This window comes from Comamonas sp., assembly GCF_036643215.1.
Lineage (GTDB): Bacteria > Pseudomonadota > Gammaproteobacteria > Burkholderiales > Burkholderiaceae_C > Comamonas.
On record NZ_JAVXSJ010000026.1, the window covers coordinates 1 to 55,987 of the forward strand.

Consider the following 55,987-nt stretch of genomic DNA (forward strand, 5'->3'; position numbering starts at 1 on the left):
AGAGCGCCTTTGTGGGCCGCGAAGTGACCAAGAGCGAGCGCCCTGAACTGACCGCTGCCAAGATCATCGTCTCCGGCGGTCGTGCTCTGGGCTCGGCCGAGAAGTTCACCGAAGTCATGTCGCCCCTGGCCGACAAGCTGGGTGCTGCCATTGGCGCCTCGCGCGCAGCCGTCGATGCGGGCTACGCCCCTAACGACCTGCAAGTGGGCCAGACCGGCAAAATCGTGGCGCCTCAGCTGTACATTGCCTGCGGTATCTCGGGTGCCATTCAGCATCTGGCTGGCATGAAGGACTCCAAGGTGATCGTGGCGATCAACAAGGACCCTGAGGCACCGATCTTCTCGGTGGCTGATTACGGTCTGGAAGCAGACCTGTTCACGGCAGTGCCGGAACTGGTCAAGGCGCTGTAATTTGGCGTACATCAAAAGAGGGGCTTGAGGCCCCTCTTTTTCCATGCGCGCTAGCTGCGCCGGACCGAGGTCATCAACAATAATTCCGCAGCAGCATGGGCCACTTCAGGCCCGTTGCCATGTTGGAGAGGGAGACGCTGGATGAATCGCAAGCATTGGGTTTGGGCTCGTGGGGGATTGGTTGCGCTGTGCGCAGGGGCGGCGCTGGTGGCGCAGGCCTGGACGGTGGGGCAGGTGGCGCCGATGTCAGGGTCCGAGGCCAGTCAGGGTCGCGCCTATGCACAGGGCATGCGTCTGTACTTTGATCAGGTCAACAAGGCCGGTGGTGTGCAGGGCCAGCCGGTAGAGCTGGCGGTGCAGGATGATCTGGGCCACCCCGACGAAACCGTGGCCAAGACCCGCAAGCTGCTCAGCGAGTCCAAGCCTGTGGTGCTGGCCGGCTACTTTGGCAACCGCAACTTGTCGGCGCTGCTGGAGAGCAAGGCGCTGGATGGCTCGCAGATTCCGATCGTCGGCTATCAAAGCACGGACACTCGCGTGCTGGCTTCTCCCCAGTTGTTTGCCACGCGCGCCGGTCTGTCTGAGCAGATTGCCAAGATTTCTACGCATCTGGCAACTGTCGGCATTACCCGTCTGGCACTGGTGTTTGAAGAGCGCCCCGATGCACAGGATTTGACCGCTTTGATTACCAAGGCTGTGACACCAAGTGGTGCCAAGCTGGTCGCTACGGCCATGGTCAAGAACAAGGGTAGCTCTGACAAGGCCGTGCAAGATTTGCAGGCTGCAAAGGCTTCGGCTCAGGCTATCTTGCTGGTGGCATCCAGCACGGCTACAGCGGCTTTTGTCGAGGCTTACCGCATGGATGGTGGCACGGCGCAGGTCTACGCCACGGCTGAGGCCGATATCGAGCAACTGGCCAAGCGCCTGCCGGTGGAATACATGAGCGGCCTGTCGATTGCGCAGGTCGTGCCCAGCCCCTACAAGGTCTCCGGCAAGCTCAACAAAGAATTCCGCGACGCCACCATTGCTGCAGGTAAGACGCTGCAGGTGCCGGTGAGCTTTGCCATGATGGAAGGCTATGTGAATGCCAAGGTCATCGTGGAAGCCATGCGCCGCAGCCAGCCCGTCACGCCTGAGAAAGTCAGCACGGCCCTGCGTGGGCTGGAGGCCTATGACCTGGGTGGCTACTGGGTGAGTTTCAAGCCCGGTCAGGTCGGGTCTAAGTATGTGGACTTGTCCATCGTCAACGCCGCAGGGCGGGTGACGCAATAAGAAAAAGGCCTGTAGCAACTCTGCTCACAGGCCTTTTTTGTAGCGGCACGACACACGCAATAAGCACTGTTGCCAACGGGACAGGAAGCAGCATTCAGGCGGGTGAAACTGGCCTCAGGCCAGTTCATTCATCTGTCAAAGAACTGCTTCTGAAATAAGAGCTGCTTGCGCACTCTGTATAAGCGTTACAGCTCTTTTTTTTGTATAAAACGGATAAGGAGACAAACACATGTCCAAACTGCCACCCGCCCTTAAAAAGCTGGCTTTGCCGGTCATTGGCTCGCCGCTTTTTATCATCAGCAATCCCAAGCTCGTGATTGAGCAGTGCAAGGCCGGCATCGTTGGCTCCATGCCTTCGCTCAACGCCCGCCCGGCAGATTTGCTGGAAGACTGGCTGGCCGAGATCACTGAAACGCTGGCCGCATGGGACAAGGCCCATCCGGAGCAGCCCTCGGCCCCGTTCGCCATCAACCAGATCGTGCACAAAAGCAATGACCGACTGGAGCACGACATGCAGGTCTGCGCCAAGTACAAGGTGCCCATCGTCATCACCAGTCTGGGCGCGCGCGAGGACGTGAATCAGGCCGTGCACAGCTGGGGCGGCGTGGTGCTGCACGACATCATCAACAACAAGTTTGCGCGCAAGGCGATTGAAAAAGGTGCTGATGGCCTGATCGCCGTGGCGGCTGGTGCAGGCGGCCACGCAGGCGAGAAAAGCCCGTTTGCGCTGGTGCAGGAAATTCGCCAGTGGTTTGACGGCCCTCTGGCTCTGTCTGGCGCCATCGCCACCGGCGGTGCTGTGCTGGCTGCTCAGGCCATGGGTGCAGACTTTGCTTATATCGGCTCGGCCTTTATCGCCACCGATGAAGCGCGTGCAACCGACGCCTACAAGCAGGCGATTGTCGAGGGCACATCCGACGATGTGGTCTACAGCAACCTGTTCACCGGCGTGCACGGCAACTACCTGGCACCGTCGATTCGTGCAGCAGGTCTGGACCCGGATAACCTGCCTGAATCCGACCCCAGCAAGATGAACTTTGGGGGCGGTGCGCAAAAGGCGTGGAAGGACATCTGGGGCTGCGGTCAGGGCATTGCCGCTGTGGATAAGGTGCAGCCCACTGCCGAGCTGGTGGCACGCCTCAAGCGCGAGTACGCGCAGGCCAAGGCCAGTTTGCTGGCTGCTTGAGGCAGCGCTTCAGTATCCAAAGCAATGGCACCCTCGGGTGCCTTTTTTATGAGCGAAAGCTGACTTTAGCTTGCTCAAAAGTGACGAAAGTGTGTAAAAAAGGGTTGACTCGTATCAAGTCACTCTGTGCTTGATGGATGTCAATGTCGCTCAAATCCTGCCATTGGCTTTTGAAACGAAAGCCATGATGATTGTCAAAAGAAAGTATTATTACGTTAATTTCAGTAATTACTGAAAATTAAAAATCTCAATCCATGCCCCCATTCACCTCTGATGCTGATGCCGCTGCGGGAAAAACTGCCATGACCGACGTCATCCGCAGACCCAGCGCAGGAGCGGTGTGGCAGGTTCTGGCGGGTTTGATCTGGCTGCCGCAGGCTGCCTTACTCGCCTGGGCCGTGCAAACCATGGCGAATGGGCTGGGTGTGAGCCGCGTCTGGCCCATGGCGCTGGGTGTGTTGCTGCTGGGCTTGGTGCGTGCCTGGGCAGAAGGCCACGGCGCATTGCAGGCCAATCGCGCTGCGCGTACACAGCTCAGTCGTTTGCGCGAACAGGTGGTGCAAGCCCTGGCACAGGCATCGCCACTGGATAAAGCGCGTGCCCCATCTGGCTTGGCCGCCAGTGCGGTGGCAGAGCAGGCCGAAGCCATCGTCCCCTGGCTGTCGCGTTATCAGAGCGCCATGCTGCGCGTGCGCCTGCTGCCATTGGTCATGGTGGCTGCAGTGGCCAGTCAGTCTTGGGTTGCAGCTTTGATTTTGATAGTAGCTGCGCCGCTGATTCCATTGTTCATGGCGATTGTGGGCTGGCGTGCCAAGGCCGCCAGCGAAGAGCAGATGCTGCAGCTCGGTCACATGAATGCTTTTTTGCTGGACCGCCTGCGCGGCCTGAGCACTTTGCGCGCTCTGCACGCTGTGGATTTGACGGCGCAGCGCCTGCGCAGCCACGCTGAAGACCTGCGTACCCGCACCATGCGCGTGCTGAGCATCGCCTTTTTGTCCTCTGCCGTGCTGGAGCTTTTTTCGGCGCTGGGCGTGGCCATGGTCGCCGTCTACATCGGCTTTCATCTGCTGGGTACGCTGAACTTTGGCGCTTGGGGCGATAAGCTCAGTCTGGGGCAGGCCCTGTTTGTGCTGCTGCTGGCCCCCGCGTTTTTTGAGCCACTGCGCGACCTGTCTGCTGTCTGGCATGACCGCGCTGCTGGCGAGGCCGCCCTCAAGACCTTGCAAGACTTGCAGCAGCAAACTGTGCGGGTGGTGGGTGATGTGCAGTCGCTGCAAGAAAGTGAGCGTCTTACGCAATACCAGGGCGCGTCAGTGAGCATTTCGGGTCTGAATGTTCAGGCCCCTGGTGCTCAGACCCAGCTGGCCCCTGTCTCTCTGCAAGTGCAGGCGGGTGAGCATGTGGCGCTGTGGAGCCCCAGCGGCAGTGGCAAATCGGTGCTGCTGGCCCAGCTGACGGGCTTGCTGCCCGTGCAAGAGGGCGAAATTCGCATAGACGGCCAGTTGCTCAATACTCAGACCGCCGCAGCGCTGCGCGCCCGCATGGCGTGGATGAGCCAGCAGCCCCATGTTTTTGCCGGTTCTGTGGCGCGCAATATAGGGCTGGGCCGCGCAGGGGTGGCGGGCGATCAAATCGCACAAGCGACCCGCCAAGCCGCGCTGGACCAGGTGCTGGCCGAAAGACCTGGAATGAGTCTGGGTGAGGGCGGCTCTGGCCTGTCTGGCGGCGAGGTGGTGCGACTGGCACTGGCACGGCTGGCGGCCAATCCGTCAGCAGGACTGCTGCTGGTTGATGAACCTACTGCCCACTTGGATACAGAGACCGCCCGCCAGATTGCACAGTCCCTCAAACAGATCGCAGCAGGGCGTACGCTGATTGTTGCCACCCATGATGCTGAGTTAGCATCGTCAACGGACCGTGTGATCGCGTTGTCTGCGGTGGGTGTGAGCACTCATCTGGACGCCGCATTCTGCAAGGAGGGTGTATGAGCCGTAATCTGCAGACACTGGGCCAGGTCCTGCGTGAACTGGCTCATATGGCACCCCGCAAACTCTGGCTGGGTGGCGCGGCGCTGGCTGCGCTCACGGTGGTCATGGGCATGGCCTTGCTGGGCTTGTCCGGCTGGTTCATTGCCGCCACCGCGCTGGCCGGGCTGCTGCCTGCTACGGCGCTGGTGTTTGATGTGTTCATGCCATCGGCTGGCATTCGCCTGTTGGCCGTGGGCCGCACCGGCGCACGTTATGCAGAGAGACTGGTCACCCACGATGCCACGCTGGCCGTTCTGGCTGCGCTGCGCGAAAAACTGTTTCGCAGCTGGGCTGCACCACAGGCCGCCCGCCTGCTGCTGCAACGCCCGGCTCGACTGCTGCAGCGCCTGACCGCAGACGTCGATGCGCTGGACAACCTTTATCTTCGACTGCTAGTGCCTGCCGTTGCCGCCTTCGGTGCAGCCTTGCTGCTGGCTCTGGCCTTTGGTTTGATGCACGGCTGGCTGGGGCTGCTGGCGTTGGTCTGGTTGCTGCTGGCGGGCTGGGGTATTGCCTTGTGGCATGGCCTGCGTAGTCGCAAGAGCGCCGTGCGCCGCGCCATGGCGCTTGAAATGCTGCGCGCCCAGACCGTCGATTTGGTCGCTGGTCAGACCGATTTACTGATGGCAGGCCAGTTGCCCGCACAGATGCAAAAAGTGCTGAGTGCCGATGCACGCGGTGCCCGTGCGGACGAGCAGCTTTACCAGTCTGAAGCGGCTGTAACGCAAGCCTATGGTGCGGTATCTGCTATTACTTTAAGTGCAGCCATGATCTTGATGGCCTGGCTGATGGAGCAGGGACGCATCAACGGGCCCGTAGCAGCGCTGGGCATTTTGCTGGCGTTGTCAGCGATGGAACCCTTTGCCGCCTTGCGCCGTGGTGCGACAGAAGCCGGGCGCACATGGCTGGCCGTGCGTCGCCTTGGCCCGGCGCTGGCCAAAAATGCTGATGCAGAGCCGATGGTGACGATTGGGCAACCAGAACATCACGCCATAGAGCTGCGTCAGGTTCAGCTGCGCCAGCTGGGCCCTGTTGATTTGACGATTCGCCAGGGCGAGCGCGTGGTGCTGATGGGCGCCAGCGGCGCAGGCAAGACCACGTTGCTCAATGCCATTGCCGGTGAACTGCCGGTGCAGTCTGGGCAGTTGCTGGCGCAGCGCTGCAGCTGGATGACGCAAAGAACCGAGTTGTTTCAAGACAGCCTGCGTGACAACCTGCGCCTGGCCAATCCGCAAGCCAGCGATGCGCAGCTGTGGAATGCGCTGCAAGCCGCAGGGCTTGAGCAGGATGTGAAGGCGCTGCCGCAGCAGCTGGATACCTTGCTGGGCGAGGGCGGTCTGGGCTTGTCTGGCGGCCAGTCGCGCCGCCTGGCGCTGGCGCGTTTGCTGCTCAGCGATGCGCCTTGCTGCCTGCTGGATGAAGCCACCGAAGGGCTGGATGCCGTGACTGCCGCCGATGTGCTGCATCGGCTAGAGCAGGCTGCGAAAGGTCGAACCCTTGTTTTTGCCACGCACTGGCAGCGCGAAGCCCTGATGGCCGACCGCATTGTGCGCATGCAAGCCGGGCGCGTGCTGATGGATGCCCAGCGTGGTACCCCCGAGTTTGAGCAGGCGATTGCGGGTCTGCGCGCTGATGCTGTGAAAGCGAAACCGGCAATGGCCACGGGCATGGCGACACCGAATGTGTGATTTGTTTTTTAGTTGACCGAGAGAAAGGACCTGACCATGGACCTCGATATCGTCGATCTATCGCGACTACAGTTCGCGGTAACGGCGCTCTACCACTTTTTATTTGTGCCGCTGACGCTGGGCCTGTCCATTCTCATCGCCATCATGGAGACGGTGTTTGTGATGACCGGGCGTACCATCTGGCGCGATATGACCAAGTTCTGGGGCGTGCTGTTTGGTATCAACTTCGCCATGGGCGTAGCGACCGGCGTGGTGATGGAGTTTCAGTTCGGCATGAACTGGAGCTACTACAGCCACTATGTGGGTGACATCTTCGGTGCGCCGCTGGCGATTGAAGGTCTGATGGCCTTCTTCCTGGAAGCCACCTTTGTGGGCCTGTTTTTCTTCGGGTGGGATCGCCTCTCCAAGGTCAAGCACCTGATGGTGACTTGCCTGATGGCGATTGGCACCAACTTCTCGGCGCTGTGGATTCTGGTGGCCAACGGCTGGATGCAGAACCCGGTGGGTGCCGCCTTCAATCCGCAGACCATGCGCATGGAAGTGACTGACTTTTTTGCCGTGCTGACCAACCCGGTAGCGCAGGCCAAGTTTGTACACACCGTGTCGGCTGGGTATGTGATGGCTTCGCTGTTTGTGCTGGGGGTCTCGGCCTGGTATCTGCTCAAGGGGCGGCACCTGCACCTGGCCAAGCGATCGATGACCGTGGCAGCATCCTTTGGCCTGGCGGCGTCGCTGTCCGTGGTGGTGCTGGGTGACGAGTCAGGCTATCTGTCCTCCGAGCATCAGAAGATGAAGCTGGCTTCCATCGAGGCCATGTGGGAGACAGAGCCTGCTCCGGCCGCGTTCACCGCCTTCGGTTTCCCCGACCGCGAAGCGCGTGAGACCCATTTTGCCGTGCACATCCCGTGGGTCATGGGTCTGATCGGAACACGCTCGCTGACCACCGAAATTCCCGGCATCAACGATTTGGTCAAGAGTGCCGAGGGCAATATCCGCAACGGTATCGACGCCTATGACGCGTTGCAGACCATTCGCGCCGCCAAAAGCGATGCGGAGATTCCTGCCGAAGCCCGTCTGCGCTTTGAGAACAACGGCACCAACATGGGTTACGCCCTGCTGTTGATGCGCTATGTGGATGACCCGCGCAAGGCGACTGAAGAGCAGATCAAGCAAGCAGCCATGGACACCGTTCCGCCAGTGGGGCCACTGTTCTGGACTTTCCGCATCATGGTGGCACTGGGCATGTTCTTCATCGTGCTGACCGGCACGTTCTTCTACCTGTCCATGCGTCACAAGCTGGATGCCTACCCTTGGCTTCTGAAGGTCGCCGTGCTGTCCATTCCTCTGCCCTGGATTGCTGCGGAATGCGGCTGGGTGGTGGCTGAGCTGGGTCGCCAGCCCTGGATCATCGAGGGCGTGCTGCCCACGGCCATGGCGGTGTCTAACCTGGGCGCTGGCACATTGCTGCTGACGATTGTGGGCTTTGTGTTGATCTACACCGTGATGCTGGTGATCGAACTCAAGCTTTTGGTGCGCGCTATCAAGAAGGGGCCGGAGCATGAGAGTGAGCCGCACCTGAGCTTTTACGAACCCATGATCAAGAAACTGGCCAGTGCCCGCTGAAGGCCCGCAAGGAGTATGAGCAAATGATCTTGCATGAACTAATTACATACGACGTGCTGCGCGTCATCTGGTGGCTGCTGATGGGGGTGCTGCTGGTAGGCTTTGCCGTGACCGATGGCTTTGACCTGGGAGCCATGGGTCTGCTGCGTGCCACTGCCAAGACTGATGTGGAGCGCCGCACGGCCATCAACTCGGTGGGCCCGGTGTGGGAAGGCAACCAGGTGTGGCTGATTCTGGGCGGCGGCGCCATCTTTGCCGCCTGGCCGCAGCTGTACGCGGTGTCCTTTTCGGGCTTTTATCTGGCCATGTTTGCCGTGCTAGTGCCGCTGATCCTACGCCCCGTGGCCTTCAAGTTCCGCAGCAAGCACGAAGATGCGGCATGGCGCAACCGCTGGGACTGGGTGCTGTGCATCACGGGTCTGGTGCCGTCACTGCTGTTTGGCGTAGCCGTGGGGAATGTGATTTTGGGCGTACCTTTCCGCCTGGCGGATGACATGCGCATTTACTACGACGGCACTTTCTTTGGGCTGCTGACGCCGTTTGCGCTGCTGTGTGGTCTGGTGTCGCTTTGCATGCTGCTGATGCACGGTGCGGCCTGGCTGGTCTTCAAGACCGACGGCGAAGTGTCGGCGCGCGCCGCGCGTTATGGCTCGGTGGCGGCTGTGCTGACAACGCTGCTGTTTGCTGCGGCAGGCATCTGGCTGGCAACAGGTATCAACGGCTATGTGATTACCAGCGACATCAATCCGCTGGGGGCTTCCAATCCATTGAACAAGACGGCTGAAATGGCTGCGGGTGCCTGGCTGGCCAACTTCAAGGCCTATCCGATGCTGTGGCTGCTTCCGGGCATAGGGCTGCTTATGCCGCTGGTCGTGGCCGTGGGTCTGCGCAGCCGCCGCGAATGGATCAGCCTGCTGGGCAGTGGTCTGGCCATCGCCTGCGTCATCTTGACTGTGGGCGCTGCCATGTTCCCCATGATCTTGCCTTCCACCATTGATCCGCGCTTTAGCCTGACGGTCTGGGATTCGTCTTCCAGCCACATGACGCTGTTCATCATGCTGGTCTGCGTGGGGATCTTTTTGCCACTAATCCTGATTTACACCAGCTGGGTGTACTCGGTGCTGCGAGGCAAGGTGGATATCAAGGCCATTGCGACTGGCCAAGGTCACTCTTACTAATCAACAAGAAGGAAGGGACTGAATATGTGGTATTTCTCCTGGTTGCTCGGCCTGCCGCTGGCAGCTGCTTTTGCGGTGCTCAACGCCATGTGGTTTGAGCTGACGGAAGATGAGGTGACTCGTCGTCGCCTGCTGGAAGAGACCAACTCGCTCCCAGAGGCCTGAGTGAGCTGAAACAAAAAAGCCCGACTGGTTTTTGCCAGCCGGGCTTTTTTTGTGCCCTGATGATTTTCAGCTTTGGCGCAGCGTCAGCGTGGCCAGTGCAAGGTCGGTGATCTGCGACCAGTTACCGCTGTCCAGCGCGCTGGCAGGAACCAGCCATGAGCCGCCCACACAGACCACATTGGACAGAGCGAGAAATTCGGCCGCGTTGGCAGGCGAGATGCCACCCGTGGGGCAAAAGCGCACATCGCTAAACGGGCCTTGCCAGGCCTTGAGCATGGGTGCACCGCCGGACTGCAGGGCTGGGAAGAACTTCAGCTCGTTAAAGCCATCGTCCTGCGCCATCATGATTTCGCCGCTGGTGGCTACGCCGGGCAGCAGTGGCAAGTCCAGATCGCGGCAGGCCTGCCCCAGCTTGCTGGTGTAGCCGGGGCTGACCGCAAAGCGCGCACCTGCGCGTGCGGCGGCGGCGGCGTCTGCTGCATTGCGAACGGTGCCTGCGCCGACGATGGCTTCGGGCACAGCCTTGGCAATGGCTTCGATACAGGCCAGACCCTGAGGGGTGCGCAGCGTGACTTCAAGCACGCGAACACCGCCGGCCAGCAATGCCTTGGCCATGGGGACAGCATGCTCGACCTTGTGCAGCACGATGACCGGGATGACCGGCGCATCTTGCATGATGGAAAGGGCTGTTAGTTGAGTAGCCATGTGCACGCTCCTTCTTCTGCGCTGAGCGCATTGCGCCGGAATCCGGCAAACAGTTCCCGGCCCAGCCCCCGGCCGTTGCTTCGCTTCAGGGTCTCAGGCATCTGAGCCAGTTCGCGCGATGCCCATTCGGCCTCGCTCACTTCAGCTTGTAACTCGCCGGTGCTGGCATTCAGGGTAATCAGGTCGCCGCTGCGCACCTTGGCCAGCGGGCCGCCTGCCAGAGCTTCGGGGCTGAGGTGAATGGCGGCGGGCACTTTGCCGGAAGCGCCGCTCATGCGGCCATCGGTCACCAGTGCCACTTTGTAGCCCTTGCCTTGCAGCACGGCCAGTGGCGGGGTCAGCTTGTGCAGCTCTGGCATGCCGTTGGCCTGCGGGCCTTGCCAGCGCACTACGCAGACCACGCCGTTGTAGCCATTGCTCTGGCAGGCTTGCTCCAGCGCGCCAGATTTGAAGGCGGCTTGCAGCTCGTCCTGCGAATCAAACACCCATGCGGGGGCTTGCAGGTGGTGGCGGTCTTCGGGCACGGCGCTGACCTTGATCACGCTGCGGCCCATATTGCCCTTGAGCAGTTTGAGTCCACCCGTGGGGCTAAACGGTGCACTAGCCGGGCGCAGCACGTCATCGTCGCCCGATGCGCCTGCATCTTTCCAGAGCAGGCTGTCGTTCTCGACATGGGGGATACGGCCAAAGGCGGCCATGCCGTCTTCGCGCACGGTGAGCACATCGTCATGCATCAGCCCGGCCTGCAGCAGCTGGGCGATGACATAGCCGGGGCCGCCTGCGCGCTGAAACTGGTTCACATCGGCACTGCCATTGGGGTAGATGCGCGCCAGCAGTGGTACCACGGAGGACAGCTGTTCAAAATCGTCCCAGTCAATGATGATGCCCGCCGCACGGGCCACGGCCACCCAGTGAATCAGGTGGTTGGTGGAGCCACCTGTGGCCAGCAGGGCCACCATGGCGTTGACGACGCAGCGCTCATCCACCAAGCGGCCAATGGGCGTAAAGCGCTTGTGGTGGGTGATGGACAGCACGGTGCGCATGGCTTCGCGTGTCAGCAGCTCGCGTTCGGCTTCGGCGGGGTTGATGAAGGAGGTGCCAGGCACATGCAGGCCCATGGCTTCAAGCAGCATCTGATTGCTGTTGGCCGTGCCGTAGAAGGTGCAAGTGCCCTGGTCGTGATAGGCCGCATTTTCAGCAGCCAGCAGCTCTTGCCGGCCCACCAGACCTTGCGCCGCCAGTTCGCGAACCTTGGCTTTTTCGTTGTTGGACAGGCCCGATGTCATGGGCCCTGCGGGCACAAACACCGTGGGCAGATGGCCGAAGTGCAGCGCGCCAATCAGCAGGCCGGGAACGATCTTGTCGCACACCCCCAGCATCAGCGCTGCGTCAAATGTGTCGTGGGTCAGCGCAATGGCGGTGGACATGGCAATCGCATCGCGGCTGAACAGGCTCAGCTCCATGCCGGGCATGCCCTGGGTCACACCGTCGCACATGGCGGGCACGCCGCCGGCAACCTGAGCGGTGGCGCCATTGCGGCGGGCTTCGTCTTTCAGGATGTCGGGGTAGCGTGCAAACGGCGCATGGGCAGACAGAACGTCGTTATAGGCGGTGACGATGCCGATGTTGGGGCCTTTTTCTTCAACGATGCGGATCTTGTCGGCACCGGGAAGCGCGGCAAAGGCGTGTGCCACGTTGGCGCAGCCCATGCTGCGAACCTGGGGCGGGCGGGCGGCCATGGCGTCAACCTGCTCCAGATAGTCGGTGCGGGTGGCGTGGCTGCGCTCCTGAATGCGCCGCGTGACTTGAGCGAGTACGGGATGGACTGCCATGATGAGAATTTTTGGTGATGCAGGAGCGTTTTGCGCTCATGCATCTGGAAGGAAAAAAGCCGCCACGGAGCGCCTCATGAGAGAAGCTGCTTGCGGCCGTGGCGACTGCGGGAGCAGGCTTACTTGGCCCGCGCTTGCTTGACGGCAGCTTGCACGGAATCCCAGGTGCCTTGACCCACGGTCTTGGCAATGCCTGCGTTCACCGTGTTCAGCTTTTCGCGCATGCGGCCAGCTTCTGCAGCGGGCAGCTCATTGACCTGCATGCCCTTGGCCTTGATTTCAGCCAGTGCCTTGGTAGCTTCTTCACGCGTGTCCTTACGCTCGAAGTCGCGGCTCTTGATGGCAGCGTCTTGCAGCACTTTCTTTTCAGCCGGGCTCAGCGTGTCCCACCACTTCTTGCTGACGGTGACGATCCAGGGGCTGTAGACGTGGTTGGAGACCGTCAGGTACTTCTGCACTTCATAGAACTTGCTGGAAAGCACGGTGTTGAACGGGTTTTCCTGTCCGTCCACTGCCTTGGTCTCCAGCGCGGTAAACAGCTCGGAGAAGGGCAGGGGCACAGCGTTGGCGCCCAGCGTCTTGAAGCTATCGAGGAAGACGTTGTTCTGCATCACACGCAGCTTCACGTCTTGCAGGTCTTCTAGCTTGGTGATGGGGCGCTTGTTATTGGTCAGGTTGCGGAAACCGTTTTCCCAGTAAGCCAGGCCGACCATGCCCTTGGGCTCCAGGCTGGCCTTGACTTTATCGCCCACGGGGCCGTCCAGCACGGCATCCGCTTCCTTGGTGTTGGCAAACAGGAAGGGGGTGTCCCAGATGGCCATTTCAGGCGTCAGGCCGACCAGCGTAGCGGTAGAGCCAACCATCATTTCCTGGGCGCCGCCAATCAAGGCTTGCTGCATCTGGGTGTCGGAGCCCAAGGCCGCGTTGCCGATGGCGCGCACCTTCATCTTGCCACCCGTGGCTTTTTCGACTTCCTTGGCAAACATGCGCACGGCGCGGCCCTGGTTGGAGTCTTCCACCAGACCGTAGCCAAAGCGCACAAGGCGGGGCTTGAAGTCCTGAGCCTGAACGGCACCCGTTGCCAGCAACATGGCTGTGAGGGCTGTGACTGCAAATTTGATACGCATGACCGTCTCCTTGCTTGAATGGGCCAGAGCCCTGTTGTTAAAGTGAAATGGGCTGGATACGCAGGCAGGTATTGCGCATCCAGCTATGAAAACAAGAGTGTTTGATGGACTTAGTGCAGCCACTTGAGTGGCGTTGTCACTAGTTGCGGGAACATCACAAACAACGCAGCCAGCACCACATAAACCATCAGGAAGGGGTTGGTGCCCTTGATGACGGTTTCCATGCGCAATTTGCCTACGCCAGCCACCACGTTCTGCACCGTGCCCACGGGCGGGGTAATCAGGCCAATACAGCCCACATAGATGAACATGAAGCCGAAGTAGACGGGGTCGATACCCGCCTTGACAGCCAGTGGTGCGCAGACGGGGCCGAAGATCAGGATGGTCGGTGTCAGGTCCATGGCGGTACCCACAACCAGCAGGAAGATCATCATCACGGCCATGAACAGCACGGGCTGGTCCAGCAGGCCGGCAAAGCTGTCGGCCAGCATATTGGGCAGGTCGGCCAGCGTGATCATGTAGGCCGTCACAGTCGCTGCACCGCACAGGAACATGACGACAGCGGTGGTCTTGGCGGCAGCCAGAAACACGGCGTAGAGCTTGTTCCAGTTCATCTCGCGGTAAACCACCATGGAGACAAACAGCGCATAGACAGCGGCAACCACGGCAGCTTCGGTGGGGGTGAAGACTCCGCCCTTCAGACCACCCAGAATGATGACCGGCATCATCATGGCCCAGAAGCTCTTGAAAATTGCCTTCATGCGCAGACCCCAGCCCACGCGCTCACCCGATGCCAGCTTGAACTTACGGGCAATAAACCACCATGCGGCGATGAGGAAGGCACCCATGAAGAGGCCGGGGAACACGCCTGCCAGAAACAGCTTGCTGATGGAGGTATTCGTCGTCACGCCATAAATCACAAAGGGCATGGACGGCGGAATGATGGGGGCGATGATGCCGCCCGAAGCCAGCAGACCTGCGCTGTAGCTGTCGGGGTACTTCTGGTCGCGCATCATGGGCAGCAAGATGGTGGCCAGAGCAGCAGTGTCGGCAATGGCCGAGCCACTCATGGACGCCAGCAGCACGGCAGCGCCAATAGCCACATAGCCGAGACCGCCGGGGATATGACCCACAAAGGCGCGGGCCAGATCGATGATGCGGCGCGACAGACCGCCCGCATTCATCAGCTCGCCGGCCAGAATGAAGAAGGGAACGGCCAGCAGCGGGAAGTTGTCAAAACCCGCTTGCAGGTTTTGCGCCAGCAACTGAGTGTCGAAGAAGTCCAGGTGCCACATCAGGGCCACGCCGGTGAGGATCAGCGAATGCGCAATCGGCATGCCAATGACCATGCCGCCAATCAGAACGGCCAGAAAAATCAGGGTTACAACCATGGCGCTCTCCTTACTCCACGCTGGTTTCAGAAGATTCGGTGGGGGTGCCGCGAATCATGTCGCGCACCACCACGACCAGCATGCCAATGGCCAGCACCAGCGTTGCCGCGGCGCCCAGCGCCAGTGGGTAGCCCAGCACCGTGCTGTAGCTGCTCCAGCCTGCCAGTACCTGTTCCCAAGAGCCCCACAGCAGCAGCACCATGCAGGCGGTAATCAGCAATTGTGAAACCCAGAACAGCACCTTGCGGGTGACAGGTCCTACTCGGGACGTGACCATGTCAAAGCCCAGGTGTGCGCCTTCAAACGCGGCCACGATGGAGCCAATAGCGACCAGCCAGACGAACAGCAGACGCGAGATTTCTTCGTATGACACGATGCTGGTGTGAAAGACGTAGCGCAGCACCACGTTGATGAAGACGGCAATCACCATGCCGGCCAAGGCCAGCACCATCAGCCCTTCGGCCAGCCGTTTGAGCAGTGGCTTGCGCTCTTGCTCTGTTGGGTTGTTTGTTGACATCGTTGGCTTCCGGTTATTTCTGTATTGGCGATGCAGGTGTTTGGTTGCTTAGCCACTGCTGCACCTGGCGGGCGATCTCGCCCAGCTCTGTGGTGGCGCTGATGGTCAGCACGTCGGGCTCAAGGCGCGGGTCTTCCAGCGTGGCGAACTGGTTGGCCACGAGTTCAGGAGAAAAGAAATGTCCGGGCCGGGTCTGCACGCGGGTCAGAGCAGTTTCGTAGTTCAGCTCCAGAAATACAAAGCCCAGATGCTGGGCGCTGCGCAATTGCTCGCGGTATTTGTGCTTGAGGGCAGAGCAGGTGAGCACCACGCTATGGCTGGCGCTGGCTTGACTGAGCCGCTGGGAAAGGCGCTCGAGCCAGCCTTGGCGGTCTTCATCATTCAGTGCAATGCCAGCCGCCATCTTGTCTACGCTCTGCTGCGAGTGGTAGCTGTCGCCTTCCACCAGTTCCCAGCCCAACTGCTGTGCAATAGCTTGCCCGGCACTGGACTTCCCGCAGCCGGAAACACCCATGATGACCAGTGCGACCATGGTTTGAGGGGTGTCTAGCTTGTTGTTATTCATTTTGGATAGCGCTATCCTTGCTGGTCAAAAAAATGCGCCGCGAGAAACTCCGAACTACGCAGAACTCGTAGACTTCAGAGCTGAACCGGCTGCAGATAGGTGATCAAAATTGTTTGGTTAGCGCTATCATATCATTGCTGAATCCACGTTTAATTAGGAGATTCCCTTGCCTCGCGCCTCAAATCCTCAAGCTGATCGCAGCTCTGAACCCGCGAACTCACGTCGCTCACGTGCCAGCGGAAGGGTCACGCTCAGCGATGTGGCAGAGGCAGCGGGTGTCAGCTCAATGACGGTCTCGCGCGCCTTGCGGGGGGAGCGCCGAGTCGCGCCAGCGCTGGTTGAGAAGGTGCGTGAGGTGGCGGCTTCTCTGGGTTATGTGCCTGACCTTGCTGCCCGCGCGCTGGCATCGCAAAAAAGCACACAGGTGCTGGTGCTGGTGCCCATGCTGTCAAACACGCTGTTTGTGGATGTGCTGGAGGCCGCGCACAAGGTGTTGTTTGCGCGTGGCTATCACATGCTGATTGGCGTAACGCACTACGACCCGCAAGAAGAGGAGCAACTGCTGCGAGCCTATTTGCCCATGCGCCCGGCAGGCCTGCTGTTGACGGGCTTTGATCACAGTGAAGCGTCTCGAAAGCTGCTGGCAGCCAACCCGGTGCCGCGTGTGCACCTGATGGAGCTGCGCCCGACTGAGCGAAGCCAGGATACCTATAGCGTGGGCTTTTCACAGACGCAAGCGGGGGCAGAGATCACGCAGCATCTGCTGGACAAAGGCTACCGCCGCATCGCCTTTTGCGCGGCCCAGCTCGATGCACGGGTCATGCAGCGGCTGGAGGGCTTCCGTCAGGTGCTTAAGCTGGCCAATTTGTATGATCCAGCGCTGGAGTTCCTTGACCCCGAACGCTCATCGATGGCGCTGGGGGCAAGGCAGTTTGAAGCTCTGATGAAGAGCCAGCATGCGGTAGATGCTATCTTTTTTTGCAATGACGACATTGCGCAGGGTGCCTTGCTGGCTGCCAGTCGTCTCGGTGTGCAGGTGCCTCAGCAGGTCGCTATAGCGGGCTTCAACGATTTGCCTGGTAGCGACCAGATGGTGCCGCCGCTGACCACCATTCATACTCCACGAAGCGAGGTGGGGGAGAAAGCGGCCACGATGCTGCTGCAACTATTGGATGGAGAGGCTGTCAAGCAGCCTTGCATGGATCTGGGCTTCACCTTGGTGCCCAGGTCTAGCACCTGATAGGAGACGTAAGCGGCTTGAGCGGCGCGCTGCTCAGGCTTCCGGTGCTGACTTGCCGCGCCCGGTAATCTTGTCTTTCAGATCGAGCAAACGGGTCACGGCAGAGCCCATGCCCATGAGCTGCATGGCGGTTTCGGGCGATAGGCGCTGCACATCGTCAAACCAGCTCATCAACTTGTCGATGAGCTCGTGCATATCGCGCATGCGCTGCTGGGCATAGCGCTCTTCGTCAGAGCTGGCTTCTTCCATCATGGCGGCGCGCAGCATGGACTGTGTGGGCTCAATCTCGCGGCGGCGGCGCTCTTCAGCCAGACGTTTGAAAATCTCCCAGACATCCTCGGGCGCCTGAAAGTATTCGCGGCGGTCACCGGGCTGATGACGATGACGCAGCTGAACCAGTCGCCAGGCTTGCAGTTCCTTGAGTCCCATGCTCACGTTGGAGCGGGAAAATTCCAGCGTGTCGGCAATCTGGTCGGCGTTCAGTGGCTCGGACGAGATAAACAGCAGGGCGTAGATCTGCCCTACGGTGCGATTAATGCCCCAGCGGCTGCCCATTTCACCAAAATGCGAAACAAATTGCCTGCTCAGTTCCGGCAGTGGTTTAGCTTGAGTCATGGCCTCCATTGTGCCTTTGCATGGACTTCTCAGTAGGGCGCGGGATCAAGCCAGAGTGCAACTCCTGCACTTTTAAGCATTAAATTTTGTGATTCCGTGCATGCCTTGTTGCGTAACACTTGCAACGCGTCAGCAAATTGTTGGGAATCGGCGCAAAATCGCCACCTGTTTTTACGTCGGCTTTCTGACCTTTCCGGGTCTTGGATCAAAAGCGCACTTCGTTGCCTGTGATTTGCTAGCTGCAGGTGGCCGTGATCAGATGTCCCAAAGTTCAACTTCTATTTCCTCTCATTCCCGTAGCGCGCTGCTCGATTGCACCAAGGGGCTGGCTTGCGCCGCTATCGTCTGGCATCACCTTGCCTTTTACGGCCCGATGTCCGATGTGGCCCACCCCGTGATGCCAGACCTGCTGGACTGGCTGTATGAGTACGCCCGTATGGCGGTGCAGATATTTCTGGTGATTGGCGGCTTTCTGGCCGCTGCCAGCCTCGCGCCCCAAGGCTTGTCACGCTTTGATTCGCCCTGGGCCAAGATCGGCAAGCGCTTTGTGCGCCTGCTTGTTCCCTATGCGGTGGCGCTGGTGATGACGATTGTGATTTCAGCAGCCATTCGCCCCTGGTTTGATCACGATTCTGTCTCTGCGGATCCTGACCTTTGGCAGCTCATGGCCCATGCGCTGCTGCTGCAAGGCATTGTGGGTGAGGAGTCGCTGTCTGCCGGTGTCTGGTATGTGTCCATCGACTTTCAGCTGTTTGCGGGCACTGTATTGCTGCTGGCCGGGGTGCGCTGGCTGCAGCTGCGGATTGCTGCGCGCTGGGGCGATGCAGCGGTTGCACGCTGGTGGCCGTGGGCCGTAACTGGCGCGCAGGCGCTGGTAGTGCTAGGCGCGGCGGCATCGCTGCTGAGCTTTAATCTGGATGCTGAGCTTGATGTCTGGGCTATTTACTTCATGGGTGCCTATGGCATAGGCATGATGGCCTTCTGGGCCGTGGCGGCAGAAAAGCGCATCACGGCGTGGAGCTGGGGCATGCTGATTGCAGCACTGATCATTGGTGCGCTGGTTTATGAGTGGCGCGACCGTATCTTTCTGGCCGGCGTGACGGCCATGCTGCTGATCATCTGCATGCGCACCGAGGGCATTGCACGCTGGAAGGGCTTTGCGCCGCTGCGTCGACTGGGTGAGATTTCGTATTCGGTGTTTCTCATCCACTTCTCCATCTGCCTGCTGGTCAATGCGGTGGTCAACCACTTCTGGCATGGCTCGGTCACAGCGGCCGTGGTGGGCATTCCGTTTGCCTTTGTGCTGTCGCTGACGGCGGGCTATGCGCTGTACCAGCTGGTTGAATGCCATGTCTCGTCGTGGAATCAGGCCCTGCGCTGGCAGGCGGGTCTGATTGGCGCCGGTTTGCTGACGACCTTGCTGGCAGGTCTGCGTTAAATCTGTTGGCACCCATAAAAAAAAGCAGCCCGATGAGGCTGCTTTTTTTGTGAGTGCAGGCTGGTTTAGCGGTGCAACTCGCCCGAGCTTTCAGGCTGGAACTCGATGGCATCGACGCGCACCGTGACCTGATGACCCGTGGGGCTAGGCATTTTCAACTCATCGCCTACAGACAGACCCAGCAAGGCAATGCCTACGGGGGCAAAGATGGAGACCTTGTCGGCGCTGCCATCCATATCCTTGGGGTAAACCAGTGTCAGTGTGTTGGTCTTGTTGGTTTCGAGCATGGTGAAGCGCACCGTCGAATTCATGGTCACCACATTGGGCGGCATATCTTCCGGGTCGAGCACATCTGCGCGGTCCAGTTCGGCTTCCAGCGCATCACGGCCCGGAAACTGGCTGTTGTTCTTTTCCAGCAGCGTTTCGATGCGTTCCAGATCCAAAGACGACAAAGTGATGTTGGGCTTGCGCTCCATGGTGTGACTCCCTTGCGAGATGCAGTAAGTGGCGCTTTGGCGTTGCGCGAACGGACAAAAGCCCGGGCAACGGTGTTGTCCGGGCCAAGGCATGCAGATAGGCACCAAATTGGTGCATTCCCTGTATTGTCAGCCAAGGATGCGGAAGTGCCAAGTCATCTCGCACTGGGTCAGTGCGAAATAAAATCATTATTTGCTCTTATTTAAGTAGCGTGTTACGCCTGTCAGTAAAGGGTTGGAGTCTGTTTTTATGGCAGATTTAGAACTCTTGGTTGACACAGTATTGATTGAAATGTTTCAAGAGTTTCCTCTTTCATCCAATTTTTAAATTATTAATGCTCATGTGCGTAGAATTTTGTAAAAATAAAAATTATTTTTTAATGTGTTGAATATTAATTTAAAGCTTGTCTGAGTAAATAATTTTTGATAATTCAATTATCGGATAAATAGGTAATTTGTTAATAAGTTTTCATTATGGTAATTCATGGTTAAATGATTTTTGTCCGATGGCGACAGCTCTTGCCTTTTTGCGTCATTTTATTTGTAAGGGAAGACTTGCTATCAGTAGATGCCCGATTGACCTTGATCAAGAGAGTTTGTGAAAATATTCTATGGTAAGCCAATGGCTTTGTTTATTGATTCAGAAGTGAGTAAGTCATGAATCAGCGCAGTGTTCGTAATATCAGTCTCAAGAAATATTCTCAGGTTGCCACTGATCTGGGAATTGATCAATTACGAATGTTTCGGCAGGTGGGGCTTGAATCCAGCTGGCTGCAGGCTTCTGAAATTCGGGTGCCAGAAACCAATTTTGCCCATTTGCTTCAAACAACATCCAGCGCTGCTGATAACGCATCTATCGGCCTGTTAATGGGCGCGCTGTGGAAGCTTTCTGATTTTGGTTATTTAAGCCTCGCCCTTCAGCACCAGGCCAGCCTGGGGCAGGCGATTGCCACCATTTCTGAGTACTCGCACCTGCTCAGCAGCACCATCAGCGTTAATGTGGTGCGGCAGAACAAAGTTGCCATCATTCAGCTGCACTTGACTACGGGCAGGGAGCAGCCGGGGCGTCACCCGGTAGAGTTGGGTGTGGCGGTGCTGCAGGCCTTGTGCCGCCATCAGCTGGGTCGCAACTGGTGCCCGATGAGCACGCATTTCACACATGAAGCACCGATCAGCACGGTGCAGCACCGGCGTATCTTTGGCTCGGACATGGTGTTTGATTCTGATTTCGACGGGCTGGTGCTTTCTTGCACAGACCTTGACCAGATTCACCCTGCTTATGACGAAAGCATGGAGCAGTATGCGCGCCACTTTCTGGACACCATGGCGCCTGTTCGTGCCCGGCCAGATATTGAGCAGCAGGTCAAGCTGGCCATTCAGGCCTTGTTGCCCCATGGTCGCTACAGCATCGCGCAGGTGGCCAGCACCATTGGATTCAGCACGCGCTCGCTGCAGCGTAATCTGGAGAGCTCGGGCACCAGTTTTCAGCTGGCGCTCAATGCCGTGCGTATGCAGACTGCGACCCGGGCGCTGAAGAACCCGCGTCTGTCCATCAGCGACGTGGCCCTGCAGACCGGCTTTGCCGAGAACAGCTCTTTTACGCGCTGGTTCAATGCAGAGTTTCAACAAAGCCCCAGCAACTGGCGCACATTGAATTTTGCGAGCGCAGCGGTGAACTGACTGAGCGAGCCTGGCAGCCAGGTGAGCCAGAACGGACAAGGCCGGAGTCTCAATGACTCCGGCCTTGTGTTTTTAGAGAGGCTGGCGATTACTGAGCCTGATAGTCAATAGACTTGAGCAGCGTTTGCTGGCGCTGGTAAGCCTTTTGCAGCTCGCTCATCAGGGTTTCAGACGTTGCATCGGTGCCTGATTCCATTCCCATGTCCCTGACCTTGGCGGCGATCTGAGGTTGCTTGAAGTACTGCAGCGCAATCTCGCGGACCTTGGCTTGCACGTCGGCTGGCGTATCAGGGCGAGACCAGACGCCAAACCAGCTCACCTCAGATAGCTGTGGGTAGCCCAGCTCCTTGAAGGTGGGGACGTCGGGCAATTGCTCCATACGGTTGGGGTAGTTCACGGCCAGAGCCTTGACCTTGCCAGCCTTGATCAGGGGCAGGGAGGTGGTGAGGCCATCCATCATCAGCGGGATATGACCACCCATGAGATCGGTCAGAGCAGGGGGCGAGCCCTTGTAGCCCAGGTGCTTCATCTTGATGCCCATCAGCTGCCCCAGCAGCATGCCCGAGGTATGGCCGCGCATGCCCGCTGCGTAGGAGGCAAAGTCCAGACCTTCGGGCTGCTTTTTGCCATAGACGCTGAGTTGCTGCAGATTGCTGGCGGGGAAGTCTTTGTTGGCGATGAGTACCAGGCCGTTACGGCTGAGCTGGGCCAGCGGCTTCAGGTCTTTGAAGGGCTGATAGTTGACCTTGTAGGCCAGGGGCGTTTCACTGACGATGCCGCCCTGGATCAACAAAAACGTGTGCGCATCTTTGCCGTTATTGAGCAAGTCTGCCACGGCAAGCGCACCAGCAGCGCCGGGTTTGGACTCCACGATCACGGGCTTTCCCAACTGCTTTTGCATGCCGTCTGCCAGCAGGCGAGCAAGAGAGTCTGCATTGCCGCCTGCAGGCCCGCCCACGATCATTCGAATGGGTTTGCTGGGCCATGCTGGCGTTTGCGCATGGGCTGAAAAGCTTGTGGCAACGCCCGTCACACTCAGGCAGGCACCCAGCGCGACTGCTTTCCATTGAATTGTCTTGCTCATCGTTGTCTCCGTTTGTTCTGGTCTGTTTCCCAAAAACCTTACGCCCAAATGCTTGAGGCATGGTTCTGGGTGCGCCGGCGTCGCAGCGGTGAATGCCACGTCACACGATGTCAAAAATTCTCAGTTGGAGCCCTGAGTTGCAGCTTGACGAATGACGCCAGCATTTGACGGCTTCAGACGGGTCAGGGTTTTGGAGCAAAGGCTCGCTGGCCTGCTGTCTGGGCGCTTTCTGAATTCTCTATGGCATTCAGAAAAGAGCGTACCAGCAGGCTTTCGCTGCGCTCTTTCATGCAATACACATACGTGGTAGTTCTGGCTGGATCGCCCGCAATGCGAATGGGTTTGAAGCGCGGGTCTGCAATGAATTCGGCTTCGGACACGGTGCCTACGCCCAGACCGCGCGCCACGGCTTCACGAATGGCTTCGCGGCTGCCGATCTCTAGTGACGTGCGGGGCTCAATACCTGCTTCTCGCAGTGCTTTCTCCAGTGCCGATCGTGTGGTGGAGCCCTGCTCGCGCAGCAGCAGGGGCTGGCCTCGAAGCTCATGAATTTCAATCTGTTCGCGCCGCGCCAGCGGGTGATCGACATGGGCAAACAAGATGATGGCGTGGCGCGCATATTCGCGGGCCAGTAGCTCGGGCCTGTCGTAAAGGCCAGCCAGCACAGACACGTCGGTGGTGTAGTTCTCCAGATCTTGCAGCACCTGCTGAGAGTTGCCCATGCGGATAGACAACTGTAGCTGTGGGTGGCGCGCGCGGTAACTGGCCACCATTTCAATCACATGAAAAGGACCTACGGCCCCGATCTTGAGTTCGCCCTGATTGAGCTGGCCCGAGTCACGTAGAAAGAACTCGGTTTCCGACTCCAGCGCCAGCAGTTTCTGTGCCAGCGCCATCAGTTTGTGCCCGGCGCTGGTGAGCGTCATGCGATAGCCCTGACGGTGAAACAGCTCGATCTGGCTTTGCCGCTCCAGTGTGGCGATCTGGCTGGAGACCGTGGGCTGGCTCACTCCCAGGCTGCGGGCCGCAGCGCTCAGGCTGCCTTGCTGTGCCACGGAGATAAAGGCGCGATAGCGGGCGGTGCTCATGTAAATGTCATCTCAAGGTTGAATCTATAGAAGCTGTCAAAACTGATTTTGAAACCTTCACATGACAGTCATATGTCGTCCCTACCATTTACGTCAACGCACTGCAATGACGGTGCGATGGCTCCAGCGAGAGCCGCACTCTACAGACGCACATGCAAAGGATGAACTTCATGACGATGACCCGCAAAACCTGGCTGAAAGCCGCAGTCGCCAGCCTGACCCTGGCAGCCACCACCGGCGTCATAGCGCAGCAGCCCACCGAGCTGCGCGTGGGCCTGATCCCTTCTGAAGATGCGCAGGCCATGATGCGTGCCAGCCAGCAGGTGATGGAGCAACTGGCTGCGAAGACCGGCATGAAGGTCAAGCCCTTTGTGGCGAACGACTACAACGGTGTGATCGAAGCCATGCGCTCGGGCAAGATCGACGTGGCTTACTTTGGCCCGTTCTCGTACGTGCTGGCCAGCCAGCTGGCCAATGCCGAGGCCTTTGCCATTCCTGTGGCCAAGAAGTCGGGCAAAAGCTCATACCAGAGCCTGATCATCAGCAGGAAGGACAAAGGCCCAGCCACCGTGGCGCAGCTGCAGGGCAAGACCTTTGCGTTTGTGGATCCCAGCTCGGCCTCGGGTCATCTGTTCCCTAAGGCTGGCCTCAAGGGTGACGGGGTCGACACCGATAAATACTTCTCGCGTGTGATTTTTTCGGGCTCGCACGACGCCAGCATCATGGCTGTGGCCAACGGCAAGGTGGATGCAGCAGCCGTGGCCGACCCCATCTTTCAGACAGCCATTGCCAAGGGGCATGTGAGGGCCGAGGACTTCCAGATCATCTGGCGATCGCAGCCCATCCCTGAATCCCCAATGGCCTGGCGCAAGAACCTCGACGAAGCCACCAAGAAAAAAGTCGCCACCGCGCTGGCCGACATCAAGGGCCTGCCCTGGGGTGACCGCGGTGAGCTGAACGGCTTTGCTCCGACCAACGATCAGGCCTACGACGTGGTGCGCAACACCGCCAAGGCTCTGAATCTGGACCTGGGGAAGATGAAATGATCACCATCCGCAATCTGCGCAAAAGCTATGGCAGCAACCATGTGCTGCACGGCATCGACATGGATGTGAAGGCGGGTGAGTTTGTGGTGATGCTGGGCTTGTCCGGCGCAGGCAAATCCACCTTGCTGCGCTGCATGAATGGCCTGAACCAGCCTGACAGCGGCCAGCTGCAGGTGGGCGGCATCGACCTGATGCAAAAACATTCGCGCCGCGAACTGGCCCGCCATGTGGCCATGGTGTTTCAGCACCACAACCTGGTGCAGCGCCTGTCGGTGCGCAAGAACGTGCTGACCGGGCGGCTGGGGCAGGTGGGCACGCTGGCATCGGTGCTGCAGCTGTTCAGGCAAAGCGATCTCGCGCTGGCCGATGAATGCCTGCAGCGCGTGGGCCTGGCCCACAAGGCGGATGAGCGCACCGAAGCACTGTCGGGCGGACAGATGCAGCGCGTTGGCATTGCCCGTGCACTGGCCCAGCAGCCGCAGGTGATTCTGGCCGACGAGCCTGTTGCCAGTCTGGACCCCAAGACCGCCCGCAGCGTGCTGCAGTACCTGCGTGAAGCCACGCGGGAGCTGGGTATTGCCGTGGTCTGCAATCTGCATCAGGTTGATTACGCCAAGGAGTTTGGCGACCGCATCGTCGGTCTCTCGCAAGGGCGCATGGTGTTCGATGGAGCGCCTGAGTTACTCACTGAAGATGCGCTCAACGCGATCTACAGCAGTGATGTGCAGCATCCGCCGCAGTCACCAGCAGAGCCGGGCATTGTGCTGACCGCGCCCGGCGCATGGTTGCCCAAGCCCATGCCAGCTGTAGCCACTGCAGGAGGTTTGCAATGAACAGCCGCAGTTTGAAAAACACGCCAGACCGCTGGCAATGGACTGCGGCACGCCCCGCAGGCATCAGCGGCTGGCTGGGGTATGCAGGGCTGGCTCTGGCGATAGTCTGGGTGCTGCACTGGAGCGCAGAGGGCGCGCAGATGAGCTGGGGCGAGCTGGCGGGTGGCATGCCGCAGATTGGCGACTTTCTCTCGCGCTCTGTGCCGCCGGACTGGAGTATCTTGCCGCGCCTGTGGGCACCGGCGCTGGAGACGATTCAGATTGCCGTCTGGGGCACGTTGCTGTCCGTGCTGTTGGCGCTGCCGCTGTCCTTTATCGCGGCCAGCAATCTGCACAGCTGGCACTGGCTGCGCCGCATCACGCGGCAGTTTCTCAACGTGGTGCGCAGTATTAACGAGCTGATTCTGGCGCTGGTCTTTGTCTCGGCTGTGGGCCTTGGACCTTTCCCCGGTGTGCTGGCGCTGGCCCTGCACGGCATGGGCATGCTGGCCAAGTTCTTTGCCGAGGCGATTGAGGAAATCGACGAAGGCCCGCTGCAAGCCCTGCGCAGCGCCGGTGCCACTCAGCTGCAAATCATTGCCTTTGGCGTGGTGCCGCAGGCCATCACCGCGTGGATTGCCGTGGTGCTCTACCGCTTCGAGGTGAACCTGCGCTCCGCCACCGTGCTAGGCATGGTGGGGGCAGGTGGGCTGGGCTTTGAGCTGGTCAGCAGCCTCAAGCTGTTTCGCTATCAAGAAACGGCGACCTGCATCATCGTCATCACGGTGATGGTGATTGCCGCCGACATGATCTCCAACTGGCTGCGCAGCCGCATTCAGCAGGGCGCGCGCCACTGATAGAGCTGCGATGCCAGCGTGCATCGCAGTCTTTCTGAATCTTCAAAAAAATGAGCTTACAGCGCTTGTATAGCAGGCGCTGCGGGCAGATTTCGCTCAAAAATCTTCAAAGGATTTTCTCGTGTGGACTTATCACAACCCCGTGCACACCCATGTGGGCCGCAGCAGTCTGAACCAACTGCCTGCCTTGCTGGCTGGCCGCAACTGCCTGCTGGTCACTTTTCCTGAGGCCGAAGGTTTAGGGCTGGTGCAGCGTGTGCGAGCCCTTCTTGGTAGTCAGCTGCGCGGCGTGATCGACAGCATTGCGCCCAACCCCGATGTGCAATGGCTGGCCCCGTTGTACGAGATGGTGCAGCGCGACCATGCCGATGTGCCCGTCATCGTGGCACTGGGCGGCGGCAGCGCCATTGACTCAGCCAAGGCCTTGCTGTGTGCGACAGAATCCGGAAAATTTTCCGAGCTGCTCTCGATTTTGAAGCAGGGAGCGCAATTACCACCAGCGCCACACAAGCATTTGATTGCGATTCCCACCACGGCAGGCACGGGCAGCGAAGTGACGCCCTGGGCCACGATCTGGGATCAGGCTGCGGGTCAGAAGTATTCGCTCCACCAGGAGTGCACCTGGCCCGAGGCGGCGGTGATTGATGCCGATCTCATGACCAGCCTGCCTGCTGGTGCCACGCTGGCTTCCGGGCTGGATGCGCTCTCGCACGCGCTGGAATCGATCTGGAATGTGAACTGCAACCCCGTATCGATGGCACTGGCCGTGCAGTCGGCCCGTCGCACGCTGGCCACATTGCCTGCGCTGATGCGGGACCTACTCAACCCACAACTGCGCAGCGATATGGCTGAGGCTGCGCTGCTGGCCGGACTGGCTTTTTCCAATACCAAGACGGCGCTGGCGCATTCGCTCTCATACGACATCACGCTGCAGCATGGCGTGCCGCACGGCATTGCCTGCTCATTCAGCCTGCCGCTGGTGCTGGAGATGGCGCTGGGCGCCGATGCCGTGACCGACGCCGCGCTGCTCTCCATTTTTGATGCCATTACACCTGCCGTTGCCGTGCAGCGCCTTCAGCAGTTTCTGCAGCAGCTGGGTGTGGCGACTGACCCCGCGCATTACGGCATCGCCCCCGCTGACTGGCAGACCATGGTGAACAAGGCTGCCAGTGGCCCGCGCGGGCGCAACTTTATTCGCAGCATTTAAATTCGAAAGCCAAGTTTGATCATGAACGCCATCACTCACACCGAAGAGCAAGCCGTTTCCAAGGCATCCACTACCGCCACTGCCGATCTGTCGCCGCTGCAAGCCGTCATCTTTGACTGGGCCGGCACGCTGGTGGACTTTGGCTCGATCGCACCCACGCAGATTTTTGTGGAAGCCTTTGCCACCTTTGGCATCACCATCACGCTGGCGCAGGCGCGCGGGCCTATGGGCCTGTCCAAGTGGGACCATATCTACCAGTTGCTGCAGGATGAAAGCATTGCCGCGCAATGGCAGACCCGCTTTGGCCACAGTCCGAGTAACGAGGATGTGGATGCCATCTACGCCCGCTTCATGCCCATGCAGATTGCCAAGGTGGGCGAGTTTTCTGCCCCCATTGAAGGCGCGGTGCAGACCCTGCAATGGCTGCGCGATCAGGGGCTGAAGATTGGCTCCTGCTCGGGCTATCCGCGCGAAGTGCTCAACCAACTACAGCCTCAGGCCGAGGCCGCAGGCATCAAACCCGACTATGTCGTTGCAGGCGATGAACTGGAAGCCGGCGGCCGCCCAGGCCCCTTCATGGCGCTGGCCAATGTGTTGGCGCTGGGCATTGGCGATGTGCGGGCTTGCGTGAAGGTGGACGACACCGTGCCCGGTATCGAAGAAGGTCTGCGCGCGGGCATGTGGACCGTGGGGCTGAGCCTGTCGGGCAACGAAGTGGGTTATAGCGTGGAGGAATTTGCCAATGCTCCAGAGGATGAAGTCAACGCCAGCGTGGCTTCTGCCGAGGCCAAGCTTAAAAAAGCCGGAGCGCATTACGTGGTGCGCAGCGTGATCGATTTGCCCGCCGTGCTGCAAAGCATTGCTGCGGAGATGCGAGCCGGGCGCAAACCGGTTTGATGTGGAAGAGAAAAAAGTGCAAAAGGGCTGCCAGCGGGGCAGCCCTTTTTGATAAGGCCTTCGCACTGACTCGCTGGAGAGACTGGTGCTCAGGCCGCATCGCCAGCGGCTTTGCTGGCCTCTGGGCCGCCCTGCTCATGGTGTTCAATCACTTTGCGCATCAGCTGCGCAAAAGTCTCCCGTTCTTCTTCGCTCAGCGGGTCCAGCATGCGCTGCTGGGCCTGCAGCACGGCTGGGCCAGCGCTGGTCAGCAGGGCTTCTCCATCAGCGGTGAGCGAGAGCAGGCGCACTCGGCGGTCTTTGGCCGTTTGCTGGCGCTGCAACAGACCGCGTACTTCCAAACGGTCGATGACGCCGCCAATAGTGGCTTTGTCAAAGCCCACTTCCACGCTCAGCGTGCGCTGATCAATTCCGGGCAGGTGCACCAGTTTTTGCAGCACAGCAAATTGCAGGGGCGTGATGCCCCATGTATCGGTGGCCTGCGTAAACATGGCTACAGCCACTTGTTGCAGGCGGCGAATGCCATGGCCGGGAAAGGTCTCAACCTCCAGCCGAGGGAAGACGGGTTGGCTGTTGTCACTGTTTGAGTCCATCTCCTGAGTGTCTGCTTTATTCATGGTTAACCCTTATTTTGTTTGCGTTTTGATGTGCAGATAATACGCTGCATACATTTGGTATGTATGCATACTATATGCGTGAATATCTGAATGAAGCGAAAGCCGCCCGCCAGCGCTTTCCGCACAAGATTCACCCGACGCACTAGAGGCTTTCATGCAATTTCATCTCAATGGTTTTCGTCCCGGCAGCCCGCTGGTCGCTGAGGCCTCTCCACTGGCACAAGCCCATACCGAAACCGCGCCCGCAAAGGTTGATGTCCTCATCGTGGGCTGCGGCCCTGCAGGCCTGACGCTGGCCGCGCAGCTGGCTGCGTTTCCGGACATTCATACCTGCATCGTCGAGCAGAAAGAAGGTCCCATGCAGCTGGGTCAGGCCGACGGTATTGCCTGCCGCACCATGGAGATGTTCGAGGCCTTTGACTTTGCGGATCAGGTGATCAAGGAAGCCTGCTGGATCAACGATGTCACCTTCTGGAAGCCTGATGACAAGACCCCCGGCAACATCGCCCGCCACGGCCGTGTGCAGGACACGGAAGATGGTCTGTCGGAGTACCCGCACGTCATCCTGAATCAAGCGCGTATTCATGACTTCTATCTGGAGCGCATGCGCAACTCGCCCAGCAAGATGGAGCCCCATTACGCCCGCCGCGTAGTGGATGTGAAGGTGGACCACAGCGCTGCCGATTACCCTGTGACCGTGACGCTGGAGCGCGTCGATGCGGAGCATGCTGGGCAGATCGAAACCGTGCAGGCTCGCTATGTGGTGGGCTGCGATGGCGCGCGCAGCAATGTGCGCCGTGCCATGGGGCGCCAGCTGGTGGGTGATTCGGCCAACCACGCATGGGGTGTGATGGACGTTCTGGCGGTTACGGACTTCCCTGATATTCGCTTCAAGGCTGCCATTCAGTCCGAGCATGGCAATGTGCTCATCATTCCGCGTGAAGGCGGCCATCTGGTGCGTTTTTATGTCGAGATGGACAAGCTGGGCGTGGACGAGCGCGTGGCCAATCGTCAGATCACGGTGGAGCAGTTGATCGAAACCGCACAGCGCGTCATTCACCCCTACAAGCTGGATGTGAAGAATGTGCCCTGGTGGTCGGTGTATGAAATCGGCCAGCGCATCTGCGACAAGTACGACGATGTGACGGATGCCGTCGCCACCGAAGATTCGCCTCTGCCGCATGTCTTTATCGCTGGTGATGCCTGCCACACCCACAGCCCCAAGGCTGGTCAGGGCATGAACTTCTCCATGCAAGACACCTTCAATCTGGGCTGGAAGCTGGCCGCCGTGCTGCGCAAGCAATGTGTGCCTGAGCTGCTGCACACCTACTCGTCTGAGCGTCAGGTGGTTGCCCAGCAACTGATTGACTTTGACCGCGAGTGGGCCCAGATGTTCAGCGACCGCGCCAAGGAGGGCGGCGAGGGCGGTGTAGACCCCAAAGAGTTCCAGAAATACTTTGAGCAGCATGGCCGCTTTACCGCAGGCGTGGGAACGCATTACGCCCCCTCCGTGCTGACGGGCGAGGCTGCGAACCAAGCGCTGGCGACTGGCTTTACGGTGGGTATGCGCTTTCACTCAGCGCCTGTAGTACGTGTGTCTGATGCCAAGCCTGTGCATCTGGGTCACTGCGGTAAGGCTGATGGTCGCTGGCGCCTGTATGCGTTTGCTGGCCAGGCGGATCTGGAGCAACCCGAATCCGGTCTGCTGGCGCTGTGCCGCTATCTGGAGACTGACCCTGCATCGCCCCTGCGCCGCTTTACACCAGCAGGGCAGGACATGGACAGCATCTTTGATGTGCGCGCTATTTTTCCGCAGGCTTATACCGATGTGGCGCTGGAGAAGCTGCCCGCGCTGCTATTGCCAAGCAAGGGCAAGCTGGGTCTGCTGGACTATGAAAAAGTCTTCAGCCCTGACCTGAAGAGTGCAGCTCAGGACATCTATGACATGCGCGGTGTGGACCGTCAGCAGGGCGCGCTGGTCATCGTGCGACCTGACCAGTATGTGGCCCAGGTTCTGCCCTTGAACGACCACGCCGCACTGAGCGCGTACTTTGAGGCCTTCATGCTGGCGTGATGGAATTGATTCCCGTGGATGGGACTGAAAGGAGGGCTTGGCCCTCCTTTTTTATGGCGCTGTTTGCTACGATATTTGCAGTGGGTCTTTTGCTATCCGCTTGCTTTGTAGAGGTAAACCATGCTGCTGATCGTGGGGACGGTACGACTGCCGCCCGAAAATCTTGACCGCGCCAGACCGGCCATGCTGGCCATGACAGAAGCATCCCGTGCCGAAGTGGGATGCCTTGAGTATGGCTACGCGGAAGATGTGTTTGTGCCAGGACTCATCCATGTCAAAGAACTGTGGAGCGACCAGGCCGCGCTGGATGCACATTTCGCATCGGCTCACATCCAGGCCTGGCGTGCTGCGTGGCCTGCGCTGGAGATTGGAGACAGGGATTTGCGGGTGTACGAGGTCGGCCAGCCGCGTGCCACCTGAGTGGATGGGTGGCCCCGCTCAGCTCTGCTTGACGATATCGACCGAGATTTCCACAGCGGTGATTGATCCCCGGTTTTCAAGCCAGTGCGTGGTGTTTCTGTCCTCAGGCCAGCCCACTCCGGGCCCATAGTCCGTCGCCACGCCATTTCGATGGTCCGTGATCGTGCCTTCAAGGATAAAGACCGTTCCGGGTCTGTCCTTGTGGTTGTGAACCGGACCAAAGACGCCTCCTGGCGCGATGGTCACCAGGCGCATGCGAAGCTGCCGCCCCGTCATGCCGTCGATCTCGGGGCCAAGGTCGACTGTTGAAAGCAACTTCACCGTCACACCCTTGGTTTCGGGTGCCTGTTGTTCGTGGGGCATCTTGCGCTCCTTCACATTCAATCAGAGCCTTCAATACAACGAGCTTTTGCTGCGCTCTTCGTTGAGCCGACTTGCAAGGCTGGTGCACTGCTCAAAAGTGTGATCTCTCGCCGACGCATATGAAAGGCAAGCCCATGCCGTCTGCATGGCGTATATCAGGACAATGCGGCTGGAGATGTGGCTTGTGCTCGTTTGGTCTTTCCCCTCGTGCGACCTTATCCGGGCGAATCCTCGACAATGCGCACATGACTTCCCAAGAACAACCGCACAACCCGCTGCATGGCCTGACGCTGGAGCGCATCGTCTCCGATCTGGTGGACTACTACGGCTGGAATGAGCTGGGCCGCCGAGTGCAAATACGCTGCTTTAACCAAGACCCGAGTGTTGCATCCAGCCTGAAGTTCTTGCGCAAAACGCCTTGGGCGCGCGAGCAGGTCGAGCAGCTGTACGTGAAGACGCAGCGTGCATATGAGCGCGAGCAACGCGGCTATTGATGGTTTGATGGACTGAGACATTTAGCGCTGGCACACAATCTGCACAAAAAATGCAAGACTGTGGCCAGCGCTTTTTTCAGCGCAGAAAGCGCTCGGCCAGCTGGCTCCAGAACGCTGCGCCATAGGGCAGGTTGGCGTCGTTGAAGTCGTACTTCGGGTTGTGCAGGCCGCGCCCGCCGTCCGATGGGCCGTTGCCAAGGCGCACCAGTGCGCCGGGGCAGCGCTGCAGCATGTAGGCAAAGTCTTCGCTGCCCATAAGCTGGGGGAAGGCGGTATCTACCGCCTCGGCGCCCACCAGGTCCGTGGCAACCTGCGCTGCAAGCTCTACGGCCTGCGCATTGTTGGCCAGTGCCGGGTAGCCTTCCACATAGTTGACTTCCGCCCGCGCGCCGTGACCTTGGGCAATGCAGGTGATGAGCTCGGTAATGCGTTCCTTGAGCAGGCTGCGTACCGCAGGCGAGTGAGAGCGCACGCTGATGCCTATCTCGGCATCGGCCGGGATGACGTTCAGTGCATCGCCCGAGCGCAGGCGGCCTACAGTGACCACGGCAGCTTCGCTTGGATCTACATTGCGTGCCACCACGGTCTGCAGGCTGGTGACGATGGCGGCTGCTGCCACCAGTGGGTCCACCGCCAGATGAGGGCGCGCGGCATGGCCACCCACGCCGACAATCTTCACAAACACGCGGTCACCAGCGGCCATGAAGGAGCCGCTACGCATCGCGAACTGGCCTTGCGGCAAGCCCGGGTGGTTGTGCATGGCATAGACGGCATCACAGGGGAAGCGCTCGAACAGGCCTTCCTCGACCATGGCCTTGGCACCGCTGTCAAAGCCGCGCTCTTCGGCCGGCTGAAAGATCAGATGCAGCGTGCCGCTGAAGTTGCGGTGGCGCGCCAGATACTTGGCCGCGCCCAGCAGCATGGTCATATGGCCGTCGTGGCCGCAGGCGTGCATGCAGCCGGCAATGCGGCTGGCATGCTCGGCGCCGGTAGCCTCCTGAATGGGCAGCGCATCCATGTCGGCGCGAATGCCCAGACTGCGGCTTCCATCGCCGTGGCGCAGCGTGCCGACCAGGCCTGTGCCGCCTATGCCGCGCGTGACCTCGTAACCCCATTCGGCGAGCTTGCCCGCGATGAAGTCGGAGGTGCCGTGTTCGGCAAAAGCCAGCTCCGGGTTCTGGTGCAGATGGCGGCGAATGGAAACCAGCTCCTGCTCATAGGGCAGGAACTGGGCGATACGGGCGAAGCTCGCCTGTCGCGTAGGGGGCGCTGTCATTCGAGAACGATGTTATTGGCCTTGGCGATGCGCGTGTAGAACTTGATGCGCTCGATGATCTCGGCACGGTAGGCCTGTGGCTTCAGCTCTTCCGGCACCATCATGCCCTTGTCGGTCCAGACGGCATGGGTTGCCGGGTCCTGCAGCACCGTGCGCATGGCCTGGTAGAGGCGATCGATGATGGGCTGAGGCGTCTTGGCTGGTGCAGCGATGCCGGTCCAGGAGGTGAGGTTCAGGTCGGGCAGCTTCAGCTCGGCAAACGTTGGCACGTCAGGCAGCTGGGCCACGCGCTGAGGAGCGGCCACGGCGAGTGCACGCAGCTTGCCGTTGCGGATGCTGGCCAGATTGGTGGACAGATTGTTCCAAGCCAACTGAACCTGGCCCGACATCACGTCCGTGATGGCCACACCGGCACCGCGATAGGGCACATGGGTGAGATCAATCTTGGTCTGGGTCTTGAGCAGCTCCATGCTCAGGTGCGAGACAGAGCCTGTGCCTGCGCTGGCGTAGTTCAGCTTGCCGGGGTTGGCCTGGGCGTACTTGATGAGATCAGCAAACGTGCGCACGGGCAGGCTGGCGTTGATCAGCAGCACATTGGACAGACGGTCGATCAGTGTGATGGGCGCAAAGTCATTGACCGCGTCATAAGGCAGCTTGGGGGTGACGGCGGGGTTGACCACATGCGTGCTCTGCGAGGTGACGATCAGCGTGTAGCCGTCGGGCTTGGCCTTGGCCACAAAGGCCGATCCCAGAGAGCCGCCAGCGCCGCCCTTGTTGTCCACAATGACGGGAACGCCCAGCAGGCGGCTCAGGCGGTCGGCCATCAGGCGGCCCGAGTTGTCGACCGAGCCACCGGGCGTGAAAGGCACAACCAGGGTGATGGGCTTGTTGGGGTAGGGCGCCTCTGCATAAGACAGAGGGGACAGGCCGGCAGCAGCGGCCAAGCTTACGAATTCGCGACGGTTGATTTGCATGTTATGTCTCAATGGATAAGGCGCGAGATTACGTACGCTGCAGTCGCTCGGCAAACGACATTCTCGTCATGTGCGATGACATAATGTCATCGCTAACATCATGAAAATTCGCTCCCCCTCATTGGTCGAACTGCACGCATTCCTGGCGGTCTGCCGCCATGGAAGTTTTCGCCGTGCTGCCGATGAGTTGTGCGTCACGCAGGCCGCCGTCAGTCGTGCCGTGCAGCGGCTGGAAGAGCATTTGCAGGGAAGCCGCCTGTTTGATCGCAGCCCGGCAGGCGTGTCGCTTACGACGCGCGGGGAGCAATTGCGCAAGCTGACCGAGCGCCATGTGCTGGCGCTGGAGCTGGCGGCTGAGACACTGGGCCGAGCCGCCATGCCGCAGCTGGTGCGCCTGAGTGTCATCCCCACATTGTCCATTCAATGGCTTATGCCGCGCCTGCCTGAGTTCAATCAGCGCCACCCCGAAGTGCATGTGGAGCTGAGACAGTTCAAGCATGACGAAGACTTCACGCGCGACGATGTCGATCTGTGGGTAGAGGTCAAACGCCCCCACCGCCGCTGGCCCGAGCAGGTGCAAGCACGCTACTTGCTGGGGCGTGAGCTGGTTCCTGTATGCGCACCGGCCTTGAGCCCCCAATTCCATCAGCCCGGCGATTTTTTGACTGCCAACCTGCTGCACCACACCAATTTTCCGGACAACTGGGAGCTGTGGTTTGCGCAGGCCGGTGTGGCCAGCAAACCGCAGCTAGGCCCGGGTTTTGATTTGACCATGCATCTCATCGTGGCAGCCAAGGCCGGCATGGGCGTGGCCGTGGTGCCGCGCAGCCTGGTGCAAAAAGAGCTGCAAGCGGGCGAGCTGGTGGTGCCGTTTGACATCACCGTCTCCTGTGGCCGTGGTTATTACCTGTGCTGGAATCAGGATGCCCCCAGCTTTGCGGCGCGAGACAAGCTTGCCAGCTGGCTGGCTGAGAAGGCCGACGCAGAAAATCCACCGGACGGCGGATCGTAAGCGGGCTTTAAGTGCGGGCGTCAGAGCAGGTGGCGCACACCAAGACCCATGGATCTGACGTTGCTGGATTGCCGTCCAGTCGCCAGCGCCCGTCGGTACTGGCTGACATATGAGAGCAAGCGTGCACTTGTATGATTTGTAAACAAATGAATCTACAGGGGCTTACTGCTCCCGCTTAGTTTTTCCCATGTCCCACACCGAGTCTTTCACGGCCAGCCAGTACGCCGCCATTTTGAACAGCTTGCCCGATCCGGCTTTCGTTCTGACGGAGACGGGCCGCTATGCAGCGGTATTGGGTGGCAAAGATAAGCGCTATTACCACGACGGCACCTCACTCGTGGGCAAGTCCATTGCTGATGTACTGTCGCCTGCCAAAGCGCAATGGTTTGTGCAAAAAATTCAGGAGGCGCTGACGGGTCAGCAGATGCTGGTGCTGGAGTATGAATTGAGCGTGCACGACGTGCTGGGGCTGCCGAAAGAGGGTCCTCTGGAGCCTGTCTGGTTTGAAGGCCGTATCAGCACCTTGAGTGAGTGCTTTGATGGAGAAAGAGCCGTCATCTGGGTGGCCTGCAACATCACGGACAACAAGCGAATGCAGCAGAAATTGCAGCAGCAGGCCTTGCATGATGAGTTGACCGGCCTGAAGAATCGCCGTGGCTTTATGTGCGCCATGGAGAAGGCCTATCAGGCCTATTTGCTCCAAGGGCAGCAGGCGTGTCTCATGAGCTTTGATGTGGATTATTTCAAAGCCATCAATGATGGGCTGGGCCATCCCGCAGGGGATCAAGCGTTGCGAGAGCTGGGCGCTGCCGTGCGCCAGCTGGTCGAGCCTTATGAGGTGTTTTGCCGAGTGGGTGGAGATGAGTTCGCCATTCTCAGCGACAGGTGCTCTGAGGCGGACATCACCGTTTTGGCGCAGCAAGTGCTGGATGTCGGGCAGCGGGCGCTACATCGATATGCCACAGGCGGGCCTGCACCGGCGCTGAGTCTGGGCATCACATCCTTTATGCCTGCAGACACGAGCCTTGAAGACATCATGCGCAGGGCTGATCAAGCCCTGTACATGGCCAAGGTACAGGGTGGGGATCAGATGTTCATTGCCAGGCAGGGTGTGGCTGAGTGCAGCATGGCTTGACTCAGCCCTGGCAGGTGGCTATGGGCAAGCGCTGAAACTTAGATGCCAAGCTGCGCCGCATGGTGGCGCAGGTGGTCATCGATAAAGCTCTGAATAAAGTAGTAGCCGTGGTCGTAACCGGCTTGGCGGCGTAGGGTCAGTGGTTGACCGGCCTTGGCACAGGCCGCTTCAAAGGCTTCGGGCAGCAGCTGCTTTTCGATCAAAAATTTATCGGCCAAACCTTGGTCGATCAGAATGCCGCCGGGGTAGGGTGCGCTCGTTTGCGTGCTCATCAACTCGCTGGCGTCATGCTTGGCCCATTCGGCCTTGTCGTTGCCCAGATAGCCGGTGAATGCCTTATGGCCCCAAGGGCAATTCACAGGGTTGGCAATGGGGGCAAAGGCCGACAGGGACTTGAAAATGCCGGGGTGGCGCAGCGCCAGTGTCAGTGCGCCGTGGCCGCCCATGCTGTGACCGAAGATGCCAAGACGCTCCATGTCCACAGGCAGCTTGCTGCCCACTAGCGGCAGCAGGTCGTTCAGGATGTAGCTTTCCATGCGCCAGTGAAGGGCCCAGGGCGTGGTGGTTGCATCAAGGTAAAAACCTGCACCTACGCCAAAGTCCCATGCATCAGCCTCGCCCGCCAGACCCGCGCCGCGTGGACTGGTATCGGGGCAGATCAGGGCGATGTTCAGCTCAGCCGCCAGACGCTGCGCGCCAGCCTTAGCCATAAAGGTTTCTTCGGTGCAGGTCAGACCGGCCAGATAAATCAGCGCGGGCACCTTCTCGCCCAGCACGGCCTTGGGCGGCAGATAGACCGAGAACTTCATGGCCAGGCCGATCTCGCTGGAGAAATGCTCGTAATAACGCTGGGCACCGCCAAAGCAGGCGTGGGCGGTTTTGAGTTCGAAAGAAGAGGACATCAGATGCTCCTGAATAGAAAGCTGCGTGCGCATGTTGAAAAAGGGTTTCAAGCCTTTTGATGCTTGAAACCCTTGCTTTGAAAGCGCTAGCAGCTATGGTTTTGATTATTCAGCGAAGTTGACAACGGAACGGATCGACTTGCCTTCATGCATCAGGTCAAAGGCTTCGTTAATTTTGGCCAAGCCCATGGTGTGGGTCACAAACGGTTCCAGCTGAATCTTTCCACTCATGGCATCTTCCACCATGCCAGGCAGCTCGCTGCGGCCCTTGACGCCGCCGAAGGCCGTGCCCATCCACTTGCGGCCGGTGACCAGCTGGAAGGGGCGGGTAGAAATTTCCTGGCCGCTGCCGGCCACGCCGATGATGACGGACTGGCCCCAGCCGCGGTGGGCGCATTCCAGCGCCGCACGCATCACGTTGGTGTTGCCGATGCACTCGAAGCTGTGGTCCACGCCCCAGCCGGTCATCTCGACGATGACTTGCTGGATAGGCTTGTCAAAGTCCTTGGGGTTCACGCAATCGGTGGCACCAAAGGTCTTGGCCAGATCGAACTTGCCGGGGTTGGTGTCGATTGCGATGATGCGACCAGCCTTGGCCATTTGCGCGCCCTGAATCACGGCCAGACCGATACCGCCCAGACCGAAGACGGCCACGGTGTCGCCTTCTTGCACCTTGGCGGTGTTCTTGACGGCGCCCAGACCCGTGGTCACGCCGCAGCCCAGCAGGCAGACCTGCTCGGGGTTGGCATCGGGGCTGATCTTGGCCAGCGAGACGGCGGCAACCACGGTGTACTCGCTGAAGGTGGAGCAGCCCATGTAGTGGTAAATCGGCTCGCCGTTGTAGCTGAAGCGCGTGGTGCCGTCGGGCATCACGCCCTTGCCCTGTGTGGCGCGCACGGCGGTGCACAGGTTGGTCTTGCCGCTCTTGCAGAACAGGCACTCGCCGCATTCGGCGGTGTACAGCGGAATCACGTGGTCGCCGGGCTTGACGCTGGTCACGCCTTCGCCCACTTCCACCACAATGCCTGCGCCTTCATGGCCCAGCACGGCAGGGAAGATGCCCTCAGGGTCGTCACCGCTCAGGGTGAAGGCGTCGGTGTGGCAGACGCCGGTGTGGGTGATCTTGACCAGCACTTCGCCCTTTTGAGGCGGCGCGACGTCGATCTCGACGATTTGCAGGGGTTCTCCGGCTTTGAAGGCAACGGCGGCGCGTGATTTCATGACTGTCTTTCTGTGGATGTCGGGGCGGGCGAAGCGCTGCGGCACTCGCTCTGCGAAGCCCAGACTGTAGGGCATGGCTGCTGAGAAACGGCTGACCATGGCCGCTGTTTCAATGGCTTTGGCCGAATATGGTGGTTTGTTGGGTTTGCGGCCATTTTTGTGGCTGGCATTTTAAAATGCAGCCCTGTTTTTACCTTCGTCCATGCCTGATGGAACATCGTCACACCCACCCGCACACACTTCCTCACCGCATTGACCTGATCGTCTACCCCGGCTTCAAGTCACTGGAGGCGATTGGCCCCATGTCTGTCTTCGACTACGCCAACATCCACCTGCGCGCACGCGGCCAGCGTGATGGGTATGAGGTGCGCATTACGTCGGCAGCGCAGGGCGTTGTGCAGTCCGATACCTTGATGGCGCTGCAGGCCACGCAGTCGCTGGGCGAGCTGGCTGAACGCGGCACGGGCTGCACAGTGATCGTCGTCGGCTCGCGCCATATCGAGACGGTGCTGGGCACATCGGGCGAGCTGGTGCAGTGGTTGCAAGTCATGGCTGTCCGCGTGCCGCGCTTGATTGCACTGTGCTCGGGCAGCTTTTTTCTGGCCGAGGCCGGTTTGCTGGATGAGCGCCGCGCCGCCACGCACTGGAGCGTGGCTAAGGCGCTGGCCCAGCGCTACCCGCGTGTGCAGGTCGATGCCGATGCCATTTATGTCCGTGACGATGTGAAAGACAGCGATGGCGAGCGCCAGATCTGGACATCGGCCGGGGTGACCGCAGGCATTGATCTGGCGCTGGCCGTAGTGGAGCAGGACTTTGGCCATGCGCTGGCGCTGGAGGTGGCGCGGGATCTGGTGATGTATCTCAAGCGCCCCGGTGGTCAGTCCCAGTTCAGCGTGCCGCTGGCGGCGCAATCTACCCAGCACCGGGGTGTGCAGGCGGTGCAGCAATGGGTGCTTGCGCACCTTGAGAAGCCTGTGACACTGGCGCAGATGGCCGAGCAGGCAGCGATGAGCGAGCGGCACTTTCGCCGTGTCTTTCAGCAAGAAACAGGGCAAAGTCCATCGGCCTTTGTAGAAAACGCAAGGCTTGAAGCTGCGAAGCAGTTGCTGGAGGCACAAAGCCAGTGGCCGCTGAAGACCGTGGCCGCCCATGTGGGCCTGGGCTCGGAGCAGGCGCTGCGCCACCTGTTTGTGAAGAAGCTGGGCATTACGCCTGTGGCCTACCGGGAGCGCTTCGGGGATTGACTGACCATAAAACGTCAGTGGCTGGTGGGGTTCTCTTCTATATGTGACGCAGATTCATGGGTAAGTGAGCATGAGCCTTCATTGCCGCCTGTAACTTTTATAATCGCGCCGCCATTGCTGCAGGTGCTTTTAGCTCCTCGCCGCGATTCACACGGAGATGCCAGGGGCTCAGAAGTAGTGCCGGTATCCGTTCCCATTGCGAATAATGCATGGGCGTGTGACCCGAATTTCAGCTATCTAAAATCATCATGAGCAGTATTGCTATCTCTTCCATTCTGGTGGTCCTGAGTATTCTGGCCATCATTTTTCTCACGGCCAAACTCAAAGCGAACGTCTTTGGCGCGCTGTTTGCTGTCTCGCTGCTGCTGGCGGTGTTCGGCACCAGCCTGCCCCTGCCCAAGGTGATGGATGCGCTCAAGACCGGCTTTGGCAACACGCTGGGCGGTATCTCCTTCATCATCATCTTTGGTGCTGCGATTGCCGTTTGCATGCAAAAGAGTGGCGGCGCCCTGAGCATTGCCACCCACATCCTGAACCTGGCAGGCAAGCAAAACGCCAGGCCTGCCATGGCCTGGACGGGTTTCATCCCCGGCCTGACCATCTTCTGCGACACGGGGTACATCATTCTGAGCGGCATCGCCCGCAGCATCAGCGCCAGCACCAAGGTGCCCATGCCGCTGATTGCCTCCATCCTCGGTACATCGCTGTATGCCGTGCACTGCCTGGTGCCCACGCACCCCGGCGCACTGGCCGCAGCCACCACGCTGAATGCCAATCTGGGTCTGCTGGTGCTGGCTGGCGTGCTGTTTGCCATTCCCGGTCTGCTGGCGGCTTACTACTGGGCCAACTGGATGTGCAAGGGTAAGGACTACGCACCTGCCGTGGCCGAAGAGAGCGAGCAGCAATCGACCGCCAACCTGCCATCGTTCGGTTTCTCCCTGCTGCCCGTGGTGCTGCCACTGGTGCTGATCTCTATCTCTACACTGCTCACCACACTGGGCTACAAAGATGGCTTTGCCACCATTTTCCACTTCATGGGCAACCCCCCTGTTGCCTTGCTGGTGGGCATGCTGTGCGGCATGTGGCTGCTGGCCTGCAACGGCGGCAAAAAGGGTGACTTCAGCGCTGTGCTGGAAGAGGCCATCATCAAGTCCGGCCCCACGCTGATCATTACAGCAGCAGGCGGCATGTTCGGCGCCATCATCAAAGAAACCGGCGTGGGCGGCGCGCTGGGTCAGGCTCTGGGCAATGCCTCTATCGGTCTGCTGGTGCCGTTCATCATTGCTGCGCTGCTCAAGACGGCACAGGGCTCGTCCACCGTGGCTGCGCTGACATCGGCTGCCATCATTGCGCCAAGTCTTGCGACCTTTGGTCTGGATTCGGAAACGGGCCGCATCTTCGCGGTGCTGGCCATTGGTGCTGGCTCCATCGTGGCATCGCATGCCAACGACTCCTACTTCTGGGTGGTGACCAAGTTCTCCCAGATCGAAATGGAAGACTCGCTGCGCGTGTTCACCACCTCCACCATCGTCATGGGCGTGGTCAGTTTCGCCTGCATCTGGGTGGCCAGCGCCTTCATGCTCTGAACCGGTAGCACTGCATCATGAAAATTGTGATCGCCCCCGATTCCTACAAGGAAAGCCTGTCCGCGCTGGAAGTGGCCACGCAGATCGAGCTGGGGTTCAAGGAAATTTTCCCGGACGCCGAGTACGTCAAAGTGCCCATGGCCGATGGCGGCGAAGGCACGGTGCAGGCCATGGTCGAAGCCACGCAGGGCCGCCATGTTGAAGTCGAAGTGATTGACCCGCTGGGCCAGCGCATCACCGGCTTCTACGGCCTGACGGGCGACGGCCGCACCGCCATGATCGAAATGGCTGCGGCCAGCGGTCTGGCGCTGGTGCCGCCTGCACAGCGCAATCCCAACGTCACCACCAGCTACGGCACGGGTGAGTTGATCATTGCTGCGCTGGATGCCGGTGCCCGCCACCTGATTCTGGGCATTGGCGGCAGCGCCACCAATGATGGCGGCGCTGGCATGTTGCAGGCGCTGGGCGTGCAACTGCTGGATGCGCATGGCGTTGAGCTGGCACGCGGCGGTGCGCCGCTGGCCCAGCTGGCACGCATCGACATGAGCGGCTTGGACATGCGCCTTGCCGAATGCCAGATTGAAGTGGCCTGCGACGTGGACAACCCGCTGACTGGCGAGCGCGGTGCATCGGCCATCTTTGGCCCGCAAAAAGGTGCAACGCCTGAAATGGTGCAGTCGCTGGATGCTGGCCTCAAGCACTTTGCCGCCATCATCCAGCGCGACCTGGGTGTGGCCGTGGATGCCGTGGCGGGCGCTGGTGCCGCAGGCGGCATGGGCGCGGCCATGATGGCCTTCCTCAAAGGGCAACTGCGCCCCGGCTGCGAAATCATTGCGCGTGCCGTGGGTCTGGAAGCTGCTGTGCGTGATGCCGACCTGGTCATCACCGGTGAAGGCCGCATTGACCAGCAGACCATCTTCGGTAAAACGCCCTTTGGCGTGGCCACCGTAGCCAAGCAGTTTGGCAAACCTGTCATTGGCATTGCCGGTGGTCTAGGTACCAATGCGCAAGTTGTGCATGAGCATGGCATTGACGCCATCTTCAGCGTGCTCAGCCGTATCTGCACCCTGCAAGACGCGCTGGCCGAGGCCGAACACAACGTGCGCTCATCTGCGCGCAATATTGCCGCCGTGCTGGCCATGGGGCAGCGCCTGGGCTGAAGCGCTCTACTAGGCGCCTTATTGGGCATTATTCAAAGCAAAACCCCGGTCGCTGGTGCAGGCCGGGGTTTTTTGTTTTCAGAACTTCAGAACTTCAAAATGGAGGACTTTTGAAGAAATCCAGCGCCGCCTTGGCCGCAGCAAAGTTGCGTTCAATCTGCGCTTGCTGTTCTATGGCGGCTGCTTTGCTGGAGACTTCTTTCTGCAGTTTGGAGTCTTTTTGACCTCTAGCCTTGGTATTGATTGCGCTAGCAGCTATCGAAATTGAAGTGTTTGGGGCTGAGGCCTGGCTTACTTGGGCAGGGAGTAACTGTCCCAGATCCAGCGCAGGGTTGAGCTGCCACAGGCAGGAGACATAAGTCGCCATCGCCACTGCCGGGTCCCCGCGCTCAATACGCGCCATGGTTGGCTGAGAGATGCCGAGTTTGCTAGCCCACTGCGCCTGCGTCTCGCCTCGGCTTTTACGCTGGGCCACGATGCTTTGAGCAAGCTGTTCGATCTGCGCAAGGATGGCTGGCGGAAAGTCTGAGGGACTGGTGTTCTGGCGAGGCATGGCGCAATGGTAGGTGCGTTTTGGGGCGCCAAAGGCAAAAATGGCGCTCTTCACAAGACACCGCTGTGCATGCACCGGCTTAGGCGCTGTGACACAAGCCGGTGTGGCCGGAGATCACGCGGCTTCTGCGCTCATCAGCGAGGCGGTCCATTTGCGGGCGCGAGTGTCTTGCAGCAACAGCGTAAAAATCTTGAAGGGCGGTGCTCAATGAACACGCCCCGAGTAAGTCGGGGCGCTGGATGGGGTGGCTTTGCTTATGCCGGCATGCGGTAGAGCGTGCCATTGAACTCCAGCACCCCACTGTCATGCAAGGCATCAAGCTGCGTCATCACCAGCTCGCGCACGGGCGTGGTGACGGCAGACAGGCCCAGCAGGCGGGCCACGGCGCCGGGCAGTTCATCGCGTTGGCCGCCCAGGCTGGTTTTGAGCGTCTGGACAATCGCTTCGCGAATTTCTGCGGGTGGCAGGCAGTCGATACGGCGCAGATTGCTGGACTGCACACCGGCACGGTTGCGTACACGCATGGCGCGGTCCGGTAGATCGACAAAATCACCGTCTGCCACGATGGATTGATCGTTCAGCAGCAATTGCCGCGCTTGCTCCAGCGCTTCACGCACGCGGCTGCCTGCGCGCTGCAGACCCCACAGTGTTCGCATGCGGGTGACCAGTTCATCCCAATGAATGGGGCCTTCTTGCTCAATCACCTTGTGCATCAGCAGGGCCAGCTGTCTGCTGGGCAGGCTGTGCAATTCGCCCGTGGGTACGGCAAAGCGGGCTTCCTGATAAAGGCTGCAGTCGGCCACGGCGGAGGATTCAGAGCCTGAGCTGTCCGCATCACTGAGCGGCGCGCGCTCTATGATTTCTGTAGCTGCCTGCGCTTGATAGATGGGTGCTGCAGGCAGGTTTTGCTCAGATTCTTTGCGCTGCTTGGCGGCTTCCAGTGCGGCCATAACTCTCTCGGTCTGCGCTCGTGGCTGGCGGAACCAGTCGCAGCCCCAGATGCGCAGCAGTGTCCAGCCCTGACTCTCCAGCACCGACTGGCGCAGACGGTCACGGTCGCGGGCGGAGCGGCTGTGGTGGTAGCTCATGCCATCGCACTCAATACCCAGCAGATAGCGGCCCGGTTGCTCGGGGTCCACCACGGCAAGGTCGATGAAGAAGCCTGCAATCCCAATCTGCGTTTCGATCTGCAGGCCTAGGGGCGTGAGTTTCTCGGTCAGCGCATCGTAAACATCCTCTTCCAGTGGCGATTCCAGATCGCGCCCGCTGATGCTCGCCACAGTCAGATTGCCGGTCGCCGCGTAGTTGAGGAAGACCTTGAGGGCGGCCACGCCCTTACCCTTGCCACGCTCCAAGTCGATATCGTCAGCGGTGATGGAGGAGAACACCTCACAGCGCTGCTTGGCACGCGAGATCAGCACGTTCAAGCGGCGCTCACCGCCATCGGCGCTGACGGGGCCAAAGCGCATGGGCAGATAGCCTTGGGCATTGCGCGCATAGGCCACCGAGATAAAGATCACATCGCGCTCGTCGCCCTGCACGTTTTCCAGGTTCTTGATGAAGAAGGGCTCGTTAGGGTGGGCGACGAAGAAGGACTCGGCCTCGGGCTGCTGGCGGCGCAACAGCTCCAGCTCATCCTGAATGGCGACTTTTTGCTGCAGCGAGAACGCGGCCACGCCCAGACTGAGCTGAGGTGTTTGCAGTGCGTGCGCCATGATTGCGCGGGCAATGGTCTGCGCCTCAACGCGGTTGACGCGTGTGGCACCGCTGTCAAAGCGGCCTTCTGGCAGGTGGTGAAAACGCAGACCCATACCTGCACGGGCTGTGTAAGGGCTGGGTACGATGAACAGGCCACTGTTGTAGAACTGCTGGTTGGACACCGCAATCAGCGACTGGTGGCGGCTGCGGTAATGCCAGCGCAGCATGAGCTGGGGCATGCCCTTGGCAAGGCACAGGCTCAGAATGCTTTCCACGTCGGCGGCACCGGCGATGAGCTGTTCTTCGTCCTCGTCGTCGAACTCGTCCTGCTCGCTGGTCATGCGCGAGAAGAAGCGCGTGGGCGGCAACTGGCGGTCATCACCCACCACCACCAGCTGCTTGCAGCGGGCAATGGCGCCCAGTGCATCCACAGGCTCGATCTGGCTGGCCTCGTCAATGACCAGCAGGTCAAACTCGACCGCGCCGGGCTCCAGAAACTGGGCCACGGACAGCGGGCTCATCATGAACACGGGCTTGATGGCCTGCACCGCCTCGCCCGCCAGCTTGAAGAGCTTGCGCAGCGGCATATGTCCGCGCTTGCGGGCAATCTCGCCGTTGATGACGCCAAGTGGCCCTATGCCAGAGGCCGTGCGCGGCACCTGCTCGTAATGCGATAGCGCGGACTGAGCGCGCGCCAGCTCAATGCGTTCGATATCCAGTGCACGGAACTGGCGTACCTTCTGGCTGTGCTGGTCGCCGTTAAAGGCCACCAGTGCAGGATGTGTCTGCGTAGCCTGGCGCAGCAGCGCTTCGTAATAGGCGCGCTCAAAGCTGGGAGGCAGATCGTTCAGCGCAATCGCGTCCAGCTCCAACTGCTCCACCATCGGACTCAGCCCCGAGGCGCGGGCCTGCTCGCGCGTGGCGTGGTACTGCGTCCAGTCCAGCAGGGCGGCGGGCTGGGCTATCCACTGCGTCAGTCGCTCATTCAATGCTGTAAAAGGAATAGCAGATAACGCTGATACCCCAAAGGCTTCATTGATGTTGAGCTGGTAATTGGCAAGTACAGCTTGCGCTACCTGCTCAAATTTTTGTAGCGATGCTGTCGCTGTTGCGGCCAGCTCCGCACAGTGCGCAGGCGATGGCAGCTGGGCGTAAAGCTGGCGAAAAGACTCGCTACGGCCTTGGCCGTCCGGGCCGCTCATCCAGCGCAGCACGGCTTGCAGCTGGCTCCAGTCGCTTTGCTCGCCCAGCCAGAGCTGGCCGAAGGCGGCAATTCCATCAGTACTTTGCTGGGCCAGCGTCTGGCGCAGGCTTTGTGCCTGCATCAGCGCATCCAGCCATTGAATACGTTCGGCCTTGGTTTTGGGGAGCGGCTCTTTGAGATGTGCCTTGACGCTGGCAATCGCCTGGCGGTAGCCGCCGTTGAAGATGCGAAACAGGGAATCGCCATGGGCGGCAATGCTCTGGCGGGCGCTGTTCCAGTCATGGCTCCAGGCTGACTCTGCAAAGCGGCTGCGCAGGCCTTGTGTTTGCTGGCTGAATTGCAGACCCGTTTCCAGCAGCTTTTGCAACTGGCCCAGGCCATGGCTCCAGATGGAGCTGGCGACAGACTGCCTGTCTACCGTGGGCGCTGAAGCCAGTTGTTGCGCCAGTGCAATCTGTTCTTCAATACCCTGAATGTTTTGAGGTGCAGGCCTATGCAGTGATTGCGCTAGCTGCTCACTATCTTGTAGCGTTTGCTGCAGCAAATTCTGCACAGCAGGTAGTTGCAGAGCAAAGCGCTCGGCATCCATTTTTAGCAGGGCAGGGTGGCAGACGCCGCGCCATGGATGCTGCTGAATGGGCATGACCGTGCTGGCAGCCTGGCTCAGCGCCTGCACGGTTTGCTGGCGTGCAGAAAAGTCCGTAGGTGCCCAGTCCTGCGCGTCTTGCAGCAAGTCGGGCAGGTGAGCGATTTGCACCGCATCGAGCTTGGCCAGCTGGCCCAGAATTTGATAAGGCGTCAGCGCGCAGGGCGCCAGCGCCTGATGCATGACCTCGCTGTGCGCATTGAGCTGCTGCTGAACGTTGGTCAGCTCGTTGATGATCTGGTCGCGGTGCTCCACGCGCGGGCGGCCCAGGTCACGTGTGGCCTTGAGTTCTTCCAGCACCTTGCGTTTGTTGGTGTGGTGGCTGTGAAGCTCCAAGCAGGCGGGGCCAAGGCCAACGGCCTTGAGACGGCGATTCACCACCTCCAGCGCCGCCATTTTTTCGGAGATGAACAGCACCTTCTTGCCATCGGCAATCGCGGCGGCAATCACATTGGTGATGGTCTGGGACTTACCAGTGCCGGGCGGGCCTTGAATGACCAGATTCTCGCCACGGCGCACGGCCTCAATCGCGAGTGATTGCGAGCTGTCCGCATCCACCACATGGCGCTGGCTGACGACGGGAATCAATTCGTCCACATCGGCATCTTCGGGAAAGATCTGCTCGCGGGCCTCAAAACCATCCTGCAGTGCAGAGGCAATCAGCGCCTGCTGATCCAGCCGCTTATCTTGCGGCCAGGTGCTTGCGTCCAGGTCGCGGTACATGAGGAACTTGGCAAAGCTGAAAAAGCCCAGCGTCATCGCATCGGGCAAGACCTGCCAGCCCGGCTGGGCAGCCGCCATGGTGGTGACGGCTGCCAGATAGGCTGCGGGGTCAAAGTCATCGCCGGCTTTGAATTCAGGCAACTCCAGACCAAAGTCGGCCTTGAGCTTGGCAGCCAGCGAGAGATTTTCAGCCGCATCTTCCTGCAGCCAGCTCAAGGTAAAGCGCTCGGCGGCGCTTTTGCGCTCCAGTGCCACGGGCAACAAAATTAGCGGCGCAAAGCGCGGCTTGTCGGGCGCATTGCGGTCAAACCATTGCAGGTGGCCAAGGGCCAGAAACAGGATGTTGACGCCTTGCTCTTCCACAAAGGTGCGGGCGTCGGAATGCATGTCCAGCAGGCGGCGCTGCAATTTTTCGCTGGTCAGGCGCGTCTGTAGCTTCAGGTCGCGGTGGCGCTGCGCCACGCCGCGCTCTGCGCTGGCATCGTCTTCGGGCTGGGGCAGGGCGAGGGTCTGTGCTTCGGCGGATTCCTGCGCAGTCTCATCGGTCTTGCTCGGCACAAAGCTCATCGCCTTGCCATCCGTCACCAGCAGGCGGTAAACCTCGGGCGTCAGCTCGTCGGCAAAGTGCAGCAGCCTGGCCGTGGCGGCCTGCGGCAGGCTCAGCAGCCGGTTGCGTGTGGACAGGTCCAGCAGTGACTGGCGGCTTTTTTCTAGCTGTCGGGCGATGGGCGAGGAGGGCAAGGCGACTGCAGCTGGCACAGCGGCGATGACATCGCCAGAAGCGCCGCCTACCAAGTCAGAGGCTGCGCTTGAATTCTCGTTGGCGGACATGGGTTTCCCAGATCAATCAGTTGGCACTGACTGTACTGGGAAAAGTGGATGGCTCCAGTGCTGTACAGCTTGGGGTCGTCAGTACAAAGCATCTTTTGGGTTGCCAGGACGAGCATCCCAAAGTGGTTTGCATGCGAGACCCAATGACCTTCCAATCAGAACTTCCAGCCCAATTCAGCGCTGACAAACCCAGAGCAGGAGCTGCAGGTTTTTGGGCTTAGGCGGCCGGTAATTTCGATGTGCTCTGTGACACGCCACCGAATGAGCGCACCACCTGCGAATGCGATGGGGTTTTTGTAGTTGGTTCGAATGCCTGCAAACAAGCCTGCATCGAGGCTGCCGACGGAAAGGGGCGAATACTCTGCAATGGCATAGGTGCTCCACTTGCTGAGACTGTTTTTGTAGAAGCCTGCCTGAATGGAGAAGTCATTGCCAAAGTCTCTTCGAAGGCCAAGACCTGGGTTGGTTTCATTCCATTTTTTGCCATGCGCTCTTTCTGAGAAGTGATGGCTGAACGTATGCAGATTGAGAGACCAAGTCTCCTCAGCGTGAAGCGCTGAGCAGAAGACCAAAAGAGATGACACCACAAATACTTTAGGGCATTTCATTGATTTTCAGCGCTTAGGCTGCCTTGTTGAGAAATCAGCTTGGTTCGTCTAAATGCAGCTTATCGATGAACGATTTTGTAAAGTTACAAGTTAATCCCGCGAAGATGTAATCAAATGTCTCTATATGGTTTGATGCCCAAGAGTGTGTGTGCGCTAGGGACGGCAACAAAAAAGCCGCATTGCTGCGGCTTGTGGTTTGAGTGCGAGGCAAGATTTAGATCTTGCCGGTGCCGTTGGTGGGTAAAAGTCCTGCAGCGCGCAGCTTGTCTTTCTTGCTGGGTCTGCGGCCCTTGATGCCGCCGTTGCCCTCTTGTGCGACGGGCGGTGGCGGCACTTCTTCGGTGGGCTCGAAACCTTCAATCTGTTCCAGTGGAATGTCCAGCTGGTTGCGTTTGCAGATCAGGCTCCAGTGCGCAGTTTCTGCGGGGGGAACAAAAGTGATAGCGGCTCCCGCATGTCCGGCGCGGCCTGTGCGGCCAATGCGGTGAATATAGTCGGCGGGCGAGCGTGGCAGGTCGTAGTTGATGACCGTAGGCAGCTGCGCAATATCAATGCCGCGCGAGGCCAGATCAGTGGTGATCAGCAGCTGCCAGCGCTTGGACTTGAACTGCTCGAGCACATCTTTGCGGGCACCTTGGCTCATGTCGCCGTGGAAGGTGGTGGCGAAGATGCCGGCCTTGTAGAGCTTGTCTGCCAGCATTTCTGCGGTGTGGCGCTTGGCGACAAAAACCAGCGCGCGTTCCCATTCGGGTTGGCCTTCGCCATCTTTGACCAGCTTGCGCAGCAGCTGGGTGCGGCTAGGGCTGTCCACGGCAATGGCGCGCTGGGTGATGTTTTCGGGGCTGGCCGAGTGTTCGGTAGTGCTGTCGGCATCGACCTGCACGCGCACGGGGTCGTGCAGCAGCTGGGTCGCCAGAGCTTCTACGTTCTGTGGGAACGTGGCAGAGAACAACAGGGTCTGGCGCTTGGCGGGCAGCAGGGCCAGCACGCGGTTGAGTTCTTCGGCAAAGCCTTGGTCCAGCAGGCGGTCGGCCTCGTCCAGCACCAGGTGCTGCACGGCATTCAGGCGCACGGCGTTGCTGCTGACCAGATCGAGTAGACGGCCGGGTGTGGCGACCAGAAAATCGGCGCTGCCGCGCATCTGCATCATTTGGGGGTTGATGGAGACGCCACCGTAAACCACACGGCTGCGGGGCTGATCATGCAGCTTGCGCGTCAGGTCGCTCAGGCTTTCATGCACCTGCTGAGCCAGCTCACGCGTGGGCACAAGGATGAGCGTAGCCAGTGGGCGCACAAAGCCGGTGTGGCTGCGCTTTTGCGCCATCCAGCCTTGCAGCAGCGGCATCAGGTAAGCCATCGTCTTGCCCGAGCCCGTGGGCGCACAGGCCCAGAGGTCACGCCCGGCCAGTACGGCGGGGATGGCCTGGGTCTGGATCGGCGTTGCGTTGTGCAGGCCCAGGTCCTGGGCAGCATTCAAAAGCTCGGCGCGCAGGCCTAGAGGGGCAAAAGACATAGAGGCAGGATGAAAAGAATCAATAGCGGTGTGCAGGAGGCGCATTGTGCGGGAATTACCGCGTCGCAGCAGGGCGCAGGGACAAGCTACAGTCATTCCATTCAAGAAACAAGGAGCAAAAACATGAGTCAGGCCATGCATCAAGCCATTGTGATTACCGAGTACGGTGGCCCCGAGGTGCTGAAGATTGCCACTGTGGCCTCGCAGGCTCTGGCGGCTGGTCAGGTCCGGGTGCAGCACACACGCATTGGCGTGAATTTTCACGATGTCTATGTGCGCTCAGGCCTGTACAAGACGCTGGCGCTGCCGGGCACGCCCGGTATCGAGGCGGTAGGCGTGGTCGCTGAAGTCGGTGAGGGCGTGAGCCGCTTCAAAGTGGGCGAGCGGGTGTGTTATATCTCTGCGGCCTATGCCATTTACGCGGCAGAGCGCGTGATTGCGGCCGATGAGCTGATTGTCGTACCCGATGATTTGAGCGATGCACTGGTGGCATCCAGCTTGCTGCGCGGGCTAACGGCTGATGTGCTGCTGCACCGCGTAGCCCATGTGGGGCAGGGTACGCGCATTCTGGTGCAGGCTGCGGGCGGCGGCATGGGGCAGATTTTGAGCCAATGGGCCACGCGCCAGGGTGCGATGGTGATTGGTACTGCGGGCAGCGATGCCACGGCGAAAAAGGCCGATCAGGCCGGTTGTGTCGAGGTGATTCGCTACCGGGGTGAGGGTGCTCAGGATGTGGCAGAGCGCGTGTTGGTGCTGACACATGGCGAAGGCGTGGATGTGGCTTATGATGCCGTGGGCAAGGTCAGCTTTGATGGATCGCTGGCCAGTTTGAACATTGGCGGCCAGCTGGTGATGTATGGGCAGTCGTCCGGCCCGGTGCCTGCGCTGGAGATTGCGCGACTTGCGGCTAAGTCAAATAGCGTGAGCCGGCCCATGGTGTTCCACTTTGTGAAAAAGCCTGCCGAGCGCGAAGCCATGGCAGCGCGTGTGTTTGAGGCGCTGCGTAAAAAGCATTTCCGCATGGGCGTACCGCAGGAATTTGCGCTGGCAGATGCCGCAGCAGCCCACCGCGCACTGGAGGCGCATGGCGCGGTTCAGCCTATCTTGCTGGTGCCCTGATGAGTTTGGCTGGCGAGCTTAGCCCCTGAAAAACCAGCGTGTCATTGAAATCATCAGGCCGAGCACGCCTGCTACAAGGCAGGCCAGATGCAGCCAGTCCAGAGGAATGGCGTGCAGCAATCCATTGGCGTCAGAGAACGGCTGCCAGGGGCGAATGTCGCTGTGCATGATGCTGTCGAGCACGATATGGCTGTATGCACCCAGCGCTGCACCTGTCAGTACCTGGCGGCTCTGAAGGCTTCGCCAGCCAAAGAGGTCGGGTAGCCTGATCCGCTGCGCCAGTCCATAAAGGGCCTTGTACAGCAGCCAGGTTGCGGCAATCACCAGCGTGGCACCTATATAGGTATGGAAGAACGCATGGACCTGGTCGTTACCCTGCTGCAGGTTGTACAGCGACTCGCAATCAATCAGCACATTGGCAGTGCAGAACGCGATAAAGCTGACATGGCCAGGTGCCGCTGATTGAAGCAATGCGCCGGGGCCAAAGTGAAATGGAGTGATAGGCATGGATGAGCGCTTGAAGTGCGCAGGGCTCTAGGTCAGGGTAAGAACAGGTGAATTCTGAGTGAAATACCACCTGAGCCTATATGAATAATGCGCTGACAGCTTTTGTTTTTATAGCGATATCTTGGGCCTGTCCGGTCAAAATTTCCAAAGAAAAAGCCCGCCAGCTTTTGCAAGCTGCGGGCTTTTTTGCATGCGGCAGGCCCGGTAAACCGGGCCTGAAAGCGATTAACGCTTGCTGATAGGCTGAACGTCGCGGTGTGCGGCGCCGGTGTACAGCTGGCGAGGACGGCCAATCTTGTACTCGGGGTCAGCCATTTGTTCGTTGAGCTGAGCGATCCAGCCCACGGTACGGGCCAGAGCGAAGATGCCGGTGAACAGGTTCACTGGAATGCCGATAGCGCGCTGAACGATGCCGGAGTAGAAGTCGACGTTGGGGTACAGCTTGCGCGAGACGAAGTAGTCGTCTTCCAGAGCAATCTTCTCGACTTGCTTGGCCAAGGCGAACAGAGGATCCTTTTCCAGGCCCAGTTCTTGCAAGATTTCGTTGCAGGTTTCCTGCATCAGCTTGGCGCGGGGGTCGTAGTTCTTGTACACGCGGTGGCCAAAGCCCATCAGCTTCACGCCGCTGGTCTTGTCCTTGGCTTGTTCCATGAACTCGCCGACCTTGGCGATACCGCCGCTGGCCTGGATTTGTTCCAGCATGTTCAGTGCGGCTTCGTTGGCGCCGCCGTGGGCAGGACCCCACAGGCAAGCAACGCCAGCGGAGATCGCTGCGAAGGGGTTGGTGCCGGACGAGCCGCACAGGCGCACGGTCGATGTCGACGCGTTTTGCTCGTGGTCTGCGTGCAGGATGAAGATGCGGTCCAGAGCACGTTCAATCACGGGATTGACCTTGTACTCTTCGCAAGGGTTGCCGAACATCATGCGCATGAAGTTGCCTGCATAGGACAGGTCATTCTTCGGGTACATGTAGGGCTGGCCCACGCCGTACTTGTATGCCATGGACACCAGAGTAGGCATCTTGGCAATCAGACGGATGGCGGCAATGTTGCGGTGCTCAGGGTTCGTGATGTCGGTGCTGTCGTGATAGAAAGCCGACATGCCGCCCACCAGACCGGTCAGCACAGCCATGGGGTGTGCATCACGGCGGAAGCCACGCAGGAAGAACTGCATCTGCTCGTTGACCATGGTGTGCTGGGTCACGGTGTTTTCAAACTCGGCCTTCTGGGCTTCGTTTGGCAGCTCTCCGTACAGCAGCAGGTAACAGGTTTCGAGGAAGTTGCAGTTCTTGGCCAGTTGCTCGATAGGGTAGCCGCGGTACAGCAGCTCGCCCTTGTCGCCATCAATGTAGGTGATGGCGGACTGGCAGGCAGCGGTAGAGAGGAAGCCCGGGTCATAAGTGAAACTGCCGGATTGACCGTACAGCTTACGGATGTCGATCACGTCAGGGCCGATGCTGCCCTGATAGACCGGCAATTCGACGCTAGGGGCGCCATTGCTAAAAGACAGCGTTGCTTTGTTGTCAGCGAGTTTCATTTCAAACTTCCTTCTCTAAATTGCCTAGCCTACTGGGGTGAGCCGCCGGGGACGCGCTTGCGCAGCATCTCCAGGACTTCCCTTACTTCTTGGGTGTCGAGTTGACCTTCGGGTTCCTTGCGACGCAAGAAAAGATCCATCAGGTCGTTGTCTGCCAGATCCATCAAGGCAGACATGCCAGCCGCGTTTTGTTGCGTGAGCTGGCTTCCGTAGGTGGCGAAGAACTGCTCAATGAAGAGATCGTTCTCAACCAGACCACGGCGGCTGCGCCACTTAAGCAGGTCGCGCTCACGTTCATCGAGCAGAGTATTCGTCATCAGCATCAGACGGTTCGACGAACCATCAGCTCCTTGATTTTGCCAATCGCTGCGGTGGGGTTCAGGTGCTTGGGGCACACGTCCACGCAGTTCATGATGGTGTGGCAGCGGAAGAGTCGGTAAGGATCTTCCAGGTTATCAAGGCGCTCGCCCGTGGCTGTGTCGCGGCTGTCCGCGATGAAGCGGTAAGCCTGCAGCAGACCGGCTGGGCCCACGAACTTGTCGGGGTTCCACCAGAACGAAGGGCAGCTGGTGGAGCAGCTTGCGCACAGAATGCACTCGTACAGGCCGTTGAGCTCTTCGCGCTCTTCGGGGGACTGCAGGCGTTCCTTGCTTGGCGTTGCGTACACATCGCTTTGCAGGTAAGGCTTGATCGAGTGGTACTGCTTGAAGAACTGAGTCATGTCCACAATCAGATCGCGAACCACGGGCAGGCCGGGCAGGGGCTTCAACACGATGTCACCCTTCAGGGTGTTCATGTTGGTCAAGCAGGCCAGACCGTTTTTGCCGTTGATGTTCATGGCGTCCGAGCCGCACACGCCTTCACGGCAGGAGCGACGGAACGAGATCGATGGATCCATTTCCTTGAGCTTGACCAGGGCGTCCAGCAGCATGCGTTCGTGACCGTCGAGCTCGACTTGCACGGTTTGCATGTAGGGCTTGGCGTCCCGATCAGGATCGTAGCGGTAGATTTTGAATGTGCGCTTCATTTTGATCTTCTCTCGTGGGCTACTGGATTAGAACGTACGAACCTTGGGAGGTACGCTTGCAACGGTCAGGGGCTTGAGGTTCACAGGCTTGTAAGACAGGCCGTTCGTGGCGCTATCCCACAGTGTGTGCTTGAGCCATTCCTTGTCGTTGCGGCCCAGCGGGAATTCGGCGTGGTCGGCAGGGTGCTCGTAGTCGTACACGGTGTGTGCACCACGGCATTCCTTGCGGGCTGCGGCCGATGTCATGGTGGCTTGTGCCACTTCGATCAGGTTGTCCACTTCCAGAGCTTCCATGCGGGCGGTATTCCACACCATGGACTTGTCCTTCAGCGTCACGGAGCCCACGCGTTCGCGCAGGGCATTGATCTTGGTCACGCCTTCGTCCATGCTCTTCTGGGTGCGGAACACGCCAGCATGTGTCTGCATGGAAGTGCGGATTTCGCCTGCCAGATCCTGGGCGTAAGTGCCTTCCTTGGAGTCTTGCAGCTGGTTCAGACGAGCCAGGGTACGGTCAGCGCCGTCGGCGGGCACTTCGCGGTGCGAGCCAAAGCCGTTGACGAATTCCACAATGTGCTTGCCGGCAGCCTTGCCGAAGACCAGCAGGTCCAGCAGCGAGTTGGTGCCCAGGCGGTTGGCGCCGTGCACCGACACGCAAGAGCATTCGCCCACTGCGTACAGGCCGTTCACAACGCGGTTCTGTGTGCCGTCGTAGGTCACAACCTGGCCGTTGATGTTGGTGGGGATGCCACCCATCTGGTAGTGGATGGTAGGAACCACGGGGATGGGTTCCTTGGTGATGTCCACGTTGGCGAAGTTGTGGCCAATTTCTTCCACGGAAGGCAGGCGCTTGCGGATGGTGTCTGCACCCAGGTGGTCCAGCTTCATCAGGATGTAGTCCTTGTTAGGACCGCAGCCACGACCTTCCTTGATTTCCTGGTCCATCGAACGCGACACGAAGTCACGTGGGGCCAAGTCCTTCAGGGTTGGAGCGTAACGCTCCATGAAGCGCTCGCCTTCGCTGTTCAGCAAAATCGCGCCTTCGCCGCGGCAGCCTTCGGTCAGCAGCACGCCAGCACCAGCCACGCCGGTGGGGTGGAACTGCCAGAACTCCATGTCTTGCAAAGGAATGCCAGCGCGTGCTGCCATGCCCAGGCCGTCACCGGTGTTGATGAAGGCGTTGGTCGATGCCTGGAAGATACGGCCGGCACCGCCAGTCGCCATCAGCACTGCCTTGGCGTGCAGTTCGTACAGATCGCCAGTTTCCAGCTCGAGAGCGGTCACGCCGACCACATCGCCTTCGGAGTTGCGGATCAGGTCCAGAGCCATCCACTCCACGAAGAAGTTGGTCTTGGACTTGACGTTCTGCTGGTACAGCGTGTGCAGCATGGCGTGACCGGTACGGTCAGCGGCAGCGCAGG

General features: G+C 59.7%; 51 protein-coding genes. 26 read left to right on the top strand and 25 right to left on the bottom strand.

The genetic code is table 11. The annotated features are described in order from the left end of the window. The 8 genes from RSF91_RS15750 to cydX form a co-directional block, all read left to right on the top strand. Positions 1-410, top strand: a 410-nt coding sequence (locus tag RSF91_RS15750) for an electron transfer flavoprotein subunit alpha/FixB family protein (protein WP_332569305.1), incomplete at its 5' end; no start/stop codon positions are given. A gap of 141 nt (positions 411-551) precedes the next feature. Further along, the gene (locus RSF91_RS15755; RefSeq protein WP_332569306.1) at positions 552-1,682 is read left to right on the top strand and encodes an ABC transporter substrate-binding protein; all 1,131 of its coding nucleotides are present in this window, start codon (positions 552-554) and stop codon (positions 1,680-1,682) included. A gap of 229 nt (positions 1,683-1,911) precedes the next feature. Further along, on the top strand, positions 1,912-2,868 hold the full coding sequence (locus RSF91_RS15760; protein ID WP_332569307.1) for an NAD(P)H-dependent flavin oxidoreductase: 957 nt from the start codon (positions 1,912-1,914) through the stop codon (positions 2,866-2,868). Positions 2,869-3,170: 302 nt separating this feature from the next. After that, positions 3,171-4,856 (top strand): thiol reductant ABC exporter subunit CydD, encoded by a 1,686-nt coding sequence (gene cydD / locus RSF91_RS15765; RefSeq protein ID WP_332569351.1) that lies wholly within the window; start codon positions 3,171-3,173, stop codon positions 4,854-4,856. Then, positions 4,853-6,583, top strand: a complete 1,731-nt coding sequence (locus RSF91_RS15770) for an amino acid ABC transporter ATP-binding/permease protein (protein WP_332569308.1) — start codon at positions 4,853-4,855, stop codon at positions 6,581-6,583. Before cydD ends, RSF91_RS15770 begins: the two co-directional genes overlap by 4 nt. A gap of 36 nt (positions 6,584-6,619) precedes the next feature. Further along, positions 6,620-8,206 (top strand): cytochrome ubiquinol oxidase subunit I, encoded by a 1,587-nt coding sequence (locus tag RSF91_RS15775; protein ID WP_332569309.1) that lies wholly within the window; start codon positions 6,620-6,622, stop codon positions 8,204-8,206. A gap of 23 nt (positions 8,207-8,229) precedes the next feature. Further along, positions 8,230-9,384: a cytochrome d ubiquinol oxidase subunit II gene (gene cydB, locus RSF91_RS15780; protein ID WP_332569310.1), complete on the top strand. Its 1,155-nt coding sequence runs from the start codon at positions 8,230-8,232 to the stop codon at positions 9,382-9,384. A 24-nt stretch (positions 9,385-9,408) separates the two neighbouring features. Beyond that, complete coding sequence (gene cydX / locus RSF91_RS15785) at positions 9,409-9,549, top strand: cytochrome bd-I oxidase subunit CydX (protein ID WP_099736188.1); 141 nt, start codon at positions 9,409-9,411, stop codon at positions 9,547-9,549. A gap of 66 nt (positions 9,550-9,615) precedes the next feature. Here cydX and eda read toward each other — a convergent pair whose 3' ends face one another. From eda to RSF91_RS15815, 6 genes are all read right to left on the bottom strand, one after another. Beyond that, entirely contained in the window at positions 9,616-10,254 is a 639-nt protein-coding gene (eda, locus tag RSF91_RS15790) for a bifunctional 4-hydroxy-2-oxoglutarate aldolase/2-dehydro-3-deoxy-phosphogluconate aldolase (RefSeq protein ID WP_332569311.1), read from the bottom strand. Continuing rightward, complete coding sequence (gene edd, locus RSF91_RS15795) at positions 10,239-12,086, bottom strand: phosphogluconate dehydratase (protein WP_332569312.1); 1,848 nt, start codon at positions 12,084-12,086, stop codon at positions 10,239-10,241. Before edd ends, eda begins: the two co-directional genes overlap by 16 nt. Before the next feature lie 119 nt (positions 12,087-12,205). Continuing rightward, the gene (locus tag RSF91_RS15800; protein WP_332569313.1) at positions 12,206-13,213 is read right to left on the bottom strand and encodes a TRAP transporter substrate-binding protein; all 1,008 of its coding nucleotides are present in this window, start codon (positions 13,211-13,213) and stop codon (positions 12,206-12,208) included. A gap of 110 nt (positions 13,214-13,323) precedes the next feature. Then, positions 13,324-14,604 carry a TRAP transporter large permease gene (locus tag RSF91_RS15805; RefSeq protein WP_099736192.1) on the bottom strand — a complete coding sequence of 427 codons (1,281 nt, stop codon included), beginning with the start codon at positions 14,602-14,604 and terminating at the stop codon, positions 13,324-13,326. A gap of 10 nt (positions 14,605-14,614) precedes the next feature. Beyond that, positions 14,615-15,121, bottom strand: coding sequence for a TRAP transporter small permease (locus tag RSF91_RS15810; RefSeq protein ID WP_332569314.1), 507 nt, complete (start codon positions 15,119-15,121; stop codon positions 14,615-14,617). 13 nt (positions 15,122-15,134) lie between these two features. Next, positions 15,135-15,686: a gluconokinase gene (locus tag RSF91_RS15815; protein ID WP_332569315.1), complete on the bottom strand. Its 552-nt coding sequence runs from the start codon at positions 15,684-15,686 to the stop codon at positions 15,135-15,137. A 166-nt stretch (positions 15,687-15,852) separates the two neighbouring features. On the opposite strand from RSF91_RS15815, the gene RSF91_RS15820 reads away from it, so the two are divergent. Next, positions 15,853-16,926, top strand: a complete 1,074-nt coding sequence (locus tag RSF91_RS15820) for a LacI family DNA-binding transcriptional regulator (RefSeq protein ID WP_332569316.1) — start codon at positions 15,853-15,855, stop codon at positions 16,924-16,926. 33 nt (positions 16,927-16,959) lie between these two features. On the opposite strand, the gene RSF91_RS15825 is transcribed toward RSF91_RS15820, so the two are convergent. Further along, complete coding sequence (locus tag RSF91_RS15825; RefSeq protein WP_332569317.1) at positions 16,960-17,550, bottom strand: GbsR/MarR family transcriptional regulator; 591 nt, start codon at positions 17,548-17,550, stop codon at positions 16,960-16,962. A gap of 250 nt (positions 17,551-17,800) precedes the next feature. Between RSF91_RS15825 and RSF91_RS15830 the strand changes: the two genes are divergently transcribed. Further along, entirely contained in the window at positions 17,801-18,979 is a 1,179-nt protein-coding gene (locus RSF91_RS15830; protein WP_332569318.1) for an acyltransferase family protein, read from the top strand. 65 nt (positions 18,980-19,044) lie between these two features. On the opposite strand, the gene rnk is transcribed toward RSF91_RS15830, so the two are convergent. Then, positions 19,045-19,455: a nucleoside diphosphate kinase regulator gene (gene rnk, locus RSF91_RS15835; RefSeq protein ID WP_332569319.1), complete on the bottom strand. Its 411-nt coding sequence runs from the start codon at positions 19,453-19,455 to the stop codon at positions 19,045-19,047. A gap of 657 nt (positions 19,456-20,112) precedes the next feature. Here rnk and RSF91_RS15840 point away from each other — a divergent pair. Next, positions 20,113-21,135: an AraC family transcriptional regulator gene (locus RSF91_RS15840; RefSeq protein ID WP_332569320.1), complete on the top strand. Its 1,023-nt coding sequence runs from the start codon at positions 20,113-20,115 to the stop codon at positions 21,133-21,135. An 88-nt stretch (positions 21,136-21,223) separates the two neighbouring features. Here RSF91_RS15840 and RSF91_RS15845 read toward each other — a convergent pair whose 3' ends face one another. Both RSF91_RS15845 and RSF91_RS15850 read right to left on the bottom strand, forming a co-directional pair. Then, positions 21,224-22,219, bottom strand: coding sequence for a tripartite tricarboxylate transporter substrate binding protein (locus RSF91_RS15845; RefSeq protein WP_332569321.1), 996 nt, complete (start codon positions 22,217-22,219; stop codon positions 21,224-21,226). Between the two features lie 182 nt (positions 22,220-22,401). Next, the gene (locus RSF91_RS15850; RefSeq protein WP_332569322.1) at positions 22,402-23,307 is read right to left on the bottom strand and encodes a LysR substrate-binding domain-containing protein; all 906 of its coding nucleotides are present in this window, start codon (positions 23,305-23,307) and stop codon (positions 22,402-22,404) included. Positions 23,308-23,477: 170 nt separating this feature from the next. On the opposite strand from RSF91_RS15850, the gene phnD reads away from it, so the two are divergent. The 5 genes from phnD (at position 23,478) to phnX (ending at position 28,126) form a co-directional block, all read left to right on the top strand. Beyond that, complete coding sequence (gene phnD, locus RSF91_RS15855; RefSeq protein ID WP_442878872.1) at positions 23,478-24,353, top strand: phosphonate ABC transporter substrate-binding protein; 876 nt, start codon at positions 23,478-23,480, stop codon at positions 24,351-24,353. Further along, the gene (phnC, locus tag RSF91_RS15860; RefSeq protein ID WP_332569323.1) at positions 24,350-25,186 is read left to right on the top strand and encodes a phosphonate ABC transporter ATP-binding protein; all 837 of its coding nucleotides are present in this window, start codon (positions 24,350-24,352) and stop codon (positions 25,184-25,186) included. The genes phnD and phnC overlap by 4 nt, the downstream gene beginning before the upstream one ends. Then, positions 25,183-26,022, top strand: coding sequence for a phosphonate ABC transporter, permease protein PhnE (gene phnE / locus RSF91_RS15865; protein ID WP_332569324.1), 840 nt, complete (start codon positions 25,183-25,185; stop codon positions 26,020-26,022). The genes phnC and phnE overlap by 4 nt, the downstream gene beginning before the upstream one ends. A 121-nt stretch (positions 26,023-26,143) precedes the next feature. Further along, the gene (gene psrA, locus RSF91_RS15870; protein ID WP_332569325.1) at positions 26,144-27,229 is read left to right on the top strand and encodes an iron-containing alcohol dehydrogenase PsrA; all 1,086 of its coding nucleotides are present in this window, start codon (positions 26,144-26,146) and stop codon (positions 27,227-27,229) included. Between the two features lie 21 nt (positions 27,230-27,250). Further along, positions 27,251-28,126, top strand: a complete 876-nt coding sequence (phnX, locus tag RSF91_RS15875) for a phosphonoacetaldehyde hydrolase (protein ID WP_332569326.1) — start codon at positions 27,251-27,253, stop codon at positions 28,124-28,126. An 89-nt stretch (positions 28,127-28,215) separates the two neighbouring features. Here the strand turns inward: phnX and RSF91_RS15880 are convergent, their stop codons facing one another. Then, positions 28,216-28,743: a MarR family winged helix-turn-helix transcriptional regulator gene (locus RSF91_RS15880; protein ID WP_332569327.1), complete on the bottom strand. Its 528-nt coding sequence runs from the start codon at positions 28,741-28,743 to the stop codon at positions 28,216-28,218. 154 nt (positions 28,744-28,897) lie between these two features. Here RSF91_RS15880 and RSF91_RS15885 point away from each other — a divergent pair, with 154 nt between their 5' ends. Then, on the top strand, positions 28,898-30,817 hold the full coding sequence (locus tag RSF91_RS15885; protein WP_332569328.1) for an FAD-binding monooxygenase: 1,920 nt from the start codon (positions 28,898-28,900) through the stop codon (positions 30,815-30,817). A 120-nt stretch (positions 30,818-30,937) separates the two neighbouring features. Beyond that, positions 30,938-31,237, top strand: a complete 300-nt coding sequence (locus RSF91_RS15890) for a putative quinol monooxygenase (RefSeq protein WP_332569329.1) — start codon at positions 30,938-30,940, stop codon at positions 31,235-31,237. Between the two features lie 18 nt (positions 31,238-31,255). Here the strand turns inward: RSF91_RS15890 and RSF91_RS15895 are convergent, their stop codons facing one another. After that, positions 31,256-31,600 (bottom strand): cupin domain-containing protein, encoded by a 345-nt coding sequence (locus RSF91_RS15895; RefSeq protein ID WP_332569330.1) that lies wholly within the window; start codon positions 31,598-31,600, stop codon positions 31,256-31,258. Positions 31,601-31,845: 245 nt separating this feature from the next. On the opposite strand from RSF91_RS15895, the gene RSF91_RS15900 reads away from it, so the two are divergent. Beyond that, entirely contained in the window at positions 31,846-32,094 is a 249-nt protein-coding gene (locus RSF91_RS15900) for a VF530 family protein (protein WP_332569331.1), read from the top strand. Positions 32,095-32,170: 76 nt separating this feature from the next. Here RSF91_RS15900 and RSF91_RS15905 read toward each other — a convergent pair whose 3' ends face one another. Continuing rightward, the gene (locus tag RSF91_RS15905) at positions 32,171-33,370 is read right to left on the bottom strand and encodes a M20 aminoacylase family protein (protein WP_332569332.1); all 1,200 of its coding nucleotides are present in this window, start codon (positions 33,368-33,370) and stop codon (positions 32,171-32,173) included. Continuing rightward, entirely contained in the window at positions 33,367-34,344 is a 978-nt protein-coding gene (locus RSF91_RS15910; protein WP_332569333.1) for a Bug family tripartite tricarboxylate transporter substrate binding protein, read from the bottom strand. Before RSF91_RS15910 ends, RSF91_RS15905 begins: the two co-directional genes overlap by 4 nt. A gap of 100 nt (positions 34,345-34,444) precedes the next feature. Between RSF91_RS15910 and RSF91_RS15915 the strand changes: the two genes are divergently transcribed. Together RSF91_RS15915 and RSF91_RS15920 are read left to right on the top strand one after the other, a co-directional pair. Continuing rightward, entirely contained in the window at positions 34,445-35,356 is a 912-nt protein-coding gene (locus RSF91_RS15915; protein ID WP_332569334.1) for a LysR substrate-binding domain-containing protein, read from the top strand. A gap of 187 nt (positions 35,357-35,543) precedes the next feature. Then, positions 35,544-36,491 carry a sensor domain-containing diguanylate cyclase gene (locus RSF91_RS15920; protein ID WP_332569335.1) on the top strand — a complete coding sequence of 316 codons (948 nt, stop codon included), beginning with the start codon at positions 35,544-35,546 and terminating at the stop codon, positions 36,489-36,491. Between the two features lie 38 nt (positions 36,492-36,529). On the opposite strand, the gene fghA is transcribed toward RSF91_RS15920, so the two are convergent. Further along, positions 36,530-37,393, bottom strand: a complete 864-nt coding sequence (gene fghA, locus RSF91_RS15925) for an S-formylglutathione hydrolase (RefSeq protein ID WP_332569336.1) — start codon at positions 37,391-37,393, stop codon at positions 36,530-36,532. 105 nt (positions 37,394-37,498) lie between these two features. After that, positions 37,499-38,614, bottom strand: coding sequence for an S-(hydroxymethyl)glutathione dehydrogenase/class III alcohol dehydrogenase (locus tag RSF91_RS15930; protein ID WP_332569337.1), 1,116 nt, complete (start codon positions 38,612-38,614; stop codon positions 37,499-37,501). Positions 38,615-38,823: 209 nt separating this feature from the next. On the opposite strand from RSF91_RS15930, the gene RSF91_RS15935 reads away from it, so the two are divergent. The 3 genes from RSF91_RS15935 (at position 38,824) to RSF91_RS15945 (ending at position 42,604) form a co-directional block, all read left to right on the top strand. Continuing rightward, positions 38,824-39,858, top strand: a complete 1,035-nt coding sequence (locus tag RSF91_RS15935) for a GlxA family transcriptional regulator (RefSeq protein WP_332569338.1) — start codon at positions 38,824-38,826, stop codon at positions 39,856-39,858. 248 nt (positions 39,859-40,106) lie between these two features. Further along, positions 40,107-41,444: a GntP family permease gene (locus RSF91_RS15940; protein WP_332569339.1), complete on the top strand. Its 1,338-nt coding sequence runs from the start codon at positions 40,107-40,109 to the stop codon at positions 41,442-41,444. 17 nt (positions 41,445-41,461) lie between these two features. Beyond that, positions 41,462-42,604 (top strand): glycerate kinase, encoded by a 1,143-nt coding sequence (locus RSF91_RS15945; RefSeq protein WP_332569340.1) that lies wholly within the window; start codon positions 41,462-41,464, stop codon positions 42,602-42,604. Positions 42,605-42,698: 94 nt separating this feature from the next. On the opposite strand, the gene RSF91_RS15950 is transcribed toward RSF91_RS15945, so the two are convergent. The 4 genes from RSF91_RS15950 to RSF91_RS15965 all read right to left on the bottom strand — a co-directional run bounded on the left by RSF91_RS15950 (position 42,699) and on the right by RSF91_RS15965 (position 50,380). Continuing rightward, positions 42,699-43,157, bottom strand: a complete 459-nt coding sequence (locus RSF91_RS15950) for a helix-turn-helix domain-containing protein (protein WP_332569341.1) — start codon at positions 43,155-43,157, stop codon at positions 42,699-42,701. Positions 43,158-43,411: 254 nt separating this feature from the next. Then, on the bottom strand, positions 43,412-48,259 hold the full coding sequence (locus RSF91_RS15955; protein WP_332569342.1) for a DUF3320 domain-containing protein: 4,848 nt from the start codon (positions 48,257-48,259) through the stop codon (positions 43,412-43,414). A gap of 155 nt (positions 48,260-48,414) precedes the next feature. Next, a complete protein-coding gene (locus RSF91_RS15960) occupies positions 48,415-48,867 on the bottom strand; it encodes a hypothetical protein (RefSeq protein ID WP_332569343.1) in 453 nt (150 codons plus the stop codon). A gap of 214 nt (positions 48,868-49,081) precedes the next feature. Beyond that, a complete protein-coding gene (locus tag RSF91_RS15965; RefSeq protein ID WP_332569344.1) occupies positions 49,082-50,380 on the bottom strand; it encodes a DEAD/DEAH box helicase in 1,299 nt (432 codons plus the stop codon). A gap of 123 nt (positions 50,381-50,503) precedes the next feature. Here RSF91_RS15965 and RSF91_RS15970 point away from each other — a divergent pair, with 123 nt between their 5' ends. Next, a complete protein-coding gene (locus tag RSF91_RS15970; RefSeq protein WP_332569345.1) occupies positions 50,504-51,499 on the top strand; it encodes a quinone oxidoreductase family protein in 996 nt (331 codons plus the stop codon). An 18-nt stretch (positions 51,500-51,517) separates the two neighbouring features. Here RSF91_RS15970 and RSF91_RS15975 read toward each other — a convergent pair whose 3' ends face one another. After that, a complete protein-coding gene (locus RSF91_RS15975; RefSeq protein WP_332569346.1) occupies positions 51,518-52,006 on the bottom strand; it encodes a hypothetical protein in 489 nt (162 codons plus the stop codon). An 80-nt stretch (positions 52,007-52,086) separates the two neighbouring features. On the opposite strand from RSF91_RS15975, the gene RSF91_RS15980 reads away from it, so the two are divergent. Continuing rightward, complete coding sequence (locus RSF91_RS15980; protein WP_332569347.1) at positions 52,087-52,245, top strand: hypothetical protein; 159 nt, start codon at positions 52,087-52,089, stop codon at positions 52,243-52,245. Here the strand turns inward: RSF91_RS15980 and RSF91_RS15985 are convergent. The 4 genes from RSF91_RS15985 to RSF91_RS16000 form a co-directional block, all read right to left on the bottom strand. Continuing rightward, positions 52,232-53,542, bottom strand: coding sequence for a citrate synthase (locus RSF91_RS15985; RefSeq protein ID WP_332569348.1), 1,311 nt, complete (start codon positions 53,540-53,542; stop codon positions 52,232-52,234). The two genes, RSF91_RS15980 and RSF91_RS15985, sit on opposite strands and share 14 nt — an antisense overlap. Before the next feature lie 29 nt (positions 53,543-53,571). Next, positions 53,572-53,865, bottom strand: a complete 294-nt coding sequence (locus RSF91_RS15990; RefSeq protein ID WP_332569349.1) for an FAD assembly factor SdhE — start codon at positions 53,863-53,865, stop codon at positions 53,572-53,574. Beyond that, complete coding sequence (locus RSF91_RS15995) at positions 53,865-54,569, bottom strand: succinate dehydrogenase iron-sulfur subunit (RefSeq protein ID WP_099736234.1); 705 nt, start codon at positions 54,567-54,569, stop codon at positions 53,865-53,867. Before RSF91_RS15995 ends, RSF91_RS15990 begins: the two co-directional genes overlap by 1 nt. Before the next feature lie 27 nt (positions 54,570-54,596). Then, the coding region (locus RSF91_RS16000; protein WP_332569350.1) for an FAD-binding protein at positions 54,597-55,987 on the bottom strand (1,391 nt) is incomplete at its 5' end.

Bases quoted from the DNA above. Each gene is read 5' to 3' on its own strand.
- RSF91_RS15880 (WP_332569327.1), bottom strand. From the start codon at position 28,743: ATGAATAAAGCAGACACTCAGGAGATGGACTCAAACAGTGACAACAGC.
- RSF91_RS15955 (WP_332569342.1), bottom strand. From the start codon at position 48,259: ATGTCCGCCAACGAGAATTCAAGCGCAGCCTCTGACTTGGTAGGCGGC.
- RSF91_RS15950 (WP_332569341.1), bottom strand. From the start codon at position 43,157: ATGCCTCGCCAGAACACCAGTCCCTCAGACTTTCCGCCAGCCATCCTT.
- RSF91_RS15845 (WP_332569321.1), bottom strand. From the start codon at position 22,219: ATGAGCAAGACAATTCAATGGAAAGCAGTCGCGCTGGGTGCCTGCCTG.
- cydX (WP_099736188.1), top strand. From the start codon at position 9,409: ATGTGGTATTTCTCCTGGTTGCTCGGCCTGCCGCTGGCAGCTGCTTTT.
- RSF91_RS15915 (WP_332569334.1), top strand. From the start codon at position 34,445: ATGAAAATTCGCTCCCCCTCATTGGTCGAACTGCACGCATTCCTGGCG.
- RSF91_RS15985 (WP_332569348.1), bottom strand. From the start codon at position 53,542: ATGAAACTCGCTGACAACAAAGCAACGCTGTCTTTTAGCAATGGCGCC.
- RSF91_RS15800 (WP_332569313.1), bottom strand. From the start codon at position 13,213: ATGCGTATCAAATTTGCAGTCACAGCCCTCACAGCCATGTTGCTGGCA.
- RSF91_RS15990 (WP_332569349.1), bottom strand. From the start codon at position 53,865: ATGCTGATGACGAATACTCTGCTCGATGAACGTGAGCGCGACCTGCTT.
- RSF91_RS15960 (WP_332569343.1), bottom strand. From the start codon at position 48,867: ATGAAATGCCCTAAAGTATTTGTGGTGTCATCTCTTTTGGTCTTCTGC.
- cydD (WP_332569351.1), top strand. From the start codon at position 3,171: ATGACCGACGTCATCCGCAGACCCAGCGCAGGAGCGGTGTGGCAGGTT.
- RSF91_RS15900 (WP_332569331.1), top strand. From the start codon at position 31,846: ATGACTTCCCAAGAACAACCGCACAACCCGCTGCATGGCCTGACGCTG.
- RSF91_RS15930 (WP_332569337.1), bottom strand. From the start codon at position 38,614: ATGAAATCACGCGCCGCCGTTGCCTTCAAAGCCGGAGAACCCCTGCAA.
- RSF91_RS15760 (WP_332569307.1), top strand. From the start codon at position 1,912: ATGTCCAAACTGCCACCCGCCCTTAAAAAGCTGGCTTTGCCGGTCATT.
- eda (WP_332569311.1), bottom strand. From the start codon at position 10,254: ATGGCTACTCAACTAACAGCCCTTTCCATCATGCAAGATGCGCCGGTC.
- phnE (WP_332569324.1), top strand. From the start codon at position 25,183: ATGAACAGCCGCAGTTTGAAAAACACGCCAGACCGCTGGCAATGGACT.
- RSF91_RS15805 (WP_099736192.1), bottom strand. From the start codon at position 14,604: ATGGTTGTAACCCTGATTTTTCTGGCCGTTCTGATTGGCGGCATGGTC.
- RSF91_RS15910 (WP_332569333.1), bottom strand. From the start codon at position 34,344: ATGCAAATCAACCGTCGCGAATTCGTAAGCTTGGCCGCTGCTGCCGGC.
- RSF91_RS15980 (WP_332569347.1), top strand. From the start codon at position 52,087: ATGAATAATGCGCTGACAGCTTTTGTTTTTATAGCGATATCTTGGGCC.
- RSF91_RS15970 (WP_332569345.1), top strand. From the start codon at position 50,504: ATGAGTCAGGCCATGCATCAAGCCATTGTGATTACCGAGTACGGTGGC.
- RSF91_RS15935 (WP_332569338.1), top strand. From the start codon at position 38,824: ATGGAACATCGTCACACCCACCCGCACACACTTCCTCACCGCATTGAC.
- RSF91_RS15840 (WP_332569320.1), top strand. From the start codon at position 20,113: ATGAATCAGCGCAGTGTTCGTAATATCAGTCTCAAGAAATATTCTCAG.
- RSF91_RS15770 (WP_332569308.1), top strand. From the start codon at position 4,853: ATGAGCCGTAATCTGCAGACACTGGGCCAGGTCCTGCGTGAACTGGCT.
- edd (WP_332569312.1), bottom strand. From the start codon at position 12,086: ATGGCAGTCCATCCCGTACTCGCTCAAGTCACGCGGCGCATTCAGGAG.
- phnX (WP_332569326.1), top strand. From the start codon at position 27,251: ATGAACGCCATCACTCACACCGAAGAGCAAGCCGTTTCCAAGGCATCC.
- RSF91_RS15975 (WP_332569346.1), bottom strand. From the start codon at position 52,006: ATGCCTATCACTCCATTTCACTTTGGCCCCGGCGCATTGCTTCAATCA.
- cydB (WP_332569310.1), top strand. From the start codon at position 8,230: ATGATCTTGCATGAACTAATTACATACGACGTGCTGCGCGTCATCTGG.
- RSF91_RS15890 (WP_332569329.1), top strand. From the start codon at position 30,938: ATGCTGCTGATCGTGGGGACGGTACGACTGCCGCCCGAAAATCTTGAC.
- rnk (WP_332569319.1), bottom strand. From the start codon at position 19,455: ATGGAGCGCAAGCCCAACATCACTTTGTCGTCTTTGGATCTGGAACGC.
- RSF91_RS15920 (WP_332569335.1), top strand. From the start codon at position 35,544: ATGTCCCACACCGAGTCTTTCACGGCCAGCCAGTACGCCGCCATTTTG.
- RSF91_RS15755 (WP_332569306.1), top strand. From the start codon at position 552: ATGAATCGCAAGCATTGGGTTTGGGCTCGTGGGGGATTGGTTGCGCTG.
- RSF91_RS15850 (WP_332569322.1), bottom strand. From the start codon at position 23,307: ATGAGCACCGCCCGCTATCGCGCCTTTATCTCCGTGGCACAGCAAGGC.
- RSF91_RS15775 (WP_332569309.1), top strand. From the start codon at position 6,620: ATGGACCTCGATATCGTCGATCTATCGCGACTACAGTTCGCGGTAACG.
- RSF91_RS15810 (WP_332569314.1), bottom strand. From the start codon at position 15,121: ATGTCAACAAACAACCCAACAGAGCAAGAGCGCAAGCCACTGCTCAAA.
- RSF91_RS15830 (WP_332569318.1), top strand. From the start codon at position 17,801: ATGTCCCAAAGTTCAACTTCTATTTCCTCTCATTCCCGTAGCGCGCTG.
- RSF91_RS15815 (WP_332569315.1), bottom strand. From the start codon at position 15,686: ATGAATAACAACAAGCTAGACACCCCTCAAACCATGGTCGCACTGGTC.
- phnD (WP_442878872.1), top strand. From the start codon at position 23,478: ATGACGATGACCCGCAAAACCTGGCTGAAAGCCGCAGTCGCCAGCCTG.
- RSF91_RS15885 (WP_332569328.1), top strand. From the start codon at position 28,898: ATGCAATTTCATCTCAATGGTTTTCGTCCCGGCAGCCCGCTGGTCGCT.
- RSF91_RS15940 (WP_332569339.1), top strand. From the start codon at position 40,107: ATGAGCAGTATTGCTATCTCTTCCATTCTGGTGGTCCTGAGTATTCTG.
- phnC (WP_332569323.1), top strand. From the start codon at position 24,350: ATGATCACCATCCGCAATCTGCGCAAAAGCTATGGCAGCAACCATGTG.
- fghA (WP_332569336.1), bottom strand. From the start codon at position 37,393: ATGTCCTCTTCTTTCGAACTCAAAACCGCCCACGCCTGCTTTGGCGGT.
- RSF91_RS15965 (WP_332569344.1), bottom strand. From the start codon at position 50,380: ATGTCTTTTGCCCCTCTAGGCCTGCGCGCCGAGCTTTTGAATGCTGCC.
- RSF91_RS15995 (WP_099736234.1), bottom strand. From the start codon at position 54,569: ATGAAGCGCACATTCAAAATCTACCGCTACGATCCTGATCGGGACGCC.
- RSF91_RS15895 (WP_332569330.1), bottom strand. From the start codon at position 31,600: ATGCCCCACGAACAACAGGCACCCGAAACCAAGGGTGTGACGGTGAAG.
- RSF91_RS15825 (WP_332569317.1), bottom strand. From the start codon at position 17,550: ATGGAGGCCATGACTCAAGCTAAACCACTGCCGGAACTGAGCAGGCAA.
- RSF91_RS15945 (WP_332569340.1), top strand. From the start codon at position 41,462: ATGAAAATTGTGATCGCCCCCGATTCCTACAAGGAAAGCCTGTCCGCG.
- RSF91_RS15905 (WP_332569332.1), bottom strand. From the start codon at position 33,370: ATGACAGCGCCCCCTACGCGACAGGCGAGCTTCGCCCGTATCGCCCAG.